This window comes from Actinoplanes couchii (assembly GCF_016862075.1).
Taxonomy (GTDB): Bacteria; Actinomycetota; Actinomycetes; order Mycobacteriales; family Micromonosporaceae; genus Actinoplanes; species Actinoplanes couchii.
On sequence record NZ_BOMG01000034.1, the window covers coordinates 1 to 57,671 of the forward strand.

A 57,671-nucleotide genomic window follows, 5' to 3' on the forward strand; every position below is an offset into this window, starting at 1 on the left:
GGGCCGAGCCGAGCCGGGCGGGCCGAGCCGAGCCGGGCGGGCCGGGCGGGCCGGGCGGGCCGAGCCGAGCAGCGCGGGCCGTGCGAGCCGAGCCGAGCCGGGCGGGCCGGGCGGGCCGGGCGGGCCGGGCGGGCCGGGCGGGCCGAGCCGAGCAGCGCGGGCCGTGCGAGCCGCGCGGAACGAGCCTGCACGGCAAAGGAACCGGCGTCGATGCAGCTTTCGGTGGGATGATACATGGATGCCAGCCATGACCGGGACCATGGTGTCGAGGATGGTTAATCCGCCGCGACCGAGATGGGGCCGCAGCAGGTGGAAGTGCGGCTACCGAGATGGGACCACGGCCGACGTTGGGCCTTGACGGAATTGGACCATGACGGAGTTGGACCGCGGCCGAGGTTGGAGCCTGTCGGTATCTGGAGCCCGTTGGTGGTTGGCCTGTGAAACAAATCAGCCCGCACCGTTGAGTGCGGGCTGATCACTCTGGTAGTCCCGAAGGGATTCGAACCCTCGCTACCGCCTTGAGAGGGCGGCGTCCTAGGCCGCTAGACGACGGGACCAGAACTTCGCTGCTGAACGCTCAGCGATGACGAAACTCTATCAGCACCGCGGCCAGGGCAAAAATCGGCTACGCCCAGCATGACCCACGTCATGTCCCAGCCCCGCAGCTCACGGACGGCGACTATGTCACCGACGACGAAGCACCCGATCAACAGACGCAGGTGACGCGCTTGACCGATGGACAAGTGCGACGCGCTTGACTGAGAAGCGGAGTCGAGCGGAAGAGACGGGAGACGGACGGCGCGGGCTGCAGGCGACAGGCCGCGGAAGGCGAGCAGCGCGGAAGGCGAGCAGCGCGGAAGGCGAGCAGCACGGAAGGCGAGCAGCACGGAAGGCGAGCAGCGCGGAAGGCGAGCAGCGCGGAAGGCGAGCAGCGCGGAAGGCGAGATAAGGGAGACGGTTTTCCAACTTGAGCAAATGGACGCGCCCGACCGAACGGGCCCGGATGAGGGAAGCCGGCACGCGCGAGTCGGCCGGAGGAAGCCGGCACGCGCGGCGGGTGAGTGCTCGTCGCGAAATCCACAGGCTCCACTGAAAGAAGACAGGCCCCGCTGAAAGAAGAGATGTGGTGGCCGAAAAACGAAGCCTCGCTCCAAGGGACTGGCCCCATCCAAGGGACGGGGCACCGCCCCAAGAAACTGGCCCGCGTAAGGGACGGGCATCGCGTCAAAGAGCGGAAAACCGCACCAGGGAGCGGAAAGCCACGCCAAGGAGTGGGGAGCCACGCCAAGGAGTGGGGAGCCACACCAAGGACCGGGCAACCTCGCCCGCACGGTCCCGGCGGGAGATACAGAAACAGGAACGACTCGCGCGAGCGCGGCAGGAGAAGCGGGAACAGGGACGACCCGCACGGGCGTGGCCGGAGAAGCGGAAACAGGGACGACCCGCACGGGCGTGGCCGGAGAAGCGGGTACAGGAACGGCCCGCGCGGGAGATGCGGAAACAGGAACGGTCGGCGTGGGTGTGGTGGGGGATGTGGGAACAGAAACGGCCCGCACCTTGGAAGGTGCGGGCCGTGACGATCTGGTAGTCCCGAAGGGATTCGAACCCTCGCTACCGCCTTGAGAGGGCGGCGTCCTAGGCCGCTAGACGACGGGACCAGAACGTGCTGTTTTACTGCTACCAGCACTGTCCTCCCGAAGGAGGACTGCGCTGGGGTACCAGGACTCGAACCTAGACTGGCTGAACCAGAATCAGCTGGGCTGCCAATTACCCCATACCCCATTTGGCCCGGCTTGCCGCGCCGAGGAGAACTTTACCCGAGCCCTACCGGACCGCCAAATCGGGTTACCCAAATAGATCAGCGTGACGACGTGCCCACTCGCTGTAGGTCGTCGCCGGGCGCCCGAGCAGGTCGGATACGACCGTCCCGGCGGCTTGGGGGTGGTCGACGAGCTGGGCCAACCCGTCGAGGTACCACTGCCCGTACTCGCCCATCGACGACTCGAACAGTGCGACCGCCTCGGTTCCGGCCACCTCGACGTACCTGAGGTCCCGTCCGAGACCGGCCGCGAGGGCGGCGACCTTCGCGGGGCGGCTGAGCGCTTCGGGACCGGTCAGCTCGAACGAACGGCCGGCGAACTCGTCGGAGAGCAGCACCCGGGCGGCGACGGCGGCGATGTCCTCCTGGGCGACGGGCGCGTTGACGGCTTGCGGGTACGCGTCCCGCACCTCGTCCCCGGCCTTGATCTGCGGTGCCCACAGGGTCGCGTTGGCCATGAACTCCCCCGGCTCCAGATGGGTGAACGGCACCCCGGCGGCCTCCACCGCGTCCTCGACGGCCTGCCAGTGGTCGCCTTTGGCGCCGGCCATGTCGACGACGTGCCGCACCCCGGCGCGGGCGATCAGCGCACAGATCGCGGGCGCGGTGGCCGGGTCGGGCGCCAGGTACACCTTGTCGACGCCGTCGAGCGCGGCGGTGACGGTGCCGGGCCGGCGGAAGGAGCCGCGCACCACGTCGACGCCGTCCGGCAGCGCGGCACGAACGGGGTCGACGGTGAGGGCGCGCACGTCGGCGGCGCCGAGAGCCAGCAGCTCGTCGACGACCATCCGGCCGACGTTCCCGGTGGCGCCGGTGACCAGGATCTTCATTTTCGTACCCCCTACGGAAACTGTTTCCCGTAGGGTATACGGAATCATGGAGAACTACCCCCTGCTCTGGCGCCGCGATGTAGAAAAGACACGGCGAACGGGCCGCCCACCCCGGCTCAGCGTGGACACGGTGCTGGCCGCCGCGATCCGGATCGCCGACGCGGAAGGCCTGGAAGCGGCCTCGATGGCCCGGGTGGCGACGGAGCTGAACGTGGCGACGATGACGCTCTACACCTACGTGCCGTCCCGCGCCGACCTGGTCGCGCTGATGGTCGACGAGGTGCTGCTGGAGCGGGATCTGACCACCACCGGACTGGCGTGGCGGGAGCGGATCGGGCACTTCGCCACCCGTACCCGCGGAATGTTCTTGACCCACCCCTGGCTGACCGAGGTGTCGCTGGTGCGGCCGCCGCTCGGGCCGGGGACGATGGCGGAGCGGGAGTTCCTGATCGCCGCGATGTCCGGGATCGGTCTGCCGGTCAAGGAGGTCAACCGGGCGGCGGTGTCGGTGACGGCGTACGTCTACGCGTTCGCCCGGGAAGCCGGCGAGGATGCCCGGCTGAGCCGGTCGAGCGGCCAGTCGACCGAGTCGTGGTGGCACGAGCGCGGCGACTTCTGGGAGAACTGGTTCGACGTGGCGAAGCATCCGGCGATGACGGCGCTGTGGAACGCCGGCGGCTTCGACGACGAGGGCCAGACCGCTTTCGATTACGGCCTGGCCCTGCTGCTCGAGGGAATCGAGCGATCAGTCGAGTGAGACCACCGGGTTACGCAGCTCGCCGATGCCCTGGATGCTGATCGACACGGTGTCGCCGGGCACGATCTGGCTCACGCCGGCCGGGGTGCCGGTCAGGATGATGTCGCCGGGCAGCAGCGTCATGACGTGCGACACGTACGAGATCAGGGTCGGGATGTCGAAGACCATGTCCTTGGTCCGCCCGAGCTGCCGCATCTCCATCGCGTTGGGGTCACGGCCGACCTCGCAGCGCACCTCGATGTCGCTGACGTCCAGGTCGGTGACGATCCACGGGCCGATCGGGCAGAACGAGTCGAACCCCTTGGCCCGGGTCCACTGCGGGTCCTTCTTCTGCAGGTCACGGGCGGTCACGTCGTTGCCGATGGTGTAGCCGAAGATCGCTTTCTCGGCACCGGCCCGGTCGACGCGGCGGGCGCCGGTGGCGCCGATCACGACGGCCAGCTCGGCCTCCTCGTCGACCCGCTCGGTGACGCTGGGGATGCGGATCGCGTCGTTGGGGCCGATCACCGAGGTGGACGGCTTGATGAAGATCAGCGGCTCTTTGGGGACCTCGTTGCCCAGCTCGGCGGCGTGGTCGGCGTAGTTGCGGCCGACCCCGATCACCTTGCTGGAGAAGATCGGGGCGAGCAGGCGGATGTCGGCGAGCGCCCAGCGCTGGCCGGTGAAACGCACCTCGTTGAAAGGGATGCTGTCGATCTCGGCCACCGTCAGTCCGGTGGCTCCGTCGCCTTCGACGACGCCGAACGACACTCCACCAGGGTGGACAAAACGGGCGAAGCGCACGGGTAATCCCATCTTAGAAACGGTGCGGACTCGCCTCGAATCTACGCCGGTCGCGTCGGAGCGCCGAGTCGCGGGAACGGCTCCAGGGCGAACACCACTTCCACCGGGACCTCGAAGTAGGTGCTGATCCGCAGAGCCAGGTGCAGGCTCGGGCTGAACTCGCCACGCTCCAGGTAGCCCACCGTCTGGTAATGCACCCCGAGCGCGTCGGCCAGCTGCCGTCGCGAGATGCCGCGCTCGGCGCGCAGCATCGCGATCCGGTTGTAGGTGATCTCGCTAGCCACCAGGCTCCTTCAGATGGTCCGTGCCAGCGCCCGCTCACGACGAGCCGCCACCAGCGAACCGGATTCCCGCCGCGCCATCCGCCGCAGGACCCCCGGAGCCAGCACCAGCCCGGCGACCGCCCAGAGAGAGAGCACCAGGACCGCCCGCCAGAGCTGCCCCGGCTCATCAGAGAGGAACGCGGATCGCAGGCCCAACCCTAGCCAGTACATCGGGAACGTCTGCCCGACACCCTGCAGCCACCCGGGCAGCGCGCTGATCGGGTAGAAGATGCCGGAGATCCCGGTGATCGTCAGGGTCGGCATCATCAGCAGAGCGGCGGCCCGGACGCTCTCGAAGAACGAGCCGAGCACCGCACCGAGTGGCATCAGGGCGAGCAACCCCAACGGCGCCAGCCAGAGCAGGGTCACCGCGGTGAAAACGTCGAACCGCAGCCCGTCGACCAGGAACGCGCCCGGGATCAGCGCCACCGCACAGGTGAACACACTCGTCCCGGCGACCAGGACGATCCGGCCGATCAGATAACCGACCATCCCGTTCGGGACGGCCTTGGCCCGGAGCAGCGTGCCGTCCTCCCGGTCCATCGCCAGGTACTGCGCCATCCCCAGCAGGGATCCGATCACCAGCAGCATCGCCATCGAGCTGACCAGCGAGTAGGCGCCGAGCGACAGGTCCGAGCCGGGCACCTTCTCGTCCCGGATCAGGAACAGGAGGGCGACCAGCAGGACCGGGGAGAACGCGTACCCGATCAGATCGCTGGGGGTGGTCATGGTCTGCCGCATCTCGATCAGGCCCCGCGACACCCCGATCCTGATCAACCGCCCGCTCATCGTGCCCCCTCCGCATCCCGGACCAGTCGCATGTACGTCTCCTCCAGGCTCGCCCGGCGCACCTCCAGGTCGCCGATCGCCTCACCGTGCTGGCGGAACAGATCGCGCACGAACCCGGTGGCGTCGGCCGCCGAGTGCACGAACCTCTCGCCGTCCCGGCTCCAGCGCACCTCGGACTCCCCGGCCACCTGCCGGGACAACTCGTCCGCCGATCCGCTCGCCACGATCCGGCCGGTGGCCAGGATCAGGATGCGGTCGGCGAGTTTCTCCGCCTCGTCCAGATCGTGTGTGGTCAGCAACACAGCGGTCGAGTCCACATCGGTGAGCCGGTGGATCAGATCATGGAAGTCACGCCGCGCCTCCGGGTCGAACCCGACCGTCGGCTCGTCAAGGAAGAGCAGGTCAGGACGCCCGACGATGCCGATCGCCACGTCCAGCCGGCGGCGCTGGCCACCGGAGAGCCTGGCGATCACGGTGCCCGCCGACGCGGTGAGCCCGACCAGGTCGAGCAGTTCCGCCACCGGCCACGGCTCGTCGTAGTACGACCCGAGGTGCCGCAGCAGCTCACCGACCCGCCATTTGCCGTGGTCACGCCACGACTGCAGGACCACTCCGAGCCGGGAGCGCCAGTGCTCGTCCCCGGACGCCGGATCCACCCCGAGCACCCGGACGTGGCCACCGGACCGGAGCCGGAACCCCTCCAGGATCTCGATCGTGGTGCTCTTGCCCGCTCCGTTGGGCCCGAGCAGGGCCACCACCTCGCCGGCCGAGGCCGTGAAGTCGACTCCGGACAGCACTTCCTTGTCGCCATAACGCATCCGAAGGTCGCGAACCTCGATGACCGTGTCCGCCCCCGGCGTGTCGGCCGCGGCTCCCGCGGCCAAAACCGATCCCGTCATGTCGCGGACACTATCAAGAACGTAGTACATGTACTACACATCAACGCACATCTTTAATGCCAACCGTGGTGGCGGAACTCATTCGCGCCAAACGGTGATCGTGTTGATCGCTTTGGCTAGATACATTGGTGCGATGGGGATCAAGCAGGTGAGGGCACTCACCACCACGCTGCCCTCGGTCACCTGGATTCCTCTCGCCCGGGCGCACGCCGAGCGCGCCGACCAGATGACCGCGGGCCACCGCGCCCGTCGCTCGACGGGTGAGAAACACGCCATCGAGGATTTCCTCTACGACTACTACGGGACCAGGCCGGCTCTGATGCGCCGCTGGCATCCCGGCGTCGGCGCGGGCCTGTCCCCGGCCCCCGACGGCCTCGCCGAGCACGCCGGGTGGAAGTTCTATCTGAGCTACCCGGACGGCATCGTCACCCTCGACCAGGACGCGTTCATGCACGCCCGGGCCGAGAGTGTGCGCTACATCCACGGCCTGCTCACCGCCACCGCGTCCCGCCCGGTCTTCTCCGGCTGCTTCGGCCTGCACGAGTGGGCGATGGTCTACCGCGACTCGGCGCACCGCCACGAGCTGCCGCTGCGTCTCGGCCAGGCCGGCACCAACGAGGTGGTCGAGCAGCACACCATCCGCTGCACGCACTTCGACGCCTTCCGCTTCTTCACTCCCGAGGCGGTCGGGCTCAACCGGCTCCAGCCGACCCGGGCCACCCAGATCGACCTGGACCAGCCCGGTTGCCTGCACGCCGCGATGGATGTGCACAAGTGGGCGCAGAAACTCGGTCCCGCGGTGCCCGGCGCGCTGGCGCTGGACTGCTTCGCCCTGGCCGGCGAGATCCGGCTGCTGGACATGCAGGCCAGCCCCTACGACCTGGCCTCCTACGGGCATCCCCCGGTCAAGATCGAGACCCCGGAGGGCAAGGCGGAGTATGTGGCCCGCCAACGGGAGCTGGCCCGCCGCGCAGCGGGTCTGCGCAGCCGCCTGATCCGCGTCTGCGAGGCGCTGCTCGGCCCGGACGCCGCGGCGCAGAATCGCGAGGCGGTCGCCCCTTTCAATCAGCGCTGACGACAGCGCTGCCCCACCCGGTGATGCGAAACACCCTTCTTCCGGTACGAGTAGACGGCCCCCAGACGCAGCAGCAGGTCCCGTAGCGGCCACGCGAGCGATGCGGCCCGTGCCGGCCGCTGCGCGGCCGCCGGGAGTGGGCGGCCCCTGACCGGCTACCCCGAACCGACCCCGAACCAGCCCCGAACCGGCTGGCCCGGCCGGCTACCCCAGCTGTCTCGGGACCGGCCGCTCGATCGGCTCGCCGGTGGCGGACCAGCTGGCCAGCAGTTTCAGACTGTCCTCGGTGACGCTTCCGGCGGGCGCACTGTAGACACAAAGGAGCAGGCCGCTGTCGTCCGGCAGGAGCATCGTCTCCTGATCGAGTTCCAGGTCACCGACGACCGGGTGGTTGAGGCGCTTGGTGCTCTCCCGGAAGACGTGCACGTCGTGGGCACCCCAGCGCACCCGGAAGTCGTCGCTGCGGGTGGACAGCTCCCCGATCAGGTTCGACAGCTCCCGGTCGTAGGGGTTCCGTCCGGCCTCGACCCGTAACGCCCCCACGGCGAAGCGGGCCATCAGATCCCAGTCGGTGAAGAACCGCCGTGCCGCCGGGTGCAGGAATCCGAAGCGGGCCACGTTCGCCCGGTAGGCCGGCTCGGCGTACATCTCCGCGTAGAGGGCCCGGCCCAGTGGGTTGGCGACCAGCATGTCCAGGCGGTTGTTCATCACGTACGCCGCCATCCCGGGCATGCCCTCGACGATCCGGGCCACGCTCGGGCGGACCTTCAGTCGTCCGGCCCGGGCCCGGGGCGCCGGGCCGGCGGCCCGGGCCAGGTCGTACAGGTACATGCGCTCGGTGGCGTCCAGCCGCAGCGCGCGGGCGAGGGCGTCCAGCACGCTGTCCGAGACCCCGTGCAGGTTGCCGCGTTCCAGGCGGGTGTAGTACTCGACGCTCACCCCGGCGAGCGCGGCGACCTCGCCCCGGCGCAGCCCGGACACCTGCCGCCGGCCGTAGACCGGCAGGCCCACCTGCTCGGGGGTGATCCGGCCGCGCCGGGAACGGAGGAAGTCGCTTGCCGCGTCCCGGTTTTCCATGATCACAGGGTAGGTGCGGGTGACGCCGGCGGAGAGTCCCTGCCAGTACCCCCCGCAGCAGGGACTCCCCGGTCAGCGCCGGCTGCCGTTGCATGGTGCCGGTCCCGATCACCGGGGCCCTGAACGAAAGGCACACGAGATGAGCAACCGGACCGAGAGCGCCGCGGACGTCGTACGGGCGCTGTACGACGCGCTGGGTAGGGGGGACGTTCCGGGTCTGCTGGCCCGGCTCGACCCGGACGTGATCGTCGACGAGCCGGCCCGGCTCCCGTACGGCGGCGTGCACCGGGGCCGGGACGTGTTCGTGCAGTCGATCCTGGGCGCGATGATGGGTTACGCCGAGGTCGCGATCACCGCCGCCGAGGTGTACGAGGGCCCGGCCGGTGTCGTCGGCACGCTCACCGGGGAACTCGTCGCGCACACCACCGGCGAGCGGTTCCCGCTGGTCATGGTCGAGATCCACCGGGTCGCGGGCGGCGTGGTCCGGGAGATCGACGTCTACACGAAGAATCCCGATGAACTCGCCGCGTTCTACGCACGCTCGGCGGCGGGCACTGTCTGACCGCGACCACCGCATCCGGCCCGGCGGTCGCCGGGCCGGCCTGGAGCGACGCCCACCTCGCGTGACGGGACAGCGCGGGCCGGTGCGTCTGTGGAGCCCACGTCCGTACCAGAAGAGGGGTTTAGGCTTTTTCAGTCAGCAGGTGGGACCGCATCGAGGCGATCTCGTCGTCGGTGATGCCGATGTCCCTCGCGTAGGCCTCGACCGAACCGTGCAGGGCGCGCAGATCGGCGAGGAACAGCTGCATCGCCTCGGCCGGCGAGTCGAACATGTGCTCGTTGCCCTGGATCGTCTCCGGGTTGGTACGCAGCAGGTACTCGGTGAGCGGCCGCATCGCCTCGGTGGTCAGCGCGTAGTCGGCGGTGATGTCCTCGTCGGAGACGCCGAGCAGCGACAGGGTCAGCGCGCACACCGTGCCGGTCCGATCCTTTCCGGCCATGCAGTGCACGACGACGGGCGCGGCCACCGGGTCGGCGATCAGGCGCAGCGAGGCGGCGATGCCCTCCCGGCCGTCCTCGGCGAAGTTGAGGTAGCGGTCGGCGAGCCAGCGCTCGTGCACCGCGTCGGCCGGGTGTGCGACCTCTTCCCAGTCGACGTGTTTCAGGACCAGGTTGCGGTAGTCGACGCCGTAGTGCTCAGCGACCCGGCCGAACTTCTCCACCTCGGTCTCGCGGCGCAGGTCGATGACCGTGCGGATGCCGAGGGCGGTGAACGCCTCGGCGTCCTGCTCGCGGATCCGGTGCAGGGAGTCGGCCCGGTACAGCCGGCGCCAGCGCACCCGGCGCCCGTCGAGACCGGCATATCCGCCGACGTCGCGGAAGTTGTAGGCCTTGGTGAAGGGAAGATTGCGTGAATACGATTCGGCCACCACGTCCCCCAACCTAACCGGCCCGGACGGTCACCTCACCGGTCGAATTCGTCACTCCTGTCGTCTCAGTAGATGGATTTCCGGCTCCCGGCGGATGGTGGCGTGGCATGCTTCGGGGCGTGACCCACTCCGTGCTGATTATTCGCACCTGGCGCGCCGGCTGACCTCTTCGCCGACGCGCAGACCTCCCGCATCCGCGGGGGGTCTTTTTGTTGTGGTGGGTGATCGATCGAAAGGACTTCCCGGATGAGTTACCAGGTGTTCGACACGACGCTGCGTGACGGTGGGCAGCGCGAGGGAATCAGCTACACGGTCGCCGACAAACTCGCTGTCGCACGCCTGCTGGACGAGTTCGGTGTCGGTTTCATCGAGGGCGGCTGGCCGGGCGCCATGCCCAAGGACACCGAGTTCTTCGAAAGGGCGAAGACCGAGCTCGATCTGCGGCACGCGGTTCTGGTCGCTTTCGGCGCCACCCGGAAAGCCGGTGTGGACGTGGCGGCGGACCCGCAGGTGAAGGCGCTCATCGATGCCGGAACGCCGGTGGTCTGCGTGGTGGCCAAATCCGACGTCCGGCACGTGGAACGGGCTCTGCGGACCACGCCGGAGGAGAACCTGGCGATGGTCCGGGACACCGTGCGGCACCTGGTCGCCAACGGCAAGCGGGCGTTCGTCGACTGTGAGCACTTCTTCGACGGGTTCCGGTTCGATCCCGCGTACACCGCTTCGGTGGTGAAAACCGCGTTCGAGGCCGGCGCCGAGCGGGTGATCATGTGTGACACCAACGGCGGCATGCTCCCGTCGATGATCACCGCGGCGATCACCGACGTCGTCGCCCGGACCGGCGTCACTCCTGACAAAATGGGCATCCACTGCCAGAACGACACCGCCTGCGCCGTCGCGAACACCGTGGCCGCCGTCGAGGCCGGGGTCGAGCACTTCCAGTGCACCGCCAATGGGTACGGCGAACGCCCCGGCAACGCCGACCTGTTCGCCGTCGTCAGCAACCTGCAACTCAAGCTCGGGCGGAAAGTCCTACCGGACGGATGCCTGGAGAAGGCGACCCGGATCTCCTCCGCGCTCGCCGAGATCGCCAACATCGCCCCCGACACCCACCAGGCCTACGTCGGGGCCGCCGCATTCGCTCACAAGGCGGGGCTGCACGCGAGCGCGATCAAAGTGGATCCGCTGCTCTACAACCACGTCGACCCGTCGGTGGTGGGCAACGACATGCGGATCCTGGTAACCGAGATGGCCGGCCGGGCCAGCATCGAGCTCAAGAGCCGTGAGCTCGGACTGGACCTGGCCGGCCACCCGGACACCCTCACCACCGTCACCCGCAAGGTCAAGGAACTGGAGGCGACCGGGTACTCGTTCGAGGCCGCCGACGCCTCGTTCGAACTGCTCGTCCGCAGTGAGCTGCCCGGCGCCGATCTGGCCCGGCCGTTCACCCTGGAGTCGTACCGGGTGCTCGTCGAACACCGCGAGGACGGCACGGTGATCTCCGAGGCCACCGTCAAGGTCCGGGTCCGCGGCGAGCGGGTGATCGCCACCGCCGAGGGCAACGGCCCGGTCAACGCCCTGGACGAGGCGCTGCGCGGCGCCCTGCAGAACCATTACCCGCAGCTCAAGACGTTCGAGCTGACCGACTTCAAGGTGCGGATCCTGGAGGGCAGCCACGGCACCAACGCGATCACCCGGGTGCTGCTGGACACCGGCGACCACAACCGGGACTGGACCACGGTCGGGGTGCACGAGAACATCGTCGAGGCCAGCTGGACGGCGCTGGTGGACTCACTGACCTACGGGTTGGCGCGGACCTCCGCTCCGGCCTGACGCTCCTCCCTTTCTTTCCGGGCGGCGGCCCTGATCAACGCGATCGCCGCCGCCCGGGACATCGGTTCCTGTTCGCCACTCCGGTGGCGGAGCGAGATGTCCCGGGCTCCGATCACCACGATGTAGGGACATTTACGATTTTTCCTTATACGGGAACCCAGCGAGCCGTCGTAGTGGACCTCCACCCGCAGATCCGCCGCCGCTGACGCGAACTCCCGGGCCGCCTCGTCCTGATCCGGGCCGACCGGCAGGATCGCCACCTGGACCGGGGCGTACCAGACCGGGAACGCGCCCTGGTGCACCTCGATCAGGTGACCGAAAAGCCGTTCCATCGAGCCGACCAGGCTGCGGTGCACCATGACCGGTCGGCTCTTCCTCCCGTCGGCGCCAGTGAACTCCAGCTCGAACTGTTCCGGCTGGTGGTAGTCGATCTGGACGGTGGCGAGGGTCCACTCACGGCCGGACGGATCCAGCACCTGCACGTCGATCTTCGGCCCGTAGAAGGCGGCCTCCCCGGCCACCTCCTTCACCCCGGCGGGCAGGGCCGCCCGCAACAGACTCTCCGCCCGAGCCCACGACTCGTCGTCGCCGCCGTACTTCTTCCCGGGACCGCGCAGAGACAGCTGGTAGGAGACGTCACCCATCCCGAGAGCGGCGTGCGCCTGTCGCATCAGAGCCAGCACCCCGGCCACCTCGGCGCTCGCCTGGTCCTCGGCACAGAAGATGTGCGCGTCGTTGAGCTGCATCGACCGCACCCGGGACAGCCCGCCGAGCACCCCGGAACGCTCGGCCCGGAACATCGGGCCCAGCTCGGCGACACGCAACGGCAGCTCCCGGTACGAGCGGCCCCGGGACCGGAAGATCAGCGCGTGATGCGGGCAGAGGCTGGGCCGCAGCACCAGCTCGTCGTCGCCGACCCGCATCGGCGGGAACATGTCGTCGGCAAAATTGCGCCAGTGACCGGACAGCTCGTACATCCGGCGCTTGCCCAGCGCCGGGGAGTAGACGTGCCGGTAACCGGCGCGGCGCTCCAGCTCGTACAGATAGGACTCGACCTCGTGCCGGGCGGCGGCACCGGCCGGCAGCCAGAACGGCAGGCCGGCGCCGATCAGCGGGTCGGAGCCGAACAGGTCCAGCTCACGACCGAGCCTGCGGTGATCATGCATGGTGGGTCTCCTTCTCGGGGACCCCGGACGACAAAGCCCCGGGCATGTCGCCCGGGGCCGTCAGCTCGATGGTGACTAACGCCGGGGTCTGTCCGGCGTGGTCGTCATCGAGCGAGGCATCATGCCCACGATGCTAGGCAGCCGCCTCCCGGGCAGCCAGCCATTTATCGCTCAGCAGCTGGTAGAGGTAGTGGTCCTGCCACTTCCCGGCGATCCGCAGATAACCCGGGGCCATCCCGAAACGCTCGAAACCATGACGTTCCAGAACCTTCTGCGACGGTACGTTGTGCAGCAGCGTGCCCGCCTCCACGCGGTGCAGGCCGTAGGTCGTGAAAGCGGCCTCCAGCACCGCCCCCACCGCGGCACTGGCCACGCCCCGCCCGGCCACGTCGGCCGCCACCCAGTAACCGAGGCTGGACGACTGGAACGCGCCGTGCACCACGTTGTTCAGGTTCACCCGGCCGACGATCCGGCCGTCCTCGACGATCGCGTGCGGCAGGCTCGTCCCGGTGCGCAGCACGTCCGAGATCAGCCGCCACTGGCCGTCGGTGGTGTAGTAGCTCTCGTCCCGCACCGGATCCCACGGCGCCAGATGCTCCCGGTTGGCGGCGATCAGGGCGGCGATCTCGGCCGCGTCCGCCGGGCTGATCAGCCGGATCCCGATCATGCGGCCGGCACCGTCAACTCGGCGACGAGGGCGTGATGGTCGGAGTCCTGAAGAACGAGCACGTAAAGATCCTTCACCCCGATGCGCTCGTCGGCAAGCACGTGATCGATGGTCACCGGCGGGATCGGATCACCGTCGTACGGTCCCCAGGTTCCGATCCAGCCCTTGCCGACCGCGGCGGCGGCATCCCGGTAACCGGTGGCGATCACATCCCGTAACTGCTTGTGATCGAGCGTAGCGTTGAAGTCACCCATCAGGATCTTCGGGATCCCACCGGCGGCCGGCACCTGCTCCCGCAGATCCGTCGACCAGCCGGACACCACGTCCATGCTGTGCGGGGCCAGCGGATGCACCGACTCGATGTAGACCGCCCCCGCCCCCGGCACCTGCACCGTCGCGTGCGCCTGCTGGAACCCGCCGTCGTTACGCCGCGCCGCCTGCTCGGCGAACGGGAACCGCGAGTAGAGGCCGGAACCGCTCGCGCCGAACTCCGGGGCCAGTTGGTGGTACGGCAGCAGCGCCTCCAGGCCTTCGGCCCGCAGAGCCGCCTCCCCGTTCGGCGTGAACTCCTGCACCGCCAGCACGTCCACCCGGTTCTCCCGGACCAGCCGCACCACTTCACTCATCTCGGCCGAACTGAACAGCAGGTTGGCCGTCATCACCCGCAACTCGACGCCGGTGGCCGGCCCCTTGTCCCCGTCCACGACCCCGCGAGGCACCACAGCCATCCCGAACCCGAGGCTGACGAGCGCCGCCACAGCCGCCGCGGCCCAACGCTGGGTGACAAGCGCCAGAAACAGAGGAACCAAGGTCCAAATTGCGACGTACGGCGTGAAGGCCAGCAGTTGAACCGACGGCCCGGCCTCCCACCCGAAGGTGCGCCCCACCAGCCAGACAGCAGCCGGCACCACCGAGAGCCAGAGCAGAACCGTCCAGACAACCCGGCCCCGACGCCGCGGCCGAGCCACCGCAGGCGATTCAGTGATGGTCATGGCGGCGACGTTATCCGCCCGCCGCTACCCCCCGTAGCCGAACGCGTCCCACGTCACATCATCGACCCCCGTCACCCCCGCGCCCGCCCAAAGATCCCCACCCGACCACCGATTCAGGCAAAGACACCACCCGAGTCACCGCCGGCGTCACCTCAGTCCTGCGCGGCATCAAAGCCCCCGCCGACGGCATCCTCGGCGACACCTGGACAAGGCCTGCTGCTGGCGGGGCGAGGCGAGGCGGGACGAGGAGGGGCGAGGCCGGGCGGGGCGAGGCCGGGCGGGGCGGGGCGGGGCGGGGCGAGGCGAGGCGAGGCGGGGCGAGGCGAGGCGGGGGGCGTGAAAGCCGGGCGGCACGGAGCGCGAGGGTGGCTTCGGCCCGGGTAGCGCGTCGTTGGGCTCGCCCGGGCCGATGCCGGCGACCCAGTAGTGGGCCGCGTTCGGGCCGCACGTGCATTCCACCGTCACCGCACGGACCGACCCGTCAAGCATACCGCTAGTTGACCCGTGCGGGCTGGTCTCGCGACAGGGTGTGTGGCAAAACCACACACCCTGTCCGCCGTCGACCGTCAGCCGGCCGGCCACAGCTCACCCAGCGCCGGCCACAGCTCAATCCAACGCCGCCCGGCCACCCCGCGGGGCCACCGCCAGCCGCCCCGCCAGACCAACGCCCGCCACCCCGCGGGACCACCGCCGGCCACCCCGCCAGACCAACGCCGACCGCCCTGCCAGACCAAAACCGGCCAGCTCTCGCCAGACGCGGATCGGTCAGCCGAGCCGCTGGGCGCAGGGTGGCCGGCCGGGTGGTCCGTCCCGGGATCACGAACAGCAGCCCGGCCCGGTGTCAGACGTCGGCGTCGATCAGCTCTCCGAACTCGGCCAGGTCGGTCCGGATCGCCGCGCCGTCGCCCTCCACCACCAGGGTCAGCTTCTCTACCGCCAGGTGCTTGGACGCGGCCTCGGACACCGTCTCGACCGTGGCCTCCAGATACTCCCGGCGCAGCGTCTCGTAGTAGTCGTCGGGCAGGCCGTGCACCACCAGGGTGGCCAGCGCCCCGGCGATCGCCCCCGGCGTCTGCATCTCCACCGACAGCTGACCGGCCCGCCACGAGCGGGCCACCTCCAGCTCCGCCTCGGTGACGCCCTCGGCCTGGGTGCGCTCGATCTCGCCCAGCGTGTCCCGGATCGCCGGTGCGGTCACCGCCGTCTGCACACCGGCCGCCACCTCGAAACGCCCGGACCGGCGGGACATCGCGTACGAACCCCGGATCCCGTACGTGTACCCCTTCACCTCCCGGATCAGGTGATTGAGCCGGGACGTGAACGCCCCGCCCAGCACCGTCGCGGCCAGAGTCATCGGCACGTAGTCGGGGGTGGCCCGCTCCGGCGCCCGGTGCCCGAGCCGCAGCGTCGACTGCACCGAACCGGGCCGGTCCACCAGGATCGTCCGGCGGGCCGGCGGCAGCACCACCCCGAGCGGCCCGCTCGGCTCCAGCAACTCTCCGGAGGTGCCGGCGAACGCGGCCTCGGCCAGCGCGCCCAGATCCAGCGCGTCCAGATCACCGGCGACCAGCAGCACCCCGGGACGCAGCATCCACGACTCGTGGAAGGCGAGCACGTCCTCGACGGTGACCGCGGCCACCGAGGTGGGGTCGCCGTGCAGCGGACGGCTGTAACGCCCGTCGGCGCCGAACAGGTCGGCACGCAGCGTGGCGTCGGCGCGGGGACCGGGCTGGGCCCAGTCCATCCGCAGCGCGGTCACCTCGTCGTCGCGGACCCGGGTGACGTCGGCCGGATCCAGTTTCGGCGTGCGGGTGGCCTCGGCGGCCAGTCGGACAGCGCCGGCCAGCAGCGGCCCGGGCGCGGACACCCCGACCCGGAACGCGTCCCAGTCCACCGACGGGGACAGTTCCGCACCGAGTCCTTCGAGCGCCAGCGCGTACGCCGCTGAGTCCCGCTGTTTGGTTCCCTCCTCCAGCGACTTGGCGAGCACCGTGGCGGTGCCCTCCCGGCCGCCGGTCTCCCGGGACGCGCCCGCGTCCAGCAACAGGACCGCGCTGGCCAGGATCTGCCCGGGCAGGTGGGCGGCGATCACCGTGCCGCCGTGCGCGCTGATCCGGCGGACCTGGGGAAACGCGTAGGGCCGGGCCGCTCCGGGCTCCGGCCGGGTGGTGATCAGACTCATGCGGACTCCCCGGGAAGGTAGGTGAGCGTGACGCGGGACTCGGGGCGCAGCACCTGCCGGGCCGCCTCGGTGACCTCCTCGGAGGTGACCGCCAGCCAGCGCGGCAGCCGGTCGGCGGCGGTGGACGGGTCACCGAACTGGGTGGCGTAACGCCCCAGCAGGTCGGCACGGCCGCCGACCGTGGAGACGCCCCGCCACCACGCGGTGGTCAGCAGAGCCTTGGCCCGGTCCAGTTCCTCGGTGGTCACCGGCTCGTCGACGAGACTCTGCACCACCTCGGCCAGGCCGGCCTCCAGCGTCACGACGTCGACGCCGTCCTTCGCGGTGGCGGTGATGATCAGCGGGGCCGGGGCGTGCGCGAGATCAACCCCGTACGACCCGATGTAGTCGGGCTGGGCGATCCGGGAACCGTCGGCCAGACGCTGGTAGAGGCGGCTGCCGCGGCCGTTGCCGAGAATCGTGGCGAGGACCGTGACGGCGTCGTACCCGGCGGTGCCGAACGGGTACGTCCGGTACGACAGGTAGACACGCGGGGCCGGGACCTTGGCGGTGATCGTCTCCCGGGCCTCCTCGGTCGCCGGATCGGGCAGCGAGCCGTCCGGCGCCGGTGGGATGTCGGGAACCGTGGCGATCGGCCCGAAATACTTCTCGGCCAGCGCGAACACCTCGGCCGCGCGGACGTCGCCGACAACGGTCAGCACCGCGTTGTTCGGCGCATAGTACTGCTGGTGGAAGGCCTTGAACGTGTCCAGCCCGGCCGCGTTCAGATCTTCCATCGACCCGATCGTGGCGTGGTGGTAGGGGTGGCCCTGCGGGTAGAGCAGCGGCAGCAGACGGAGCCAGGCGTCACCGTACGGCACGTTGTCGTAGCGCTGGCGGCGCTCGTTCTTCACCACCTCGCGCTGGTTGTCCAGCGTCTCCTGGGTGAGCGCCGGGACCAGGCCGCCCATCCGGTCCGCCTCCAGCCAGAGGGCGAGCTCCAGATGCTCGGACGGCATCGTCTCGAAGTAGTTCGTCCGGTCCGGGTTGGTCGTCGCGTTCAGTGAGCCGCCGTTGCCCTGCACCAGCTTCATGTGCTCGGTCTTCTTGACGTGCTGTGAGCCCTCGAACATCAGGTGCTCGAAGAGGTGTGCGAACCCGGTCTGGCCCGGGGGCTCGTGCCGGGATCCGACGTCATACCACAGGTTGACGCAGACGACGGGCGCCGTGCGGTCCTCGCTGACGACGACACGGAGACCATTCGTCAGCTGGGCGGTTTCGATGGGCCACGGATAGCCGGTCGTGGCGACCGGTGCGGTTGGTGACGTCACCCGAGCAATCATGCCCTGTCCGGCACGATTCCGGCGCGGCTGCGGCGCTGCCTGTGGATAACCGCGTGGCGTTTGATCGGTAGGGGTGGAATCCTGGGCGACATGCTTGAGGACGTACGGGTGAACGACCGCCTGACCATCCCGGCGGCCGAACTCTCGTGGCGTTTCTCCCGCGCGAGCGGCCCCGGTGGTCAGGGCGTCAACACCACCGATTCCCGCGTCGAGCTGTCCTGGGACGTGCTCGGCTCCGACCTGCTGCCACCGTTCCTGAAGGAGCGGGCCGCCGAGCGCCTGGGCACCCGCCTGGTCAACGGCGTCATCACCCTGACCGCCGCCGAACACCGCTCCCAGCTCCGCAACCGCGAGGCCGCGGCCGCCCGCCTGTCCGCCCTGATCGCCGGCGCGGTGTCCGCCCCGCCGAAGGCCCGCCGCGCGACGAAACCGAGCCGGGGCTCGGTGGAGCGCCGCATCGCCGAGAAGAAACGCCGCAGCCAGACCAAACGCAACCGGCGCCCCGACCACGACTGACCACTCTTTGCGGTGAAAAGCGCGGCGCTAGGCGATACGGGACTAGAGAGGATCGTTTCCGGCGCAGTACCTTTCCGCGAGCGAGCCGAGGCCCCGGGAGACCCCCGCGGCGCCTGTGATGCTTGCCGCCCGGAAGCACCGCCGGACGGCGAGGCCGGCCGCCGGGCGCGAGGTTCTTGAGGGGGATTACTCCCGCCCGGCGGTCACGCCCCCCGAGCACAGATTTCGATCACTCGATGGAATGAAAAGCGCGAGACCAGTGATACGGGACTAGCTGATACGGAGCTAGAGCCGCTACGGTTCCCGCCGTGCCCACCCAACAACATGAAACGCTCGTGGAGCTGTTCCGAGATCGGCCCGCCCTGGCCGCGGAACTGCTCGAAGGACCGCTCCCCGGCGACATGCCCCAATTCGACGAGGCCCACCTCTTCTCGGCCGAACTCAACGCCCTGACCCCTACCGAACGCCGTGCCGACGCGGTCATCACCCTCACCCGAGAGGGCAACTTGGTGATGGCTGTCGTGGTCGAAGTACAGCGGCGTGCCGACGCCGACAAACACCGGTCCTGGCCGGCATACGTCGCGACCCTGCGCGATCGCCTGCGGTGCCATGTCGCACTTCTGGTGATCTGCACGAGTCGGCGGGTGGCCGAGTGGGCTAGGGAGCCCATCTACCTGGGGCCACCGGGATCGGTGATCACCCCGGTCGCCATCGGACCGGCTCAGATTCCGAACATCACCGATCCCCGAGAGGCCCGGGAGCACCCGGAACTGGCAGTGCTGTCCGCCATCACCCATGCCGATGATCCTGGTATCGATCTGCTGTTCAAGGCGTATCTTGCGGCCCTCGACGTGCTCGAACCCGACCGCTCGCTTCTCTACCATGACTATGTGCTGTCGGCACTGTCACCCCTGCCCCGAAAGCTGCTGGAGGAACTAATGATGACCGCCGAATACCAGTACAAAAGCGACTGGGCACGCAATCTGGTCGCGGAAGGCAAGGCGGAAGGCAAGGTCGAGAACCAGGCCGAATCAGTGCTCACTGTTCTCGACGCGAAGGGTGTGGCGGTATCAGCCAAAGCTCGTTCGGTGATCACCAACTGCACCGATCTCGCCCAGCTCAACGAATGGCTTCGACGAGCGGTCACCGCCGAACGGATCGAGGACCTCGGCGGAGCGCTGGGAGGCTGATGGACTCCCTGCCCGCTGGCATCGCTGGGTAGGAGGCGGGCGCCGGGTGTGGGGGTTCCGTGGGGGTCCGCTCACGCCCGGCGGTCGCGTCGGCGGCCGGGACGGGCCGCATTGCTCGCGGGGACGAAGCGGTACGGGTGAGTGCGTTTGTGGGCTTCCCACCCGTACCGGAAAAGTGGGTTTAAAGAACTCGGTGGACCCAGCCGAACGGGTCTTCGGCGCGGCCCCGCTGGATGTCGACCAGCTCCTGGCGGATGGCCATGGTGACCTCGCCGGGGCCGCCGTCGCCGACCGTGAAGTCGCCGGACTCGCCCTTGATCACGCCGATCGGGGTGATCACCGCCGCGGTGCCGCACGCGAAGGCCTCGCGGACCCGGCCGGACGCCGCGCCCTCGCGCCACTCGTCCAGGCTGATCGGGCGCTCCTCGACGCGGCGGCCGGCCTTCTGAGCCAGCTTGATGACCGAGTCGCGGGTGATGCCGGGCAGGATCGTGCCGGTCAGCGGCGGCGTCACCAGGGTGCCGTCGTCGAGGACCAGGAAGACGTTCATGCCGCCCAGCTCGTCGATGTACTTCCGCTCCACCGCGTCCAGGTAGACGACCTGGTCGCAGCCGTGCTCGGCGGCCTCGGCCTGCGCCGACAGACCGGCCGCGTAGTTGCCGCCGCACTTGGCCGCGCCGGTGCCGCCGGGGGCCGCGCGGGTGAAGTCCGGTGAGACCCAGATCGACACCGGCTTGACACCGCCGGAGAAGTACGGGCCGACGGGGGACGCGATGACCAGGTACAGGTATTCGGTGGCGGGGCGGACGCCGAGGAAGACCTCACTCGCGTACGCGAACGGGCGCAGGTAGAGGCTGCCCTCGGGGTCGGACGGGATCCAGTCGCGGTCGACGCGGATGATCTCGTGCAGGGACTGGAGGAACGTCTCGACCGGCAGGGCCGGCATCGCCATCCGGGCCGCGGACTGGTTGAAACGGGCCGCGTTGGCGTCCGGGCGGAACATCGCCACACCGCCGTCGGGCAGCGTGTACGCCTTCAGACCTTCGAAGATCTCCTGGGCGTAGTGCAGGACGGCGCTGGCCGGGTCCATCGGGATCGGCGCGCGGGCCGCGACCAGAGGCTCATACCAGCCTTTGCCGTCGGCATACCGCACGGTGACCATGTGGTCGGTGAAGATGCGGCCGAAACCGGGGTTGGCCAGCAGGGCGGAGCGGTCCGCGTCGCTGACGGGTGCCGGGTTCGGACGGATCTCGAAGTCGAGGTTGTCACCACCACTCATGGCAAGTGGACCTGCTTTCTGCAGAAAGAATTCAAGTATGCGGGGGCACCCGGAGCGCCCCAAGAATTTACCCCGAAACGGCAGGGGTAACGAAAGCGCCGAAGGGCGGGTGACGAGTGACTGCTCAGACAGCAGCGGCGACGCGGTCGCCGACCTCGGCGGTACGCAGCGGCGCGCCCGGAGCCCGGGACGCGACCTCGGCCGCGACCGCCTCGGTTACTCGCCGGGCCGCGTCGGTCTGCCCCAGGTGCTCCAGCAGCAGGGCCGCGGAGAGGATGGCGGCGGCCGGGTCGGCAATGCCCTTGCCGGCGATGTCGGGGGCGGAACCGTGCACCGGCTCGAAGGTCGACGGGTAGACCCGCTCCGGGTTGACCGAACCGCTGGCGGCCATGCCGATGCCGCCGGTCACGGCCGCAGCGATGTCGGTGATGATGTCGCCGAACAGGTTGTCGGTGACCACCACGTCGAAACGCTGCGGGTTGCTGACCATGAACATGCTTGCGGCGTCGATGTGCTGGTACTCGGTGGTGACCTCGGGGTGCTCGGCGGCCACGGCGGCGAAGGTGCGCGCCCACAGGCTGCCGGCCTTGGTCAGCACGTTGGTCTTGTGGACCAGGGTGACGTGACGGCGGTCGCGGCGCTCGGCGCGGGCGAACGCGTCCCGGACGACCCGCTCGACGCCGTGCCGGGTGTTGAGGCTCTCCTCGGTGGCGATCTCGGCGGGGGTGTCCTTGTGCAGGACGCCGCCGGCGCCGACGTAGAGGCCCTCGGTGCCCTCGCGGACCACGACCATGTCGATCTCACCGGGCTTGACGCCGGCCAGCGGGCTGGTGGTGCCGGGCCACAGCTTCGACGGGCGCAGGTTCACATACTGGTCGAAGTCGAAGCGGAGCTTCAGCAGCAGACCGCGCTCCAGGACGCCCGGCGGGACACTCGGGTCGCCGATGGCGCCGAGCAGGATGGCCTCGTGGCCGGCCAGCTCGTCCTGCACCGACTGCGGCAGGACCTCGCCGGTGCGGTTGTAGAGGCGGGCGCCCAGGTCGTACTCCTGGTACTCGACCCCGGGGAGGACCGCGTCGATGACCTTGCGGGCCTGCGCGGTCACTTCGGTTCCGATGCCGTCGCCGCCGACAACCGCGATCCGCGCCACGCTCACGATGCACTCCCTAAGTCCTGGTAAACCTCGCTCAGGTTACCCGCCTGTCCCGTTGGATGGATGCAGCGTCCCACCAGGTGAACGGCGAACAGCCCCCGGATCGCGGCAAACGATCACGGGGGCTGAAGCGACGAGAAGTCCCGCCGGGATGCGGCCGCGAGCCCCGGGGACGGACGACATCACCCGAAGACGTGACCGTTCGGAACACGCGGCTGGGGACAACGCTAGCGATGCGGACGGAACACATGCAAGGCGGCACGCCCGCGTGTCGTGCATCCAGTTGGTCGCGTACGCCCGACGGTGATGGCACCATGCGCCGGTGAGTTTCGACCTTGTGGTGTGGGCCATGGCCCCCTCGGCCGAACCGGAGACGGTCCGGGCCGCCAACGAGCGCTGCGCCAGCGGTGTGCACCCGCGGCAGCCCGCCGACCCCCGCGTTGTCGCCTTCTACGACGCCCTGACCAGCCATTACCCGGACCGTGGACCACGTGTGGCGGAGCCCGGCTCGCCGTGGGCCAGTGCTCCGCTGCACGCCGAATCCGACCATATCCACATGAAACTCGACGAGAGCTGCGCCGATGTGGTGCTGGAGCTCATCGAGAAATATGCCGCCCAGTTCCACCTCGACCTCCTGGATCTCCAGGACGGTTCGGTCTACCGGGCCTTCTAACCTCGCAGGTCCACCACCGCGGCCCGGGACGAGCCGATCTCGGCGGCCACCTTCGCCAGCAGATCCGGCTCGACCGCCGAGTCCACGGTCAGCGTCATCAGCGCCTCACCCCCGGCGGCCCGCCGGGCGACCTGCATGGCGGCGATGTTCACCCCGGCCCGGCCCAGCGTGGTGCCGATCCGGCCGACCACCCCCGGCCGGTCGGTGTAGCGCAGGAACAGCAGCACCCCGTCCGGTGTCAGGTCCAGGTCGAAGTCGTCCACACCGACGAGTTTGGCCGGTCGCCCGGCCACGCTCACGGACCGGCCGTCCGGCAGGGCCCCGCGGATCCGCAGCGTCTGATCACCGGGGACGGTCTCCACCGTGACACCCCGCTCGGCCGCCAGACGGGGCGCGTTCACGAAGGTCACCGGCTCGCTCACCACCGGGGCGAACAGCCCTTTCAGCACGGCCAGTTCGAGGATCCCGGTGTCCTCGCCGGCCACCTCGACGGTCACCCGGGCGGCCAGGTGCCCGGCGACGGCGGTGAGCACCCGGCCCAGCTTCTCGGCCAGCGGGAGCAGCGCCCGGATGTCCTCCTCCAGCGGTCCACCGGCACGTACGTTCACCGCCTCCGGCACGAACTCGCCGCGCAACGCCAGCTGGACACTGTGCGCCACGGCCAGCCCCGCCTTGTCCTGAGCCTCTACCGTCGAGGCGCCCAGGTGTGGGGTGACCACCACGTTGTCCAGGGCGAACAGGGGTGACGCGGTGAGTGGTTCGGATTCGAAGACGTCCAGTCCGGCACCCGCGACCCGGCCCTCGATCAGCGCTTCGGCCAGGGCCCGTTCGTCGACCAGCCCGCCGCGCGCGGCGTTGACGATCCGCAGTCCCGGTTTGGCGAGCGCCAGTTCCTTCTCCCCGATCAACCCCACGGTTTCCGGCGTACGAGGGAGGTGTACCGAGATGAAGTCGCTCTCCCGCAGCAGTTGGTCGAGGCCGGTGAGCTGCACCCCGAGCTGTGCCGCCCGAGCGGGCTGGACGTACGGGTCGTACGCGAGCAGCCGCACCCCGAAAGCGGCCATCCGCTGTGCGAACAGCACCCCGATCCGGCCCAGCCCGACCACGCCCACGGTTTTGCCGTGCACTTCGACACCGGTGTAGGCGGAGCGTTTCCAGGCCCCGCCCTTGAGCGCGGCGCTGGCCGACGCGGTGTGCCGGGCGACCGCCAGCAGCAGGGCCACCGCCTGCTCGGCAGCGGAGACGATGTTGCTGGTGGGGGCGTTGACGACGAGCACACCCCGGGCGGTGGCGGCGGGCACGTCGACGTTGTCGAGGCCGACGCCGGCGCGGGCGACGACCTTCAAGCGGCCGGCGGCGGACAGCGCCTCGGCGTCGATCCTCGTAGCGCTGCGGATTATCACCGCATGCGCATCGGGCAGCGCTTCGAGAAGCGCTGCCCGATGCGAGCCGTCCACCTTCACTACCTCGAAGTCCTCAGCCAGCACGTCGAGTGCGGCTGCTGCCAGTTCCTCGGTGACGAGTACTACGGGAGTCATGGACCTCGATATTAGAGACCTTTTTTATGATCAGGCGGTTTCGGTGATGGGCCGGTCCACCCAGCTCATCATGCCGCGCAGCTTCGCACCGGTGATCTCGATCGGGTGCTTGGCGGCCTCCTCGCGGAACTTCTTGAGCTCCGGAGCACCGGCGTCGTCGTCGGCGATCAGGCGGCGGGTGAACTCGCCGGACTGGATGTCGGCGAGGATGGCCTTCATCTCCTCCTTGACCGCGGCGTTGATCACGCGCGGGCCGGAGACGTAGTCACCGAACTCGGCGGTGTCCGACACGCTGTAACGCTGACGGGCGATGCCGCCCTCGTACATCAGGTCGACGATCAGCTTGAGCTCGTGCAGGCACTCGAAGTAGGCGATCTCGGGGGCGTAGCCCGCCTCGGTCAGCACCTCGAAACCGGTCTGCACCAGCGCGGACGCGCCGCCGCAGAGGACGGCCTGCTCGCCGAAGAGGTCGGTCTCGGTCTCCTCCTTGAAGGTGGTCTTGATGACGCCCGCGCGGGTGCCACCGATCGCCTTCGCGTAGGAGAGCGCCAGCGCCTGGCCCTCGCCGGTCGGGTCCTGCTCGATCGCGATCAGCGCGGGGACGCCCTTGCCGTCCACGTACTGACGGCGGACCAGATGACCCGGGCCCTTCGGGGCGACCATGGCGATGGTCACGTCGGCCGGCGGCTTGATCAGCTCGAAGCGGATGTTCAGGCCGTGGCCGAAGAACAGCGCCTTGCCCGCGGTCAGGTTCGGCTCGATCGACTCGGCGTAGATCTTGCGCTGCGCGGTGTCCGGCGCGAGCACCATGATCACGTCGGCCCAGGCGGACGCCTCGGCCGGGGTCTTCACGGTCAGGCCCTGCTCCTCGGCCTTCGGACGGCTCTTCGAGCCCTCCTGCAGACCCACCACGACCTCGACACCCGAGTCCCGCAGCGACAGCGAGTGCGCGTGGCCCTGGCTGCCGTAGCCGATCACGGCGACCTTCTTGCCCTGGATGATCGACAGGTCGGCGTCGCCGTCGTAGAACACTTCCGCGGTCATGACTTCCTTCTTCTCTCTGCTTGCTTCGTCAGATCAGGCGGCGCGGAGCGCTGGGCCCGTGGTGATGGAACGGGAACCGCGGCCGATGGCCACGAGGCCCGACTGGACCATCTCCTTGATGCCGTACGGCTCGAGGTCGCGCAGCAACGCATCCAGTTTGTCGGGATTACCGGTGGCCTCGATCGTCAGGGTGTCCGGAGCGACGTCGATCACGCGCGCCCGGAACAACTCGACGGTCTCGAGCACCTGGCCGCGCTGCGCCCGATCGGCACGCACCTTGACCAGCAGGAGCTCGCGCTGGACCGACTGCGTCGGGTCCAGCTCCACGATCTTCAGGACGTTGACCAGCTTGTTGAGCTGCTTGGTGACCTGTTCCAACGGGGACTTCTCCGCGTTGACGACGATCGTGATGCGGCTGACGTCCGGGTTCTCCGTCTCGCCGACCGCAAGGGAATCGATGTTGAAGCTGCGCCGGGAGAACAGCCCGCTCACCCGGGCGAGCACGCCGGGCTTGTTCTCGACCAGCACGGACAAAGTGTGTTGGTGAGTCATCAGAGGTCGTCCTCCTCGAACGTCGGGCGCACGTCCCGGGCGAACATGATCTCGTCGTTGCTGGTGCCGGCCGCGACCATCGGCCACACCATGGCGTCCTTGCCGACCGTGAAGTCGATGACCACCGGCGCGTCGTTGATCTCCATGGCCTGCTTGATGATCTTGTCGACGTCGTCCTTCGACTCGCACCGCAGGCCGACACAGCCGAGCGCCTCGGCCAGCTTCACGAAGTCCGGGATCCGGTGCTTGTGCGTGCCCAGCTCGGTGTTCGAATAGCGCCCGTCGTAGAACAGGGTCTGCCACTGCCGGACCATGCCCAGGTTGCCGTTGTTGATCACGGCGACCTTGATCGGGATGCCCTCCAGCGCGCAGGTGGCCAGCTCCTGGTTGGTCATCTGGAAGCAGCCGTCGCCGTCGATCGCCCAGACCGCGGTGTCCGGCTGGCCGACCTTGGCGCCCATCGCGGCCGGAACCGCGTACCCCATGGTCCCGGCGCCGCCCGAGTTGAGCCAGGTGCCCGGCTTCTCGTACTTGATGAACTGGGACGCCCACATCTGGTGCTGCCCGACACCGGCGCAGTAGATCGCGTCCGGGCCGACCAGCTCGCCGATCCGCTCGATCACGTACTGCGGGGCCAGCGTGCCGTCGGTCGGCTCCTCGTAGCCCAGCGGGTACCGCTCGCGCAGGTCGTTGAGGGTGTTCCACCAGCCGGGGTACTGCTCGACACCACCCGCGGAGGCGGACACCGCCGCGATCAGCTCGTCGATCACGTGCCGGGCGTCACCGACGATCGGGACGTCCGCGTGCCGGTTCTTGCCGATCTCGGCCGGGTCGATGTCGGCGTGCACGATCTTGGCGTCCGGCGCGAACGAGTCCAGCTTGCCGGTCACCCGGTCGTCGAACCGGGCGCCCAGGGTGACCAGCAGGTCCGCCTTCTGCAGGGCGTACACCGCGGGAACCGTGCCGTGCATGCCGGGCATGCCCAGGTGCTGTGGGTGCGAGTCGGGGAACGTGCCGAGCGCCATCAGGGTGGTGACCACCGGGATGCCGGTCAGCTCGGCCAGCTTGCGCAGCCCGTCGGTGGCGCCGGCCTTCAGCACGCCGCCGCCGACGTACAGCACCGGGCGCTTGGCCGCCGCGATCAGCCGGGCCGCCTCCCGGATCTGCTTGCCGTGCGGGTGCAGGGTCGGGCGGTAACCGGGCAGGTCCAGCGTCGGCGGCCAGGAGAACGTGGTCTGCGACTGCTGCACGTCCTTCGGGATGTCGACGAGCACCGGGCCGGGCCGGCCGGTGGACGCCAGGTGGAACGCCTCGGCCAGGATCCGGGGCAGCTCCTCGGGCGTCTGCACCAGGAAGTTGTGCTTGGTGATCGGCAGGGTGATGCCCTGGATGTCCGCCTCCTGGAAGGCGTCCGTGCCGATCGCCGCGCGGGACACCTGGCCGGTGATCGCCACGATCGCCACCGAGTCCATGTACGCGTCGGCGATGGCCGTCACCAGGTTCGTCGCGCCCGGGCCGCTGGTCGCGATGCAGACGCCGACCTTGCCGGTGGCCTGCGCGTACCCGGTGGCCGCGTGCCCGGCGCCCTGCTCGTGCCGGACCAGGATGTGCCGGACCTTCGAGTCGAACAGCGGGTCGTACGCCGGGAGGATGGTGCCGCCCGGGATGCCGAAGACGACCTCGACCCCGAGCGCCTCGAGCGACCGGACGAGCGCCCCGGCACCGGTGGTGGCTACCGGTGCCACGACGGTGGGAGCGGAGTTCACGGCCGCCGCGACGGTGGCCGGAGTGGCTCGATGGGCGAGGGTTTCAGGAGTGGGTCTCGTCATGGCAAGTCAGACCTTTTCGGTAGTCGGTCCCAGTACTTGAGCAACAAAAAAGGCCCTCGTGCGGATTGCACGGGACCTAGCGCACTCTCTTCCAACCGGAGAGTGCGCTCAGATAAGTACTCGGGACGCGAAGCACATGCGGCTAACCTTGCCCGATCTCACGGCCTGAGTCAACTGATCCCACATTTTGATCACGCGTCGCCGGGACAAAATCCGGATCCCCCGGCAGCAACGCTCTGACCTGCCGCATTCCCGGTCCGAGGCGGACCACCTGACTGCGGGCCGGCGCGTCGTTCGGCGGCGTGGAACGCGGCGCCGGAAGCGGTCGCGGGGTCGGCCGCTCGGCCCGCAACCGCGACTCCAGATGCTCGGCCGGCACGCCCCAGCCGAACAGCGAGCCCTGACCCAGCCGGCAGCCCGCCTCCTCGACCGCCTCCAGTTGCGCCTGCGTGCCGATCCCCTCGGCCAGCACCTCCAGACCGAGCCGGTGCCCCATCCGGACCACCACGTCCACCAGCGGGGCGGCCGTCCCGGTCCGGGACTCCGGCTCCGCCACCAGCGCGTGGTCGATCTTCAGGATGTCGACCGGCAGCGTGCGCAGCTGGGTCAGCGACGAATACCCGGCGCCGAAGTCGTCCAGCGCGATCCGCACCCCGGTCGCGCGCACCTCGGCGAGCCGGCGGACCAGCTCCTCCATGTCGGTGGCCACCGCGTGTTCGGTCACTTCCAGGACCAGGCGCTGCGGCGGTACGCCGTACTCCGCCAGCACATCGGCGACGCGACCGGCGTAATCCGCGTCGTGCAGCTCCTTGGGCGACAGGTTCACCGACAGCCAGACGTCGTGACCCGCGGCGCGCCACTCGGCGAGCTGCCGGACCGACTCGCGCAGCACCCAGGCGCCGATCCGGTTGATCAGGCCGGACTCCTCGGCCACCGGGATGAACTCGACCGGCCCGACCTTGCCCAGCTCCGGATGTGTCCAGCGGAGCAGCGCCTCGGCGCCCACCGGCCGCATCGACGGCAGCGCCACCACCGGCTGGAACACCAGGTGCAGCTGGCCACGGTCGATGGCGTGCCGCAGTTCACCGGTCAGCGTCCCGCGGCGGCGCAGCAGTTCGTCGTACCCCGCCTGATATTGCTCCACCCGGTTCTTGCCGCGCTGTTTGGCGTACCGCAGCGCGAGGTCGGCGTCGTGCAGCAGCTCACCGGTCGCGGCCACCCCGAGACTCGCGGAGAGGAAGATCTGACCGCCGTCCAGCTCGTACGGCTCACCGAGCACCGCGAGCAGCCGGTGCGCCGCCAGCACGGCCTCGCCGGAGTCGCCCCGCATCAGCACCGCGAACTCGTCGCCGCCGAGCCGGGCCGCCACGTCCCCGGCGAGCAGGTTGCGCCGCAGCCGGGCGCCCACCTCGGCCAGCACCGCGTCACCGACGTCGTGCCCGCGCAGGTCGTTGACGCTCTTGAAGCCGTCCATGTCGATGCCGATCAGGGCCTTGGCCACGTCCGGTTCGGTGCGCAGCGCCTCCTGCAGGCCGCGCCGGTTGGCCAGCCCGGTCAGCGGATCGGTGTGCGCCAGATCCCGGTAGTGCGCCTCGCTCTGCCGCAGCCGTGTCGTGTAGCTGCGCACGTCCTCCAGCGCCAGGTACTGCCGGGCCACCACGGCCAGGCCCTCGACCGCGACACCGACGTAACCGAGCATGTCCATCCGGCCGTCCTGGCACAGGTGGTAGCCGAGCGCGCCGATCACGGCGAGCATGGGGACCACCGCGTACGCCGCGCCCCGCTCCAGCACGTCGCCGCAAATCTCGACCGGACGGTCCGCGGCCCGCACCGCCCAGGCCACGATCGCCAGACCGGCGGTCATCAGCACCCCGGCGGCCAGGATGAATTCCCCGGCGGACCGGCAGATCCCGATGGCCAGCAGGTTCGCCGCGCACGCCACCACGGTCACCCCGGCCGCCACCCGGACGGTGTGCCGCCGCGGCCGGTGCGCGTGTAGCCCCAGCACCGCGGTCAGGCCCAGCCCCAGCACCAGCAGCACGGCCGGCAGCAGGATCGCCGGGCATCGTTCCGGGGTGGCGTCGCCGAGGATCCGGGTCGGGGCGCTGACCAGCACCCAGCCGACGAACCAGACGGCCGCCGCGATCACCAGCCCGTCCAGCACGTGCCGGAGCGCGGCCGCCGGGCTGCGGGCGGCGCCGGGCAGCACCACCGTGCCGGCCAGCAGGAACAGCGTGCCGATCCCCATGCCGATGGCGACCGCGGTGGCCAGCGAGCGGCTGTGCTCCGCCGAGTGGGTGTGCCCGCTGGTCAGAGCGGTGATCAGGCCGGCCAGCGCCGCGGCGGTGACGATCGCGCCACCGGCCGCCAGGAGCAGGTGTGCCCGGCGGGCCGCTCCGGTGTGCCGGCGGCCGGATCGCCCCAGGTAGGCGACGGCCGGTACGGCGAGGATCAGGCCCACGAGGCCCGCCAGTTCCATACCGGACGGTGAGTGCACGAACACACTGTGCCGGATCTTCGGCATTTACGACACCCCATGTGTCCCGAGCTGTGGACGTCATGCCCGGCTTCGGGCCTGCGCAGTGGCACTATGGGTGACATGCCTGAGCTGCGCTCCCGGACCTCTACACACGGCCGGACCATGGCCGGCGCGCGTGCCCTGTGGCGCGCCACCGGCATGACCGACTCCGATTTCGGCAAGCCGATCGTCGCCATCGCCAACAGCTACACCCAGTTCGTACCCGGGCATGTGCACCTCAAGGACATGGGTGGGCTCGTCGCTGATTCGATCTTCGAGGCGGGTGGGATCGGCCGCGAGTTCAACACCATCGCCGTCGACGACGGCATCGCCATGGGCCACGGCGGCATGCTCTACTCCCTGCCCAGCCGGGAGCTGATCGCCGACGCCGTGGAATACATGGTGAACGCGCACTGCGCCGACGCCCTGGTCTGCATCTCGAACTGCGACAAGATCACCCCCGGCATGCTGATCGCCGCGCTGCGGCTCAACATCCCGACGGTCTTCGTCTCCGGCGGCCCGATGGAGGCCGGCAAGACGATCGCCATCGAGGGCATCGTCCACGAGAAGCTGGACCTGGTCGACGCGATGAGCGCCGCCGCCAACGACAACGTCACCGACCAGCAGCTGGACACCATCGAGCGGTCCGCCTGCCCCACCTGCGGCTCCTGCTCCGGCATGTTCACCGCCAACTCGATGAACTGCCTGACCGAGGCGATCGGCCTGGCGCTGCCCGGCAACGGGTCGGTCCTGGCCACCCACGCCTCCCGTAAGGGTCTGTTCGAGGAGGCCGGCCGGCTGATCGTGCAGATCGCCAAGGAGTACTACGAGAACGACGACGCGTCGGTGCTGCCGCGCTCGATCGCCAACCGGGACGCCTTCGAGAACGCGGTGGCCCTGGACGTGGCGATGGGCGGCTCCACCAACACGGTGCTGCACCTGCTGGCCGCCGCCCGCGAGGCCGAGCTGGACTTCAGCGTCGCCGACATCGACGCCGTCTCCCGCCGGGTGCCGTGCCTGGCGAAGGTCGCACCGAACAGCCCGAAGTACCACATGGAGGACGTGCACCGGGCCGGTGGCATCCCCGCCCTGATGGGTGAGCTGTACCGGGGCGGCGCCCTCAAGACCGAGGTGCGGTCGATCCACTCCCCCGACCTGCCCTCCTGGCTCGACAAGTGGGACATCCGGGCCACCGCGCCGTCGCCGGAGGCGCTGGAGCTGTTCCACGCCGCGCCGGGTGGTGTCCGCACCACCGAGGCGTTCTCGACCCGGAACCGGTGGGCCTCGCTGGACACCGACGCCGAGGGTGGCTGCATCCGGTCGGTGGAGCACGCCTACACCGTCGACGGCGGTCTGGCGATCCTCTTCGGCAACCTGGCTCCGGACGGCTGTGTGGTCAAGACCGCCGGTGTGGACGAGTCGATCTGGAAGTTCACCGGCCCGGCCCGGGTCTACGAGTCCCAGGACGACGCGGTCACCGGCATCCTCGGCAAGGAGGTCGTCGAGGGCGACGTCGTGATCATCAGGTACGAGGGTCCGCGTGGTGGCCCCGGCATGCAGGAGATGCTCTACCCGACGTCGTTCCTCAAGGGCCGTGGCCTGGGCAAGGCGTGCGCGCTGATCACCGACGGCCGGTTCTCCGGCGGCACGTCCGGGCTGTCCATCGGCCACGTCTCCCCCGAGGCGGCCGGCGGCGGGCTGATCGCCCTGGTCGAGACCGGTGACGAGATCACCATCGACATCCCGGGCCGCGGCATCACGCTGAACGTGCACGACGACGAGCTGGCCCAGCGCCGGCACGCCCAGGAGCGGCGCCCGAAGCCGTACACACCTGTCGACCGCCAGCGCCCGGTGTCGGCGGCCCTGCGCGCCTACGCCTCGATGGCCACGGCCGCCTCGGACGGCGCCTACCGCCGGGTTCCGGAGTAGGTTCGTTCCACTCGACGCCATAGGTTCGTTCCACTCGACGCCAGCGGTGAGCCGAGGTGACTCGGCTCACCGCTGGCGTTTCAGGTCCCGCCGTCCCGCTGCCACCGGAGTGTCCCGATCGTGAGCATGGAGCCACCGCCCCCGTTCGTCCTGTCCCCGGAGACTCCGGCCACCGCGCCGGCACCCGGGCCCCGGGTCTGGATTCTGGCCGCCGCCGGGGCCGCGCTGCTCGGTGTGGGGCTGGTGGGCGGCTATTTCATCGGTGTCCGGTCGGCGTCCACGGCTTCTTCCGCGAGCCAGGCCGTTGCGGCGGGCACGGATGCTTCGACGACGCCGGGTGTCGACGCGGGGACGCCGTCCGCGGCGCTGGTGCCGGATCAGTCGGGTAGGTTCGCCGGGACCGAGGCCGCCGTGCTGGCCGGGCCCTGGATCCCGGAACTCGGCAACTGTGTGAGCGACCGGGACGCGGGCGGGCCGAAGCTGGAGAACGGGCGGACCGAGGCGATCAACTGTCAGCTCGGTGACCTGAACGTCTACTTCGAGACGTTCAAGACGGCCAAGGAGTTCGGCTGGACCAGGGACTACCGGGCGGAGGCCAGCCGCAAGAGCCGGGCGTCGGCGCCGGGAGCGGAGACCCCGCGACAGAAGGCCGGCGCGGTGACAGGTGAGACCGGGACCTATTTCGAGTACGTCACCGGAAAGACCTGTGGCCTGTTCTGGACCCACGCCGGCTCGCTGACCGACCTGCGCCTGGAAGCCGACTGCGCGTCGATCGACAATTCCTGGCCGGCACTGCGCGGGGTGTGGAACCGGTTCAGCTGAGCCGCCTTGAGTAGCCGTACCGCAGAAGAAAGCCCGCCCACCGGAAACCGGCGGACGGGCCTCGACCGAGTGGCATCGCTATTTCAGCGCGCCCTCCATGATGCCGCGGACCAGCTGGCGGCCGCCGAGGAGCAGCAGGATCACCAGCGGGACGGTGGCCACGAAGGCGCCCGCCAGGACCCGCCGGTAGACCACGTAGTTGCCGCTGGCCAGGTCGGAGAGGGCGACCATCGAGGTCGGGAAGTCGGTGCCGTTCAGCGTGATCAGCGGCCACTGGAAGTCGTTCCAGGTGGCCACGAAGGTGAGCAGGCCGAGGACGGCGAGGGCGGGCCGGATCGCCGGGACCACCACGGTCCAGTAGATCCGCAGGGTGAGGGCGCCGTCGATGCGGGCCGCCTCGACCAGCTCGTCCGGGATGGCGTGGGCGATGAACTGGCGCATGTAGAAGACGCCGAACGCGCTGACCAGGCCGGGGGCGATGACGGCGAGCAGCTGACCGTTCCAGCCCAGTTTGCCCATCAGGATGTAGAGGGCGACCACACCGAGCTGGTTGGGCACGGTCAGGGTCAGGATCACCACGAACATCAGCACGTTGTTGCCCTTGAACCGCAGTTTCGCGAAGGCGAAGCCGGCCAGCGAGCAGAAGAACAGCGTCGACGCGGTGACCACGACCGCCACGATCAGGCTGTTGATCAGGGAGGCGGTGAAGTAGACGTCCTGCATCCCGAAGACCTCGGACAGGTTCGTCATCAGGTTCGAGCCGGGGATCACCGACGGCGGCGAACTCATCACGGCCTCGTCGGTGCTCGTCGCGATCACGAACATCCAGTAGACCGGGAACGCCGAGACCAGCAGGATCAGGGTCAACGCGAGGTACGACTTCCAGGTGCCCGGGGTGTCCTGGGGCGCCCGGCTCAACAGACGGCTGCTCACTTTCCGCCTCCGAGGCGCCGGGTGGCCAGGTAGTTGACACCGGCCACGATCAGGATGATCAGGAACAGGGCCCAGCTCATCGCGGCCGCGTACCCGAGGTCGAGGTCCCGCCAGCCGACCTTGTAGATCAGCTGCGCGATGGTCCGCCACTCGTGGTCGTAACCGCCGTTGGCCAGGGCTGGGTTCTCGTCGAACAGCATCGGCTCGCTGAACAGTTGCAGCCCGCCGATGGTGGAGAGGATGACGGTGAACAGCACCACCGGCTGGATCATCGGCACGGTGATCGCCCACAGCTGCTTCCACGGGCCGGCGCCGTCGACCGCGGCGGCCTCGTAGACGTCCTTCGGGATGGCCTGCATCGCGGAGAGGTAGAGCAGCGCGTTGTAGCCGATCCACTTCCAGTTGACCATGGTGGCGATGGCGAGCCAGCTGCTCCAGGTCGAGGCGCGCCAGTCCAGCGGCTGCTCCTGACCGAATCCGACAAGTGACAGGAGCCAGTTGGCCATGCCGTAGTCACGGCTGAAGAAGATCGCGAAGACCAGGGTGGAGGCGGCGACCGGGGTGACGTACGGCAGCAGGATGCCGATCCGCCAGAAGGTCGAGCCGCGCAGTTTGCGGTTCAGCAGGTTCGCGATCATCAGCGCGAGGAGCAGCTGCGGAACGGTGGAGAGGATGAAGATGCCGAACGTGTTGAGCAGGGCGTCCCAGAAGTCGGTGTCCTGCACCAGCGCGGAGAAGTTCGCCATCCCGGCCCAGCCGGTGAGGGTCGGGTCGTCGAGCCGCCAGTTCCGCAGCGCGACGATGCCGTTGAAGATGATCGGGAACAGCCCGAAGACCGCGAAGAGCAGGAAGAACGGCGCGATCAGCAGATAGGGCACGGTCTTGGTGTCGAAACGGTAGAGCCAGAACTTCGCGCGGTTCGGCGGCGCGTGCTTCGGCTCCTCCGGGCGCGCGACGCGGACGTCGGTGAGGGCCACGGGGTAACTCCTAGAACCTGGGGCCGGACGGCGGGGCGGCTGTCAGCCGCCCCGCCGTTTCTTCGGGATGGAGCAGGAGCTTCTACTTGGCGGACTTCGCGACCTTCTCGGCGTCCTTGACCGCCTCGGCCCAGGCGTCGGCGGACTTGAGCTTGCCCTGGCCGACCCGGTTGATCACGTTCTCCACGGCGACCCGGGTGGGGCCGTTCTTCTTACCGAGGTACTGCGGCTGCAGGTTCGCGGCGGTGGCGGCGAAGATCTGGCCGGTCGGCGCGTCGGTGAAGAACTCCTTCTTGTAGTCCAGGACGGCCGGGTCCTTGTACAGCTCGGGCTGCGAGGGCAGGTTGCCGACCGTCTTGAAGATCTCGATCTGCTGCTCCGGCTGCACCAGCCAGGAGACGAGCTTGTAGGCCTCGTCGGCGTTCTTGGTCTGCTTCGGGATGGTCCACCAGGAACCGCCCCAGTTACCGCCGCCGCCGGGGATCGCGGTGATGTCCCACTTGCCCTTCTGGTCCGGCGCGGTCTCCTGGATGTGGCCGAGCATCCACGCCGGGCAGGGCAGCGCCGCGAACTGGTCCTTCTTGAAGCCCTGGTCCCAGTTCGGCTGGAAGGCGGCCAGGTTGGCGGAGATGCCCGCGTCGATGGCCTTCATCGCGACGTCGAAGCCGGCCTTCGGTCCGCCGTCCATCTTCAGCGTCTCGGTCTCGTCGTAGAAGCCGGCCGGCTGCTGCGAGAGGACCGGGTTGAACAGATTGGTGGCGGAGTCGACGAACTTCTTGCCGGTCTTCGCGGTGTACTTCTTGCCGGTCTCGATGAACGCGTCCCAGGTCGGCCACAGCTTGCCGACCGACTCGCGGTCGGTGGGCAGGTCGGCCGCCTTGAACAGGTCGGTGCGGTAGCACATGGCCAGGCCGCCGACGTCGGTGCCGAGACCGATCTGCTTGCCGTCGGTGGACTGCGAGGCCTTCCACTTCCAGGGCAGGTACTTCGCCTCGAACGTACCGGCGGCGCCCTTGTCGTTCAGGTTCAGGAACTGGTCGGCCTGGCTGCGGAACTGGACGATGAAGCCCTCGTCGACCATCGCGATGTCCGCCGCGCCGGAGCCGGCGACCAGCTTCTTCTGCAGGTCCTCGTGCTGGGCGTTGTATTCACCCGAGTTCAACGCGATCTTGACGTTCGGGTTGGCCGCCTCGTACTTGCTCTTGAGCTCCTCCAGGCCCGAACTCCCGAAGACGTTCACTTTGAGAGTGACCTGGGTGGTGCCGTTACCGGAGTCCTTGTTGCCCTCCAGGGCCTGACCGCTGCAACCGGTGATCGCCAGGGCGGCGACCAGCCCGGTGGCGCCCACGCGCAGCACGCGGCGTCCGGAAAATTCCATGTCATTTCCTCCGCAAGGAGATCCACATCACTGAACCGGGTAAGTTGGGGAGACCGTAAGCCTGGCTTTCATCGGTGTCAATACCGGGTTACGGGCGCGCTCCCAGTCCGCCGCAAGCCGGATTTTTCGGACAGCGGGTTTACATGGATCGATGTGTGACGTAACACTTAACCGATCAAGTGCGGTTCAGGCGCCCGGGGAGTCCAGCGGCCCGCACCCGGCGACCGATAAGCTCGGCGGCAGTGGGGACAGAGGAGATTGCGTGAAACGGCCCACGATCGCCGACATCGCCCGGCGGGCGGGCGTGTCCAAGGGCGCCGTGTCGTACGCCCTCAACGGCCAGCCCGGCGTCTCCGAGGCGACCCGGAAACGCATCCTGTCGATCGCGCAGGAGATCGGGTTCAACGCCAACAGCGCCGCCCGCGCCCTCTCCGGCGCCCGGGCCCGCGCCGTCGGCCTGACCCTCTGCCGGCCCGCCCGGATCCTCGGCATCGAGCCCTGGTTCATGGGCCTGATCAGCGGTTTCGAGGCCGAGCTGGGCGCCCGGTCGTACGCGTTGACGCTCCAGGTGGTGGCCACCCCCGAGCAGGAGGTCGAGGTCTACCGCCGCTGGTGGGGTGAGCGCCGGATCGACGGCGTGATCGTCACCGACATCCGCGAGGGCGACGTCCGCATCCCGGTCCTGCAGCAGCTCCAGCTGCCCGCGGTGGTGATCGGCGGCCCCGGCGACACCGGGCCGATCGCCCAGATCTGGTCCGACGACGCCGGCGCGATCACCGAGGCGGTGCGTTACCTGGTCGCTCTCGGGCACCACCGGATCGCCCGGGTCAGCGGCAACGCCGACCTGCTGCACACCCAGAACCGGACGAAGGCGTTCGAGGCGGTCTGCGCGTCACTCGGGCTGGACCACGCGCTCACCATCCCGGCCGACTACACCGGTGAGGAGGGCAGCCGGGCCACCCGGCGCCTGCTGATCGGTGGCGACCGGCCCACCGCGATCATCTACGACAACGACGTGATGGCGGTCGCCGGCCTGGCCGTGGCCCAGGAGATGGGGCTCTCGGTTCCCGGCGACCTGTCCATCGTGGCCTGGGACGACTCGCCGCTGTGCAGTCTCGTGCACCCGCCGCTGACCGCGCTGAGCCGGGACATCTCGGCGTACGGCGCGCAGGCCGCGCGGGAGCTGCTCGCCGCCATCGACGGGCAGGTGGTCGGCAACGTGGAGGCCGGTCGGGTGCACCTCACGCCGCGCGGCAGCACCGCCCCGCCGCGCTGAAAGCCGCGCGGCAGCAACGCCCCGCCGCGCTGAAAGCCGCGCGGCAGCATCGCACCGCCATGCTGAGGCCGCTCAGGCGCGGTGGCTCTCCAGATAGGCCTCGACCCGCTCGGCCGGGCCCGGGCGGCCCAGCGCGAAACCCTGCCCGAACCGGCAGCCGGCCCGCATCGCCGCCTCCGACTGGCCGGCCGTCTCCAGGCCCTTGGCGACGATGTCCAGGCCGAGCCGGCGACCGAGACTGACCACCACCTCGACCACCGACGTGCTCCCCACCAGCGACGGGCTCAGTTTCAGCATGTCCACCGGCAGCCGCCGCAGATGGGACAGCGAGGTCTGGCCCGCGCCGAAGTCGTCCAGCGCCGCCCGCACCCCCAGGTTGCGCAGCCCGGTCAGGGCCGCCACGATCGCCGGCACGTCCTCGGCGATCCACGTCTCGGCCACCTCGATGATCAGCCGCTCCGGCGCCAGCCCGCGATCGCGCAGGACGGTGGCCACCCGTTCCGGGAACCGGGCGGTGAGCAGCTCCCGCGGGCCGACGTTGACCGACAGCCAGACGTCGTCGCCACCCCAGGCGGCGAGGGTGCGGCAGGCCTCGTCGAGCACCCACTCGTCCAGCGCGGCGGTGATCCCGATGGCGGCGGCGATCTGCAGGATCTCGGCCGGCATGATCGTGCCCAGCTCCGGGTGCCGCCAGCGCAGCAGCGCCTCCACCCCGGCCGGGCGGCCGTCCGCCAGCGCCGCCACCGGCTGGAAGACCAGGTCCAGCTCGCCACGGTCGGCCGCGCCGAGGAGCTGCTGTTCCAGGCCCATCCGGCGGTGCAACTGGATCTCGACGTCCGGGTCGTACCACTCGACCCGGTCCCGGCCCAGTTGCCGGGCCCGCTGCCGGGCCAGGTCGGCGTACCGCAGCACCTCGTCGGAGTCGGTGGCCGCGGCCAGCTCGGCCAGGCCCACGTTGGTGTGCAGGTCGAGGGTCGCGCCGGGCAGGGCGTAGGGCTCGCCGAGCGCGGTCACGATCCGGGTGGCCAGGGCGTACGCCGGAACCGCCGACTCGCCGGTCAGCACCGCGAACTCGTCCCCGCCCAGCCGGGCCGCCATGTCGCCGTCGCCGACCAGGGATCGCAGCCGCCGCGCCACCTCGATCAGCACCGCGTCGCCGATCTCCCGGCCCCGGCTGTCGTTGATCTCGGCCAGCCCGTGCAGGTCGATGACCAGCAGCGTGCCGCGCTGACCGGCCCGGCGGCGCATGGCCAGCAGGTCCCGCATCAGCGCCCGCCGGTTCGCCAGCCCGGTCAACTGGTCCAGGAAGGAGAGTTTGTGCAGAGTGCGCTCCAAGTGACGCCGCTCCCCGACGTCGCGCACGTGCACCACCAGCGCCGCCACCTCGGGCACCGACCGCTGGTCCGAGATCGTCGACTCGGTCTCCCGCCAGAGCCGGGCGCCGTCCCGCAACCGGGCGCTGAGCAGCACCGGCGGCCCGCCCTCCGGCTCACCGGCCAGCACCGCGCCGATCACCGCCTCGGCGTCCGGGGTGTCCTCCGGGTGGATCAGCTCCCGGAACTCCCGGCCCAGCACCTCCTCGTCACGCAGCCCGAACAGCCGGGCCGCGGCCGGTGACTGCCAGCGCACCACCAGACTCTCGTCCAGCACCAGGGTCAGATCGGTGGCGCCGGCGACCAGCGAACGGAAGTGCGCCTCGGCGACCCGCAGCCGGCCCGCGTACCGCCTGATGTCCCGGACCACCAGCAGCTCCCGGACCACCAGCACACTGACCATCAGCAGTCCGAAAAGGATCGCCTCGGTGCCGAAATCCCGGACGGTCAGCAGGTGCCAGATCGCGGCGATCACGCCGACCGCGGCCGGCAGCGCCAGCAGCGGATAGCTGGCCAGGTACTGGTCCGGGTGCCGGGGCTCCAGCACCGGTGGCGGCAGATCCCGGCGCGCGCCGCCTGCCGCCGACGCGGCCAGCCCGGTCACCACCCCCAGCCCGGCCAGCATCGCGAGCGGGCCGGACGGTTGCAGCACCAGCCCGGTCAGCGACAGCAGCGACACCACCGAGCCGGCCCCGCACCACAACGAGGCGTACGGCCGGGGACGGGCCCGCAGCACCATCACCGTCACGATCGCCACGCCGCCCGCGGTGACGAGCAGCGCCGGCACCACGTCCGGGCGGTCCGCCGCCGCCGGGACCAGGTAGATGGCAAAACCCAGACTCACCCCGAGACCCACGCCGTCGTACGCCCGGCGCAGCCGCACCACCCACCCGCGAGCCGCCCCGGGCAGCAACGACGTGCCCACCACCTGACAGAACGCGATCACCGCCAGCCCGACGGTCAGCCCGGTCACCCGGTGCTCCGGCAGCAGCCACGGGACCAGGCCGGTGACGCCGGTGGCCAGCGCGCCCAGCCCGACGAACCCGGCGCCCCGGCAGGCCGCGAAGACCCGCTCGGCCCGGTGGATGGCCAGCGCGGCCCGGATCAGCAGGACACCCGCGACCAGACCGGCGGCGCCGATCGCCCAGGCGAGCGCGACCGGTGCCGGGACGATGTCCAGGGCACCCGCCAGCAGCAGCACGGCGATCATCGACGAGTCCTCATGCTTCGGATTTCCGGTCGCTCCGGGTCAACGACGGTCCCCGGATCGGGTTACGGCACGGCGTGTCGTACCCCACGATCTGTCATCGACAGGTGGCGGTCAACCGGGCCCGTTTCCGGGGTGGGAGGATGTGGGCCGTGAGCAGTCGTCCCGTCCTCCGCCTCCGTAAAACCGGCGCCGTGCTGGTCGCCGCGCTGATCGCGCTGGTCGGCACCGCCCCGCTCGCCGGTCTGTCGTGGGCTCTGAGCCCGCTGTTCCTGTTCCCGATCACCGCACTGGTCTGGGCCTGGCGGGCCGGCACCGACGTCTACCCCGACGAGGTCCGGGTGCGTGCGCTGTTCGGTTCCACGGTCGTGCCGTTCAGCGAGATCACCGAGATGGCGCCGGACGCGCGCGGTGACGTCGTGGCGCTGCTCGACAACGGCAACACGATCAAGCTGACCGGGATGACCCGGGACAACCTGCCTCTGGTCATGCGCACGATCGGCAAGCTGGACCCGGCCGCGGATCATTGAGCCGGTCTTGTCAGGGCGCACGGTTACCCTGGTCGGCGTAGCCGAAGGAGGTGGTCTGGTCGTGCTCTCCCGCAGGAGCCGGTTCGTCGCCACGCTTGCCGTGGCCGTGCTCTCGCTGACCGCCGGGTGCAGCTTCGGGCCGCCCGGCCCCGACCAGGCCGGTTCCCCGCCCAACCTGCCCCGCCCGTCGGCCGCGCCGACCGCGGGCGGTGACGACGGCGAGCGCCAGGTGGCGATCACCGTGCTGGCGAAGAATCTGGAGATTCCCTGGGGCATCGCGTTCCTGCCGGACGGCGGAGCGGTGGTCACCGAGCGCGACACCGGCCGGATCCTGAAGGTCGGTCCCGAGTCGACCGCGAGCGGTCTCAAGGTCGCCGAGCTGCGCCGGCTCAACGAGGTCAAGGCGGCCGGTGACGGTGGGCTGCTCGGCGTCGCGGTCTCCCCCGACTACAAGACCGACCAGACGTTGTATGTGTACTACTCCACCGATCGTGACAACCGGATCGGCAAGCTGGCCGGTGACGGCGCGCTCCAGCCGCTGCTGACCGGCATCCCGCGGTCGGCCGAGTTCAACGGCGGCGCGCTGGCGTTCGGCCCGGACGGCTTTCTCTACGCCGGCACCGGCGACGCCACCCCCGCCGGTGGCCAGGCGCCCACGGCGAAGAGCCTGGCCGGCAAGATCCTGCGGATCACCACGGCCGGCAAACCTGCGCCCGGCAATCCGGTCAAGACGTCCCCGGTCTGGTCCTCGGGCCACCGCAACGTCCAGGGTCTCGCCTGGGACCAGGCGAAACGCCTGTATGCCACCGATCGCGGCCAGCCCCGCAACTCCGAGCTGAACGTGATCGTGAAAGGCAAGAACTACGGCTGGCCGAAAGCCGACGGCGCCGGCGCCGATCCGAAACTGACCGATCCGCTGGCGTCCTGGCCGTCCGACAGTTCGTCGTGCGCCGGGGTCGGCGTGTTGGAGACGATGGTGGCCACCGCGTGCCTGCTCGGCGAGAAGATGACGCTGCTCACCGTGACCGCCAACGGCACGGTCCTGGGCAGCGCGCAGGAGCTGCTGGCTGGCGAGTTCGGCCGGCTGCGGGCGCTCGCCACCGCGCCGGACGGTTCGCTCTGGGTGTCCACCTCCAACCAGGAGGACGCCGGCGATCCGGGCCCGGAGGACGACCGTCTGATCCGGCTGGTCCTCTCCGACGGCGGCGCCGGCCGGAGTTGACCGTGCCGAGATTGACAGTACTGGCGTTAACGGTGGGTGACTGTTTCGTCCCGAGCCCACGCGGGCAGGTGAGGCCCCGATGATGCGAGAACGGCCTTTGTGGCTCCGCCGTCTGCGTTCCGCGGGCGACCTGACCGGCCGGGTCTACCGGCACCGCTGGGCCCGTCGTGTCCGGGTGGCCACCGCCGTCGCCCTGACCGGGCTGACCGGCGCGATGATCGGCGTGATGCTGTTCGCGCGGGCCGATCTCAACGTCGGCCCGTTCAGCGCCGAGATGTCGGTGACACCGTCCACCGCGGGCGGCACCGAGATCGACATCCCGCCGCTCGGCTCCCTGCACCTGGACAGTCACCGCGGCCCGGTGCACCTGCGGGTCGCTCTCGGGTCGCTGGACCAGAGCCGGACCGAGGCGCTGATCGACAATCCGTCGGCGATCAGCACGGCCGGGAACAGCGCCGCCGAGGAGGTGGTCAGCGGCGTGTCCAAACTCGCGCTCCGGGCGCTCGGGCTGGCCGTCGCCGGTGGGCTGCTGCTGGGCGCGCTGGCGTTCCGGGACATGCGGCGCACCGCCGCCGCCGGGGTGACGGCACTGGTCGTCACCGGCGGCAGTCTGGGGCTGGCGGCAGGCACGCTGCGACCGGATTCGATCAGCGAGCCGCGTTATGAGGGACTACTCGTCAACGCGCCCGCCGTGGTCGGTGACGCCCGGCGGATCGCCGACAACTACGGCAAGTACACCGAGCAGCTGCAGGCCATCCTGGGCAACGTCAGCCGGGTCTACGCGACCATCTCGGCGCTGCCCGTCTACGAGCCGGCCGGCAACACCACACGCATTCTGCACGTCTCCGACCTGCACCTGAACCCGGCTTCGTGGGGCCTGATCCGGACCGTGGTGGAGACCTTCGAGATCGACGCGGTGATCGACACCGGCGACATCGTGGACTGGGGCAGCAGCGCCGAGACGACGTACGTGTCGTCGATCCCGTCGATCCAGGTGCCGTACATCTTCGTCCGCGGCAACCACGACTCGACCGCGATCCAGGCCGCCATCGCCCGGCAGAGCAACGCGATCGTCCTCGACGACACCCTCACCGAGATCGACGGGCTGACCATCGCCGGGATCGGTGACCCGGCGTTCACCCCGGACAAGAGCGAGACCAACGAGGCCGGGGACAACGCCGGGCCGGAGATCCACACCGCGGCCGGGGAGCGGCTCGCCCAGACCATCCGGAACTCCGGCAAGCCGGTGGACATCGCGCTGGTGCACGACCCGGCGATGGCGCAGCCGCTGTCCGGGCTGGTGCCGCTGGTGCTCGCCGGGCACCAGCACAACCGCTCGGTGTCGATGCTGCCCGCGCCGACCCCGGTCGAGCCGGACCCGTCGGCGTCACCGTCGCTGATGCCGTCACCCTCGGTCGCCGCGACCACCCCGATGGCGACCCGGCTGATGGTGGAGGGCTCGACCGGTGGGGCCGGGCTGCGCGGCCTGGAGAAGGACGAGCCGACCCCGCTCAGCCTGTCGGTGCTCTACTTCGACGAGAACAAGGAACTGAAGGCGTACGACGACATCCGGCTCGGTGGCACCGGCGAATCCAACGTCGAGATGCAGCGCAAGGTGATCGGGCTGGAACCCGAGCCGGCGCCGAGCCCGAGCCCGTCCTCCGCCGTCCCGCTCACGTCGGCTTCGTGAGTTCCAGGGTCAACGATCCGGTGTCCAGGCCTTCCGGGTCCACCTCCAGGGTGTAGGTGCCGGCCGACGCGCTGAACGGCAGCGTCACCTCGGGTGTCGCCGTGGTCAGGGCCCCGTCGGCCACCGCCAGCCCGACGGGTGTGGTCAGCCGCAGCCGGGTCGGCTCGCTGCCGGTCAGCGTGGTGCGCCGGGCCGTCAGCCGGAACTGGTCGTTCTCCGCCGCCGGGAACGTCACCCGGGCCCGCTCCCCCGGGCGGGTCAGGGTGAGCCGGGTGGGCTTGCCGGGGGTCAGTTCGGCGGTGACCGTGCCGACCAGCTGGACGGTGAGGGTGCCGGTGCCCAGGGTGTCCGGGTTGATCTCGACGGTGTGCCGGCCGCCGACGGTCGTGGTGAAGTCGAGGGTCCGGTAGTCGGCCTCGTACCCGACCGCCCCGGCCGTCTGCACCTCGCCACCCGGCCCGCGGACCTCCAGATGGGTGTACTCGTCCCGGGCGATCGAGCCGCGCCGGGCCACCAGGGTCAGCTGACGGCCGGCGACGGTCTCGAAACCGAGGAAGGCCCGTTCGCCCGGCTTTCCGATCGAGACCAGCCGGGACGAGCCGCCCGCGGTCAGGGTGCCGGTCGTCGTGCCGGCCAGGCTCAGCTGCAGGGTGCCGTGGTCCTGCGCCGCCCGGGGCCGCACCTCGACCGTGTAGGCGCCGGGCGCCGGGGCGGTGAAGTCGACGGTCAGGTCCGACCAGGTGGTCAGCAGGGTGCCCTCGGCCACGTCGGCGCCGTCGTGGCGGATCACCAGGTCGGTGTTGTCCCCGGCGGTGAGGGTCTTACGACGGGCCACCACGGACAGCCGCTGGCCGGCGGTGGTGGCGGTGAACCGCGCGACACCCGGGCCGGCGAGGTCGAGCACCACACCGGGGCCGCCCACGGTCAGCGGTCTGTCCCTGCCCTTCGCGGGCGCGGTGGAGACGGCCTTCGCGGGCGCGGGAGCCGTGGAGATCAGGAATGATGCCGTCAACAGTGCGGCGAGCGCCCACCGCCGACATCCGGAATGAGCTGCCATCGTGGCAGGCTATGCGCCCCGGTCCGGCAAAACCGGGTAAACCACGAAAAACGTCCGCCCGGCCCCGACTGAACGGGACCGGGCGGACGTCGTACGAAATAGTTGGTCAGGAAGCCCCGAGCCGGGAAAGGATGAGGTCGCGGACGGTCTTGGCATCCGCCTGCCCCCGCGTGGTCTTCATGACCGCGCCGACCAGCGCACCCGCGGCGGCGACCTTGCCGTCCCGGATCTTCGCCGCGATGTCCGGGTTCGCCGCGATCGCCTCGTCCACCGCCTTCTGCAGCGCGCCGGTGTCCGACACGACCTCCAGGCCACGGGCGGTCATCACCGCGGCGGGGTCACCCTCGCCGGCCACCACGCCCTCCAGCACCTGACGGGCCAGCTTGTCGTTCAGCTTGCCGTCGTCGACCAGCTTCTGCAGGGCCGCGACCTGGACCGGGGTCGCGCCGACCTCGACCAGCTCGACACCCAGCTCGTTGGACCGGCGGGCCAGCTCACCCAGCCACCACTTGCGGGCGCCCGCCGGGGACGCGCCGGCCGCGATGGTCTCCTCGATCAGCTCGATCGCGCCGGCGTTGGCCGCCGACTGCATGTCGATCTCGGAGATGCCCCAGTCCTCGCGCAGCCGGGCCCGCTTCACGCTCGGCTTCTCCGGCAGCTCCGACTTCAGCTTCGCCACCCAGGCGGTGTCCGGCGCGATCGGCACCAGGTCCGGCTCCGGGAAGTAGCGGTAGTCGGTCGCGGTCTCCTTGGACCGGCCCGGCCGGGTGTCGCCGGTGGTCTCCTGGAAGTGCCGGGTCTCCTGGAAGATCCGGGTGCCCACGTCGAGCAGCCCGGCCTGCCGGATGATCTCCGAGCGGACGGCGCGCTCGACCGACCGCAGCGAGTTCACGTTCTTCGTCTCGGTGCGGGTGCCCCACTCCTCACCCGGCTTGTTCAGCGAGGTGTTGACGTCGCAGCGCATCGAACCCTGCTCCATCCGGACGTCCGAGACGTCCAGCGAGCGGATGATGTCGCGCAGCTCGGCCACATAGGCCTTGGCGATCTCGGGGGCCTTGTCACCGAGACCGGGAACCGGCTTGGTGACGATCTCCACCAGCGGGATGCCGGCCCGGTTGTAGTCGACGAGCGACTCGGTGGCGCCGTGGATCCGGCCGGTGGCCCCGCCGACGTGCAGGGTCTTGCCGGTGTCCTCCTCGATGTGGACCCGCTCGATCTCGACCCGGTACTCCACACCGTCCACCGTCACGTCGACGTAACCGTCCACGCAGAGCGGCTCGTCGTACTGCGAGGTCTGGAAGTTCTTCGGCATGTCCGGGTAGAAGTAGTTCTTCCGGGCCATCCGGCACCACTGCGCGATGTCACAGTTCAGTGCCAGGCCGATCCGGATGGTCGCCTCGATGGCGGCCCCGTTCATCACCGGCAGCGCACCCGGCAGCGCCAGGCAGACCGGGCAGACCTGGGTGTTCGGCTCGGCACCGAAATCGGTCTTGCAGCCGCAGAACATCTTGGTATTCGTGCCCAGCTCGACGTGCGTCTCCAGGCCGATGACCGGCTCGTAACGGCTGGTGGCGTCTTCGTAGGACGGCAGCGCGATGGTCGTCATGTGCGTGCGGCTCCGGCTTGGGACGTCGATACGGACAAGGACCAAGCCTAGTCGTACCGCCTGCGCGGTTTGCATGTGCCTACGAAGATCTGAGGCATGCGCCGTACGATCGCCGTCGCCACGGTCCTTCTGGCCGCCGGTTGCACCACCCCCGCGCCCCCGGTCATTCCCCCGGCTGTCGACTACAGCGTCTGGTCCGCCGGGCGGTCCACGCCGGTCGCCGACCCGCTCTACCCGGAGAAGGGCAACCCCGGGCTCGACGTGCTGCACTACGGGCTCGAACTGGACTGGAAACCGGACACGAAAGTGCTGACCGGCGTCGCCACCCTGCGGATCCGGCCGGTCGTCGACGCGCCGTCGATCACGCTGGACTTCACCGGGCTGACCGTCGACCGGGTCCTCGTCGACGGCGCCGCCGGCACCGGTTCTGTCGCGGCTTCCAAGCTGGTCGTGCCCACGCCCGTCGTCGCCGGCCGGCCGGTCACACTCACCGTCGCCTACCACGGCACCCCCTCGGCAGTGGCGATGCCGTCCCACCGCGGGGACGCCGACGAGGGCATCGGGATGCGCGCCGGCAAGGACGGGACGCTCTGGACCATGCAGGAGCCGTGGGGCGCCCTCACCTGGTACCCGGTCAACGAGCACCCGTCCGACGAGGCGCTCTACGACATGGCCGTCACCGTGCCGGAGGGCTGGACCGCGGCCGCCGGCGGCACTCCCGGCGAGGTCTCCGGCGGCACCTGGCACTACCGCAGCACCGACCCGGTCGCGTCCTACGTCACCACGCTGTCGGTGGACCGGTACCGGAAACTCACCGCCACCGGGCCGCACGGGTTGCCGATCACCGACTTCGTCCGGGACGGGGCGGACGACCGGTACCTGCCGGTGCTGAAGCGGACCCCCGAGCTGATCGGCTGGCTGGAGGAACGACTCGGGCGGTACCCGTACCCCACCGCCGGGATCCTGATGAACGACTCGGTGTCGGCCATGGAGACGCAGCAGATGCTCAGCATGGGCCGGGGCGCGTTCCGGGACAACGACCTCGACTACTTCGAGGCGGTGCTGATCCACGAGTACGCGCACCAGTGGTTCGGCAACGCGGTCACCCCCACCACGTGGACCGACCTGTGGCTCAACGAGGGCTGGGCCACCTACGTGCAGAACCTCTACGAGCAGAAGCTGTACGGGTTCGACGACGCGTACCTGAAGAACTACCTGCGGCGGCGGGACGCCGAGCTGCGGGCCTCGGTCGGCCCGCCCGGCACCCCGAAAGCCGGCACCTTCGCCGAGAGCAACGTCTACCTCTGCCCGGCGGCCATGCTCCGCGAGATCCACGAGGACCTGGGCGACAAGAAGTTCTTCGCCCTGGCGACGGCGTGGGCGGCCGACAACCGCAACAGGTCCCAGGACCGGGCCGGTTTCACAACTTTCGTGAACACCGAGACCGGAAAGGACTACACCACCCTGATCAACGAATGGCTGGACTCACCGACGACCCCGAAGTGACCGGGGCCGCCGGTGAGCGGAGCTTTACAGAGCCGGCGGGGTGAAGGTTCCGACCGCGGACTCCAGGGCGGCGGCGACCCGGTACATGCGGTCGTCGGCCATGGTGGGGGCCATGATCTGGAAGCCGACCGGGAGGCCCTCGGAGAGACCGCACGGGACCGAGATGGCCGGGCCGCCGTAGAGGTTGGTCGGGATGGTGAACAGGTCGGCCAGGTACATCTGGTAAGGGTCCGACGTGCGCGAGCCGAACGGGAACGCGACGAACGGGGTGGTCGGGCTGACCAGCACGTCGACCTGCTCGAACGCGGCCTGGAAGTCGCGGGTGATCAGGGTGCGGACCTTCTGCGCCTGGCCGTAGTAGGCGTCGTAGTAACCCGACGACAGGGCGTAGGTGCCGAGGATGATCCGGCGCTTCACCTCGGGACCGAAACCGGCCTCGCGGGTCAGCGACATCACCTCTTCGAGGGAACGGTTGCCGTCGTCGCCGGTGCGCAGGCCATAACGCACGCCGTCGAAGCGGGCCAGGTTGGACGAGGCCTCGCTCGGGGCGATCAGGTAGTAGGCGGGCAGCGCGTACTGGAAATTCGGGCAGGAGATCTCGACGATCTCGGCGCCCAGCTTCACCAGCGCCTCCAGCGACTCCCGGAACGCGGCGGTGACGCCGGCCTCGGAACCGTCGCCGGCGAACTCCTTGACCAGGCCCAGCTTGACCCCGGTCAGGTCACCGGTGGCGCCCAGGCGGGCGGCGCCGACCACATCCGGCACCGCCTGCGGGATCGAGGTGGAGTCGCGCGGGTCGTGCCCGGCCATCACCGCGTGCAGCAGGGCGGTGTCCTCCACGGTCCGGCCACAGGGGCCGGGCGTGTCCAGCGAGGACGAGAAGGCGATCAGCCCGTACCGCGAGGTGCTGCCGTAGGTGGGCTTGGCGCCGACCGTGCCGGTGACCGCGCCGGGCTGGCGGATCGAGCCGCCGGTGTCGGTGCCGATGGCGAGCGGGGCCTCGTAGGCCGCGATCGCCGCCGACGAGCCACCGCCGGAACCGCCGGGGATCCGGCCCAGGTCCCACGGGTTCTTCGTCGGGCCGTACGCGCTGTACTCCGTGGAGGAGCCCATCGCGAACTCGTCCATGTTGGTCTTGCCGAGGATCGGCATGCCGGCCGTCTTCAGCCGCTCGACGATCGTCGCGTCGTACGGCGGCTTCCAGCCCTCGAGGATCTTCGAAGCGGCGGTGGTGGGCACACCCTTGGTGGCCACCACGTCCTTCACGGCGATCGGCACACCGGCCAGCGGGCCGGTGATCTCACCCCGGTCGACGGCGGCCGCGGCGTCGAGCGCGCCCTGCCGGTCGACGTGCAGGAACGCGTGGACACGCTCGTCCACGGCGTCGATCCGGTCCAGGTGGGCGGTCGCCACCTCAACGGCGGAGACCTCCTTGGACGAGATCATCTTGCTCAGGGCAGCGGCGGAGAGCCTGGTCAGGTCGGTCACGATCAGTCCTCCTCGTCCAGGATGCGCGGCACCCGGAAACGGCTTTCGTACGCGTCCGGAGCGCCGGAGAGCGCAGCTGCCTGCGTCAGGCTCTCGGTCGGGACGTCGTCGCGGTAGACGTTGGTCAGCGGCACCGAGTGCGAGGTAGGCGGAATGTCGTCCGCGGCCACCTCACCGACCCGGGCGACCGACTGCAGGATCACGTCGAGCTGACCCGCGAATCGGTCCAGCTCCTCGTCGGTCACGGCGAGCCGCGACAGGCGCGCCAGGTGCGCTACCTCTTCGCGGGAGATGGCGGCCATCCTGCCCCCTCATCACTTGACTGATTGACTGTGCCTGCAGAGTCTATTTCGCCGCGTTTCCCGGGTCGGACCGGGCGGTACCGTGCGAGCCAGTCGGCCAGATCGGCGGCGGGCATCGGCCGGGCGTGGAACCAGCCCTGCGCGGTGTGACAGCCCGCCGCGGCCAGCAGCCGCCACGTGACCTCGTCCTCCACGCCTTCGGCGACCGCGCGCAGGCCGAGGGACTCGGCGAGACCCACCACCGATCGTACGATCGCGGCGTCCCCCGCGTCGGTGGCCATGCCGAGCACGAACGACCTGTCGATCTTCACCTCGGTGAGCGGCAGCCGGCGCAGGTGCTGCAACGACGAATAGCCGGTTCCGAAGTCGTCGAGGGAGATCGCCACCCCCATCCGGTTCAGCCGCGTGGTGGTCTCCAGGACCCGGTGCGGGTCGGCCATCAGAGCGCTCTCGGTGATCTCCAACTGCAACATCTCCGCCGGTACGCCATAACGTTCCAGCAGCTCACCCACCGAGTCCGCGATCTCGCCCGCGTGCAGGTCGCGGGCACTGACGTTGACCGCCGCCCGCAACGGCCACCGCCCGTCCCGCCAGAGGGCCAGCTGGGCCACCACCTCCTCCAGCACCCGGGCGGTCAGCAGCCGCATCACCGGGGTCGGCTCGGCCGCCCGCAACAGCTCCTCCGGGCCGACCGTGCCACGTTTCGGGTGCCGCCAGCGCAGCAGCGCCTCCACCCCGACCACCTCGCCGGTCGCGATGGCGATCTGCGGCTGGTAGTAGAGCACTATCCCGTCGTCGGGCGGGTCGCGGCGCAGCGCGTCCCGCAGGTCGGCGACCAGGGTGAGCCGGTCCGGGGTGTTCTCGGCGGCGCCCGGGCCGTGCACGGCCACCTGGTCGCCGCGCTGTTTCGCCTCGTACATCGCCGCCTCGGCCTCGCGCAGCAGGGTGCTGCCGTCGCGGCGGCCGGACTGCAGGGCGATCCCGATCGAGGCGCTCAGCTCGACCGGCGTGCCGTCCATCGGGAACGGGCGGCTCAGCGCCTCGGTCAGGTGCTCGGCGATGCGCCGGGCCGACGCCGGGTCCTCGACCCGGGTGGCCAGCACCGCGAACTCGTCGCCGCCGAGCCGGACCACCATGTCGTGGGCCGGCACCACCGCGGTCAGCCGGTCGGCGACCCGGGTCAGCAGCCGGTCGCCGGCGCCGTGGCCGAGGGCGTCGTTGACCGCGCGGAACCGGTCCAGGTCCAGCAGCAGCAGGGCGCGCCGCCGGTCCGGGGCCCGCTCGGCCATCGCCGTCTGCAGGGTCCGCCGGTTCGGCAGGCCGGTGAGCGCGTCGAACCGGGCGGCCCGCTCGGACTCCCCGGCCCAGCGGACCATCCGGTGCACGGCGTGCAGCGCCAGCAGGGCCAGCGGCAGCAGGGCCGCGCTGACCCCGGCGGCCACCAGCACCACCGGGCCGAGCAGCAGCAGGGCCGAGGTGGCCAGCAGGTCGGCCCGGCCGCGGCGGTGCCGGGCCGCCGGACGGGTGTCCGTGGTCAGCCCCCGGACCAGGCCGGCGACCGCGTGCCGGGCGACGATCCAGGTCACCGCGGCGGCGCAGATCAGCGCGGCGTCGAACCAGTCGAAGCCGTCGCCCAGGTGCAGCGGGGTGAACCCGGCGACGGTCGCGGCGGCCAGCAGCGCCACGGTGTGCTGCAGGGCCAGATGCAGGGTCCGGCGCAGCGAGTGCCGCATCCGGGCGCCGGCCACCGCCACCGCGAGCAACTGGACCGCGATGGCCGGGGCGGGGCCCCAGGCCAGCGCGATCGCGAAGGTGAAGCTGATCGAGGGCAGGATCACCGCGCTGGCCCGGCGCCCGGGCACCAGACAGGGCCTGGTGTCCACCGCGACCGCGAGCAGCGCCATCGTCCAGAACGGGACCGGCAGCGGGTCGCTCAACCAGCACAGGACCACGGCGGTGACAGCGGCCGGCACCGCGGTGACGATGACCGTGCGCCGATGCCGTGAGTCGGCCGTGCCAGGGCGAGCGGCATCCATGCGACCTCCATGATGGCCTCGATCACCGATCGCATACACCATAGATCCATATGCGGTTTTTTGCCCTAAAGCACCTAAACGTTGCTGATGGCTCCCTGCGTCCTATACGTGCGATACGCCGCGTTTCACTCTTCCGTGGCGCTCACCGCGACCGCGCGGGCCGCCTCCGGGCCCTCGGCGAGCAGCACGGCGAACCCGGCCTCGTCGAGCACCGGCACCTTGAGCGCCATCGCCTTGTCGTACTTGCTGCCCGGGTTGTCACCGACCACCACGAACCCGGTCTTCTTCGACACCGAGCCGCTCACCTTGCCGCCCCGGGAGGTGATCTCCTCGGCCGCCCGGTCCCGGGTGAACCCGGCGAGGGTGCCGGTGACCACCACGGTCAGCCCGTCCAGGGTCCGCGGGCCGGTCTCGGTCCGCTCGTCGGCCATCCGCACCCCGGCCGCCCGCCACTTGCGGATGATCTCCTGGTGCCAGTCGACGGCGAACCACTCGCGCAGGCTCTCCGCGATGATCGCCCCGACCCCGTCCACCTCGGCCAGCGGGTCGACCACCTTGGCCTTGCGCTTCGGCTTGACCGCCTCCCCGGCCGGAGCGATCTCGGCCTCAGCGGTCGCGGCCTCCGCGATCTCGCTCTCCGCGGTCACGGCCTCCGCGATCTTGTCCTCCGCGGTTTCGGTCTCTGCGGGGATCTCGGCCTCGGTCTCCTCCGCGGTCCCGGTGGTGGCCCTCGTCCGCGCCACCACCTCCTCGACGGCCTCCATCGTCAGGTACTCCTGCGCGAGCGCCTCCGCCGCGGTCGGCCCGACGTGCCGGATCGAGAGCGCCCGCAGGATCCGGGCCAGCGGCCGCTGTTTCGCCTCGGTCAGGCTCTGCAGCATCTTCTCCGCGTTGGCGCCGAGCGTGCCGTCCTTCTTCACGAAGAACGGCGCCCGCAGCAGGTCGTCGGCGGTCAGCGAGAACAGGTCGCCCTCGTCGAACAGCACCCCGGAGTCGATCAGCGCCCGCGCCGACTTCTCCCCGAGCACACCGATGTCCAGAACGTTGCGCTGACCGATATAGGTCAGCCGCTCCCGCCGCTGCCCCACACACGACCGCGAATTGGGGCAACGGATGTCGATGTCACCCTCCTTCGCCGGGGCGATCGGGGTGCCACAGTCCGGGCACTCGGTCGGCATCACGAACGCCCGCGCATCGGCCGGCCGCAGATCCAGCACCGGGCCCAGGATCTCCGGAATCACGTCCCCGGCCTTGCGCAGCACCACGGTGTCGCCGATCAGGACACCCTTGCGGACCACCTCCTGCGCGTTGTGCAGGGTCGCGAACTCGACCTCCGACCCGGCCACCGTCACCGGCTCCAGCACCGCGTACGGCGTCACCCGGCCGGTGCGACCGGTGTTCACCGCGATGTCCAGCAGCTTGGTGGTGACCTCCTCCGGCGGGTACTTGAAGGCGATCGCCCAGCGCGGCGCCCGGCTCGTCGACCCCAGCCGGCCCTGGATGGCCACGTCGTCGACCTTCACCACCACGCCGTCGATGTCGTGCTCGACGTCGTGACGGTGCTTCCCGTAGTACTCGATGAAGGCGGTCACGCCGGCCAGGTCGTCGACCAGCCGCCAGCGCTCGCTGACCGGCAGGCCCCACGCTTTCAGCGCCGCGTAGGCCTCCGCCTGCGACGCCGGGCTGAACCCCTGACGGGCGCCGATCCCGTGCACCACCATGCCCAGGCCCCGGGACTCGGTGACCCGCGGATCCTTCTGCCGCAGGCTGCCGGAGGCCGCGTTGCGCGGATTCATGTATGTCGGTTTGCCCTGCTCCACCAGCATCGCGTTGAGCGCGGCGAACGCCTCGGCCGGGAAGTAGATCTCGCCCCGGATCTCCACCAGATCGGGCACGTCGTCACCGGCGAGCCGCTCCGGGATGTCACGGATGGTCCGCACGTTGGGCGTGACATCGTCGCCGGTGCGCCCGGTGCCCCGGGTCGCGGCCCGGACCAGGACACCCTTCTCGTAGGTCAGGTTGATCGCCAGACCGTCGATCTTCAGCTCGCAGAGGAACCGGATCGGGCCACCGGCGTCGCGCTGGGCCCGCTCGGTCCACTCGCCCAGCTCGTCGAGATTGAACACGTTGTCCAGCGACATCATGCGCTCGGCGTGATCGACCTTGGGGAAGTCGCCGGAGACGTTGCCACCGACCATCTGGGTGGGCGACTCGGACGTGCGCAGCTCGGGGAACTCGGTCTCCAGCGCCTCCAGCTCACGCAGCAGCGCGTCGAACTCGGCGTCCGAGATGATCGGGGCCTCTTGGTCGTAATAACGGACCTGGTGCTCGCGGATCTCGTCGGCGAGCTCGGCGTGCCGGGCCGCGACGCGCAGCGCGGGGTCCTCGCCCGCGGCGGTGTGGGGAGCGGTCGGGGAATTGTCGGGCACCGGAACCTCCGTGTCAGTGAATCCAACTGGCACGTTAGTCCCACCCCCCGACAATTCCGGGGAGCGGCCGGGTCAGACTTCGGAGATCCGCCGCCCGGCCTCCGTGCACGCCTTGAGCAGCGCGCGGACGTACGGGTACGGCGCACCGGCCAGCCCGCACGCCGGAGTGATCACCACCTGCTCGGGCAGTCGCGCCGCCGGGAACCCGAGCCGCTTCCACAGCGTCGACACCCGCTCGGCGATCTGCTTCGCCTCCGGCCGGGCGCCTGACGAAGGCCGGGTCGGGACGGCCCCGACGAAGATCCCCAGGCCGGCCTCGACCGCCTCGCCGAGCGGATCCAGGTCCGTGAGCAGCGACAGGTCGAAGGCGACAGCGGTGGCCCTGGAGTCCCGGATCACCTGCCACGGCAGATCCGGCGCGCAGCAGTGCACGATCACCGGAGCACCGACGGCCTCGACGACGGTCCGCAGGGCGGTGGCGGCATCCGGGCCGTCCACCTCCCGGTACGCGCCCAGCCCGCTCTCCGTCGGCACCCGCCCGGCCAGCACCGTCGGCAGCGACGGCTCGTCCAGCTGCAGCAGCACGGTCGCCCCCGGCACCCGTTTGCGCACGTTTTCCACATGCCGCCGAAGACCCTCGGCGAGCGAGTCGGTCAGGTCCCGGACCGCGCCGGGGTCGCGCAGCATCCGGCCGCCGATCGGCAGGTCCAGGCTCGCGGCCAGGGTCCACGGCCCGGCCGCCTGGATCTTGAGCGGCCCGGTGTAGCCGTCGGCCTGCTCGGTCAGCTGGTCCAGATCACGTTCCAGCAGGTCGGCGGTGACCCGCATGTCCTTGCCGGGGCGGGCCGCGATCTGCCACCGCCCGGTGTAGACCTGCACCGGCAGATCGACCAGGAACCCGGCGGTGCGGCCGATGACGTCCGCGCCCGGGCCGCGCTCCGGCAGCTCGGGCAGGTGCGGCAGGGCGGGCAGCTCACCGAGGACGATCCGCTGCGCCTCGGCGATGTCGACACCGGGCAGCGATCCGATCCCGGTCGCGGCCCCGGCCGCCCACGGGAAGTCAGGCACGCGACGCCACCGGCTCAGCCGCGACGAGGCCAGCAGCGCCATTCACAGCAGCGGCACCAGCAGAACCAGCGGAATCAGCACCGGATGCGGACTCGAGCGAATCCGACCGGCTCCCCTCGGTGATCGTCGCCGACCCGAGGACGATGTCCCCGGCCGGGTCCGGCCGGTACGCCACGATCGCCTGACCGGCCGCGACCCCGCGGGCCGGAGTCGTCAACCGGGCCACCACCGAGCCGTCGCCGACCGTCACGGCCGCCCCGACCACGTCACCGTGGGCCCGGAGCTGCACCTGAACATCCGACAGGTCCGAAAAATCGTGCCAGATCGGCCGGGATGCGCTGACCACGTCGACCTCGAGATCCTCCCGCGGCCCCACGGTCACCGTGTTGTTCACCGGAGTGATCGACAGAACGTAGCGCGGGCGCCCGTCAGCGGCCGGAACCCGCAGGTCGAGACCCTTGCGCTGGCCGATGGTGAACCCGTACGCCCCGTTGTGGGTTCCGAGTTTCTCCCCGGTCCGGCCGTCGACGATGTCACCGGGCGCCGGCCCCAGCCGGCTCTCCAGGAAACCACGGGTGTCACCGTCGGAGATGAAGCAGATGTCGTGCGAGTCGGGCTTGTCGGCCACCGCCAGCCCACGCTCGGCGGCCTCGGCCCGGACCTGCTCCTTGGTCGAGTCGCCGAGCGGGAAGATCGACCGGTCGAGCTGCTCGCGGGTCAGGACGGCCAGCACGTAGGACTGGTCCTTGGGCAGGTCGACACTGCGCCGGAGCAGCCCGTCGGCGCCCAGACGCGCGTGGTGCCCGGTGACCACCGCGTCGAAGCCGAGAGCGATCGCCCGGTCCAGCACCGCCGTGAACTTGATCTTCTCGTTGCAGCGCAGACAGGGGTTGGGGGTGCGACCGGCCGCATACTCGTTCACGAAGTCGTCCACGACACTGTCGTGGAACTCCTCCGCCATGTCCCACACGTAGAACGGGATGCCGATCACATCGGCGGCACGGCGCGCGTCCCGGGAGTCCTCCAGGGTGCAGCAGCCGCGCGCCCCGGTGCGAAAGGTCTGAGGGTTTCGGGCCAGCGCCAGGTGCACACCGGTGACGTCATGACCGGCATCACGGGCGCGCGCGGCGGCGACCGCGGAATCGACACCGCCCGACATGGCCGCAAGAACACGCATGTTCCCAGCCTATCTGGACGTCTTCCAGGCTCCCGCCCGGCGGGCCCGCTCCACCGCTCCCGGCAGCGCGGCCAGCAGCGCGTCGACGTCGGCAGCGGTGCTGTCGTGCCCCAGGCTGAACCGCAGCGACGACCGCGCCCGCGGATCGTCGGCGCCCATCGCCAGCAGCACGTGACTGGGCTGGGCCACCCCCGCCGAACAGGCCGAACCGGTCGAGCAGAAGATCCCCTGCGCGTCCAGGAGCAGCAGCAGCGCGTCCCCCTCGCAGCCCGGGAAGGAGAAATGCGCGTTGCCCGGCAGCCGGTCCACCGGGTCGCCGTTGAGGATCGCGTCCGGAACCGCCGCCCGCACCCGGGCCACCAGCTCGTCACGCAGCGCCGAGACCCGGGCCGCGTTCTCCGCCCGCCCGCGGACCGCCGCGTCGACGGCCGTGGCGAACGCCACCACACCGGGCGTGTCCAGGGTGCCGGACCGCACGTCGCGTTCCTGCCCGCCGCCGTGCAGCAGCGGGGTACAGGCGACGTCCCGCCCGAGCAGCAGCGCACCCACCCCGACCGGCCCGCCGACCTTGTGCCCGGTCAGCGTCAGAGCGGCCGCCCCGGAAGCCGCGAAGTCCACCGGAACCTGCCCGACGGCCTGCACCGCATCGGTGTGGAACGGAATCCCCGCCGCCGCCGCGATCCGCGCCAGCTCGGCAACCGGCTGAACCGTCCCGACCTCGTTGTTGGCCCACTGCACACTGACAACCGCGATCTCCGGACCGAACTCGCCGATCAACTCAGCGAACGCCCCCGGATCGACCCGCCCGGCCGCATCCACGGCCTGCAGTGTGACGCTCGCCCCTTCATGCCGCCCGAGCCACTCCACAGCATCCAGAACAGCATGGTGCTCCACAGCCGAAGCCACCACCCGAAGCGGCCCCCCACCCCGGCTGTCCGCCCCACGAGGCTCTCCAGCACGATCACCCGAGCCCGCACGGCCCACAGCATCACGCCGCTTCTCGTCGCGATCACCCGCGCCCGCGCGATCCACAGCATCACGCCGCGCCCAGTAGATCCCTTTGACTGCGAGATTGTCCGCTTCGGTACCGCCGCCGGTGAAGACGACCTCTGAGGGCCGAGCCCCGAGAACCTCGGCGATCCGCTCCCGAGACTCCTCCACCAGACGCCGGGCACCACGCCCAGCCGCGTGCAACGACGAGGGATTCCCAAGCTCACGCGCCGCCGCGACATAGGCGTCGAGCGCGGCGGGCAGCATCGGCGTGGTCGCCGCATGATCGAGATAGGCCATCGCCTCCAGCTTATGCCGTCCCTTTCAAACCCGGCCCACCGTCCCACCGCAAAAGATCAAACCCACAACCTTCCCCTTCTTGTACGCCCGTCACCTCAACAACCGCACCACCCCGCCCCGCCTCGTCCCGCCAGGCAGG

Annotated in this window: 47 protein-coding genes and 3 tRNA genes; 14 read left to right on the forward strand and 36 right to left on the reverse strand. The window is 70.2% G+C overall.

Annotated elements, in window-relative coordinates; all coding sequences use genetic code 11:
* From Aco03nite_RS10895 to Aco03nite_RS10915, 5 genes are all read right to left on the reverse strand, one after another.
* Positions 1-236: hypothetical protein (locus Aco03nite_RS10895; RefSeq protein ID WP_444978834.1), on the reverse strand; the 236-nt coding region annotated here is incomplete at its 3' end.
* 245 nt (positions 237-481) lie between these two features.
* Positions 482-557 (reverse strand) — tRNA-Glu (locus Aco03nite_RS10900).
* A 1,025-nt stretch (positions 558-1,582) separates the two neighbouring features.
* Positions 1,583-1,658, reverse strand: a tRNA-Glu gene (locus Aco03nite_RS10905).
* 52 nt (positions 1,659-1,710) lie between these two features.
* Positions 1,711-1,782: transfer RNA gene (locus tag Aco03nite_RS10910), tRNA-Gln, on the reverse strand.
* A gap of 63 nt (positions 1,783-1,845) precedes the next feature.
* Positions 1,846-2,649 (reverse strand): NAD(P)H-binding protein, encoded by an 804-nt coding sequence (locus tag Aco03nite_RS10915; RefSeq protein WP_203794874.1) that lies wholly within the window; start codon positions 2,647-2,649, stop codon positions 1,846-1,848.
* A gap of 46 nt (positions 2,650-2,695) precedes the next feature.
* Here Aco03nite_RS10915 and Aco03nite_RS10920 point away from each other — a divergent pair, with 46 nt between their 5' ends.
* A complete protein-coding gene (locus Aco03nite_RS10920) occupies positions 2,696-3,406 on the forward strand; it encodes a TetR/AcrR family transcriptional regulator (RefSeq protein WP_203794876.1) in 711 nt (236 codons plus the stop codon).
* On the opposite strand, the gene Aco03nite_RS10925 is transcribed toward Aco03nite_RS10920, so the two are convergent.
* The 4 genes from Aco03nite_RS10925 to Aco03nite_RS10940 are packed head-to-tail and all read right to left on the reverse strand — an operon-like array spanning position 3,395 to position 6,200.
* Positions 3,395-4,189, reverse strand: a complete 795-nt coding sequence (locus Aco03nite_RS10925) for a fumarylacetoacetate hydrolase family protein (RefSeq protein WP_203794971.1) — start codon at positions 4,187-4,189, stop codon at positions 3,395-3,397. The two genes, Aco03nite_RS10920 and Aco03nite_RS10925, sit on opposite strands and share 12 nt — an antisense overlap.
* A gap of 41 nt (positions 4,190-4,230) precedes the next feature.
* On the reverse strand, positions 4,231-4,440 hold the full coding sequence (locus Aco03nite_RS10930; protein ID WP_203794972.1) for a helix-turn-helix transcriptional regulator: 210 nt from the start codon (positions 4,438-4,440) through the stop codon (positions 4,231-4,233).
* 42 nt (positions 4,441-4,482) lie between these two features.
* A complete protein-coding gene (locus Aco03nite_RS10935) occupies positions 4,483-5,301 on the reverse strand; it encodes an ABC transporter permease (protein ID WP_203794878.1) in 819 nt (272 codons plus the stop codon).
* Positions 5,298-6,200: an ABC transporter ATP-binding protein gene (locus tag Aco03nite_RS10940; protein WP_203794880.1), complete on the reverse strand. Its 903-nt coding sequence runs from the start codon at positions 6,198-6,200 to the stop codon at positions 5,298-5,300. Before Aco03nite_RS10940 ends, Aco03nite_RS10935 begins: the two co-directional genes overlap by 4 nt.
* 133 nt (positions 6,201-6,333) lie before the next feature.
* On the opposite strand from Aco03nite_RS10940, the gene Aco03nite_RS10945 reads away from it, so the two are divergent.
* Entirely contained in the window at positions 6,334-7,275 is a 942-nt protein-coding gene (locus tag Aco03nite_RS10945) for a 3-methyladenine DNA glycosylase (RefSeq protein ID WP_203794882.1), read from the forward strand.
* Positions 7,276-7,479: 204 nt separating this feature from the next.
* Here the strand turns inward: Aco03nite_RS10945 and Aco03nite_RS10950 are convergent, their stop codons facing one another.
* Positions 7,480-8,352 carry a helix-turn-helix transcriptional regulator gene (locus Aco03nite_RS10950; protein ID WP_203794884.1) on the reverse strand — a complete coding sequence of 291 codons (873 nt, stop codon included), beginning with the start codon at positions 8,350-8,352 and terminating at the stop codon, positions 7,480-7,482.
* Positions 8,353-8,491: 139 nt separating this feature from the next.
* Here Aco03nite_RS10950 and Aco03nite_RS10955 point away from each other — a divergent pair, with 139 nt between their 5' ends.
* Positions 8,492-8,914 (forward strand): nuclear transport factor 2 family protein, encoded by a 423-nt coding sequence (locus Aco03nite_RS10955; protein WP_203794886.1) that lies wholly within the window; start codon positions 8,492-8,494, stop codon positions 8,912-8,914.
* 121 nt (positions 8,915-9,035) lie between these two features.
* Here the strand turns inward: Aco03nite_RS10955 and Aco03nite_RS10960 are convergent, their stop codons facing one another.
* Positions 9,036-9,785: a tyrosine-protein phosphatase gene (locus tag Aco03nite_RS10960; RefSeq protein WP_203794888.1), complete on the reverse strand. Its 750-nt coding sequence runs from the start codon at positions 9,783-9,785 to the stop codon at positions 9,036-9,038.
* 243 nt (positions 9,786-10,028) lie between these two features.
* Here Aco03nite_RS10960 and cimA point away from each other — a divergent pair, with 243 nt between their 5' ends.
* Positions 10,029-11,615: a citramalate synthase gene (gene cimA / locus Aco03nite_RS10965; protein ID WP_203794890.1), complete on the forward strand. Its 1,587-nt coding sequence runs from the start codon at positions 10,029-10,031 to the stop codon at positions 11,613-11,615.
* Here the strand turns inward: cimA and thrS are convergent.
* The 5 genes from thrS to Aco03nite_RS10990 all read right to left on the reverse strand — a co-directional run bounded on the left by thrS (position 11,582) and on the right by Aco03nite_RS10990 (position 17,944).
* On the reverse strand, positions 11,582-12,781 hold the full coding sequence (gene thrS, locus Aco03nite_RS10970) for a threonine--tRNA ligase (protein WP_203794892.1): 1,200 nt from the start codon (positions 12,779-12,781) through the stop codon (positions 11,582-11,584). The two genes, cimA and thrS, sit on opposite strands and share 34 nt — an antisense overlap.
* Before the next feature lie 133 nt (positions 12,782-12,914).
* Positions 12,915-13,448: a GNAT family N-acetyltransferase gene (locus tag Aco03nite_RS10975; RefSeq protein WP_203794893.1), complete on the reverse strand. Its 534-nt coding sequence runs from the start codon at positions 13,446-13,448 to the stop codon at positions 12,915-12,917.
* On the reverse strand, positions 13,445-14,440 hold the full coding sequence (locus Aco03nite_RS10980; RefSeq protein ID WP_203794895.1) for an endonuclease/exonuclease/phosphatase family protein: 996 nt from the start codon (positions 14,438-14,440) through the stop codon (positions 13,445-13,447). The genes Aco03nite_RS10975 and Aco03nite_RS10980 overlap by 4 nt, the downstream gene beginning before the upstream one ends.
* Positions 14,441-15,281: 841 nt before the next feature.
* Positions 15,282-16,622, reverse strand: a complete 1,341-nt coding sequence (locus Aco03nite_RS10985; protein ID WP_203794897.1) for a M16 family metallopeptidase — start codon at positions 16,620-16,622, stop codon at positions 15,282-15,284.
* A complete protein-coding gene (locus Aco03nite_RS10990) occupies positions 16,619-17,944 on the reverse strand; it encodes a M16 family metallopeptidase (RefSeq protein WP_203794899.1) in 1,326 nt (441 codons plus the stop codon). Before Aco03nite_RS10990 ends, Aco03nite_RS10985 begins: the two co-directional genes overlap by 4 nt.
* 90 nt (positions 17,945-18,034) lie before the next feature.
* Between Aco03nite_RS10990 and arfB the strand changes: the two genes are divergently transcribed.
* Both arfB and Aco03nite_RS11000 read left to right on the forward strand, forming a co-directional pair.
* Positions 18,035-18,460: an alternative ribosome rescue aminoacyl-tRNA hydrolase ArfB gene (arfB, locus tag Aco03nite_RS10995; RefSeq protein WP_203794901.1), complete on the forward strand. Its 426-nt coding sequence runs from the start codon at positions 18,035-18,037 to the stop codon at positions 18,458-18,460.
* 308 nt (positions 18,461-18,768) lie between these two features.
* Positions 18,769-19,650 carry a hypothetical protein gene (locus Aco03nite_RS11000; RefSeq protein ID WP_203794903.1) on the forward strand — a complete coding sequence of 294 codons (882 nt, stop codon included), beginning with the start codon at positions 18,769-18,771 and terminating at the stop codon, positions 19,648-19,650.
* Between the two features lie 181 nt (positions 19,651-19,831).
* Here Aco03nite_RS11000 and Aco03nite_RS11005 read toward each other — a convergent pair whose 3' ends face one another.
* Positions 19,832-20,929, reverse strand: a complete 1,098-nt coding sequence (locus Aco03nite_RS11005) for a branched-chain amino acid aminotransferase (RefSeq protein WP_203794905.1) — start codon at positions 20,927-20,929, stop codon at positions 19,832-19,834.
* A gap of 124 nt (positions 20,930-21,053) precedes the next feature.
* Entirely contained in the window at positions 21,054-22,079 is a 1,026-nt protein-coding gene (locus Aco03nite_RS11010) for a 3-isopropylmalate dehydrogenase (protein WP_203794973.1), read from the reverse strand.
* A 325-nt stretch (positions 22,080-22,404) separates the two neighbouring features.
* Here Aco03nite_RS11010 and Aco03nite_RS11015 point away from each other — a divergent pair, with 325 nt between their 5' ends.
* Positions 22,405-22,755 (forward strand): hypothetical protein, encoded by a 351-nt coding sequence (locus Aco03nite_RS11015; RefSeq protein ID WP_092553273.1) that lies wholly within the window; start codon positions 22,405-22,407, stop codon positions 22,753-22,755.
* Here Aco03nite_RS11015 and serA read toward each other — a convergent pair.
* The 5 genes from serA to Aco03nite_RS11040 all read right to left on the reverse strand — a co-directional run bounded on the left by serA (position 22,752) and on the right by Aco03nite_RS11040 (position 30,242).
* Entirely contained in the window at positions 22,752-24,293 is a 1,542-nt protein-coding gene (gene serA / locus Aco03nite_RS11020; RefSeq protein ID WP_203794907.1) for a phosphoglycerate dehydrogenase, read from the reverse strand. The two genes, Aco03nite_RS11015 and serA, sit on opposite strands and share 4 nt — an antisense overlap.
* 30 nt (positions 24,294-24,323) lie before the next feature.
* The gene (ilvC, locus tag Aco03nite_RS11025) at positions 24,324-25,337 is read right to left on the reverse strand and encodes a ketol-acid reductoisomerase (protein WP_203794909.1); all 1,014 of its coding nucleotides are present in this window, start codon (positions 25,335-25,337) and stop codon (positions 24,324-24,326) included.
* Positions 25,338-25,370: 33 nt separating this feature from the next.
* Positions 25,371-25,889: an acetolactate synthase small subunit gene (gene ilvN, locus Aco03nite_RS11030; RefSeq protein ID WP_203794911.1), complete on the reverse strand. Its 519-nt coding sequence runs from the start codon at positions 25,887-25,889 to the stop codon at positions 25,371-25,373.
* Positions 25,889-27,718: an acetolactate synthase large subunit gene (locus Aco03nite_RS11035; RefSeq protein WP_203794913.1), complete on the reverse strand. Its 1,830-nt coding sequence runs from the start codon at positions 27,716-27,718 to the stop codon at positions 25,889-25,891. Before Aco03nite_RS11035 ends, ilvN begins: the two co-directional genes overlap by 1 nt.
* Positions 27,719-27,860: 142 nt before the next feature.
* Entirely contained in the window at positions 27,861-30,242 is a 2,382-nt protein-coding gene (locus tag Aco03nite_RS11040) for a putative bifunctional diguanylate cyclase/phosphodiesterase (protein ID WP_239145062.1), read from the reverse strand.
* Between the two features lie 75 nt (positions 30,243-30,317).
* Here Aco03nite_RS11040 and ilvD point away from each other — a divergent pair, with 75 nt between their 5' ends.
* On the forward strand, positions 30,318-32,165 hold the full coding sequence (gene ilvD, locus Aco03nite_RS11045) for a dihydroxy-acid dehydratase (RefSeq protein WP_203794915.1): 1,848 nt from the start codon (positions 30,318-30,320) through the stop codon (positions 32,163-32,165).
* Positions 32,166-32,285: 120 nt separating this feature from the next.
* Entirely contained in the window at positions 32,286-32,987 is a 702-nt protein-coding gene (locus tag Aco03nite_RS11050) for a hypothetical protein (RefSeq protein WP_203794917.1), read from the forward strand.
* 78 nt (positions 32,988-33,065) lie between these two features.
* On the opposite strand, the gene Aco03nite_RS11055 is transcribed toward Aco03nite_RS11050, so the two are convergent.
* The 3 genes from Aco03nite_RS11055 to Aco03nite_RS11065 all read right to left on the reverse strand — a co-directional run bounded on the left by Aco03nite_RS11055 (position 33,066) and on the right by Aco03nite_RS11065 (position 36,275).
* A complete protein-coding gene (locus Aco03nite_RS11055) occupies positions 33,066-33,905 on the reverse strand; it encodes a carbohydrate ABC transporter permease (protein WP_203794975.1) in 840 nt (279 codons plus the stop codon).
* An 11-nt stretch (positions 33,906-33,916) separates the two neighbouring features.
* Complete coding sequence (locus Aco03nite_RS11060; protein ID WP_203794919.1) at positions 33,917-34,897, reverse strand: carbohydrate ABC transporter permease; 981 nt, start codon at positions 34,895-34,897, stop codon at positions 33,917-33,919.
* Between the two features lie 82 nt (positions 34,898-34,979).
* Positions 34,980-36,275: an ABC transporter substrate-binding protein gene (locus Aco03nite_RS11065; RefSeq protein ID WP_203794921.1), complete on the reverse strand. Its 1,296-nt coding sequence runs from the start codon at positions 36,273-36,275 to the stop codon at positions 34,980-34,982.
* A gap of 262 nt (positions 36,276-36,537) precedes the next feature.
* Between Aco03nite_RS11065 and Aco03nite_RS11070 the strand changes: the two genes are divergently transcribed.
* Positions 36,538-37,551: a LacI family DNA-binding transcriptional regulator gene (locus Aco03nite_RS11070; protein WP_203794923.1), complete on the forward strand. Its 1,014-nt coding sequence runs from the start codon at positions 36,538-36,540 to the stop codon at positions 37,549-37,551.
* A gap of 72 nt (positions 37,552-37,623) precedes the next feature.
* On the opposite strand, the gene Aco03nite_RS11075 is transcribed toward Aco03nite_RS11070, so the two are convergent.
* Complete coding sequence (locus Aco03nite_RS11075) at positions 37,624-40,134, reverse strand: putative bifunctional diguanylate cyclase/phosphodiesterase (protein ID WP_203794925.1); 2,511 nt, start codon at positions 40,132-40,134, stop codon at positions 37,624-37,626.
* Positions 40,135-40,274: 140 nt separating this feature from the next.
* On the opposite strand from Aco03nite_RS11075, the gene Aco03nite_RS11080 reads away from it, so the two are divergent.
* The 3 genes from Aco03nite_RS11080 (at position 40,275) to Aco03nite_RS11090 (ending at position 43,573) form a co-directional block, all read left to right on the forward strand.
* Positions 40,275-40,661: a PH domain-containing protein gene (locus Aco03nite_RS11080; protein WP_373872591.1), complete on the forward strand. Its 387-nt coding sequence runs from the start codon at positions 40,275-40,277 to the stop codon at positions 40,659-40,661.
* A 61-nt stretch (positions 40,662-40,722) separates the two neighbouring features.
* The gene (locus Aco03nite_RS11085; protein ID WP_203794929.1) at positions 40,723-41,883 is read left to right on the forward strand and encodes a PQQ-dependent sugar dehydrogenase; all 1,161 of its coding nucleotides are present in this window, start codon (positions 40,723-40,725) and stop codon (positions 41,881-41,883) included.
* A gap of 79 nt (positions 41,884-41,962) precedes the next feature.
* A complete protein-coding gene (locus Aco03nite_RS11090) occupies positions 41,963-43,573 on the forward strand; it encodes a metallophosphoesterase family protein (protein WP_203794931.1) in 1,611 nt (536 codons plus the stop codon).
* Here Aco03nite_RS11090 and Aco03nite_RS11095 read toward each other — a convergent pair.
* Positions 43,557-44,630: a PPC domain-containing protein gene (locus Aco03nite_RS11095; protein WP_203794933.1), complete on the reverse strand. Its 1,074-nt coding sequence runs from the start codon at positions 44,628-44,630 to the stop codon at positions 43,557-43,559. The two genes, Aco03nite_RS11090 and Aco03nite_RS11095, sit on opposite strands and share 17 nt — an antisense overlap.
* A gap of 106 nt (positions 44,631-44,736) precedes the next feature.
* Complete coding sequence (gene gatB / locus Aco03nite_RS11100) at positions 44,737-46,236, reverse strand: Asp-tRNA(Asn)/Glu-tRNA(Gln) amidotransferase subunit GatB (RefSeq protein ID WP_203794935.1); 1,500 nt, start codon at positions 46,234-46,236, stop codon at positions 44,737-44,739.
* A gap of 96 nt (positions 46,237-46,332) precedes the next feature.
* Between gatB and Aco03nite_RS11105 the strand changes: the two genes are divergently transcribed.
* Positions 46,333-47,742, forward strand: coding sequence for a M1 family metallopeptidase (locus Aco03nite_RS11105; RefSeq protein WP_203794937.1), 1,410 nt, complete (start codon positions 46,333-46,335; stop codon positions 47,740-47,742).
* Positions 47,743-47,766: 24 nt separating this feature from the next.
* On the opposite strand, the gene gatA is transcribed toward Aco03nite_RS11105, so the two are convergent.
* The 7 genes from gatA to Aco03nite_RS11140 all read right to left on the reverse strand — a co-directional run bounded on the left by gatA (position 47,767) and on the right by Aco03nite_RS11140 (position 57,532).
* Positions 47,767-49,230 (reverse strand): Asp-tRNA(Asn)/Glu-tRNA(Gln) amidotransferase subunit GatA, encoded by a 1,464-nt coding sequence (gene gatA, locus Aco03nite_RS11110; RefSeq protein WP_203794939.1) that lies wholly within the window; start codon positions 49,228-49,230, stop codon positions 47,767-47,769.
* Between the two features lie 2 nt (positions 49,231-49,232).
* Positions 49,233-49,532 carry an Asp-tRNA(Asn)/Glu-tRNA(Gln) amidotransferase subunit GatC gene (gene gatC / locus Aco03nite_RS11115; RefSeq protein ID WP_203794941.1) on the reverse strand — a complete coding sequence of 100 codons (300 nt, stop codon included), beginning with the start codon at positions 49,530-49,532 and terminating at the stop codon, positions 49,233-49,235.
* Complete coding sequence (locus Aco03nite_RS11120; RefSeq protein ID WP_203794943.1) at positions 49,505-51,568, reverse strand: putative bifunctional diguanylate cyclase/phosphodiesterase; 2,064 nt, start codon at positions 51,566-51,568, stop codon at positions 49,505-49,507. The genes gatC and Aco03nite_RS11120 overlap by 28 nt, the downstream gene beginning before the upstream one ends.
* Before the next feature lie 125 nt (positions 51,569-51,693).
* The gene (gene ligA, locus Aco03nite_RS11125) at positions 51,694-53,997 is read right to left on the reverse strand and encodes an NAD-dependent DNA ligase LigA (protein WP_373872592.1); all 2,304 of its coding nucleotides are present in this window, start codon (positions 53,995-53,997) and stop codon (positions 51,694-51,696) included.
* Between the two features lie 72 nt (positions 53,998-54,069).
* Entirely contained in the window at positions 54,070-55,065 is a 996-nt protein-coding gene (locus Aco03nite_RS11130) for a methionine synthase (RefSeq protein WP_239145064.1), read from the reverse strand.
* On the reverse strand, positions 55,058-56,242 hold the full coding sequence (gene mnmA / locus Aco03nite_RS11135) for a tRNA 2-thiouridine(34) synthase MnmA (protein WP_239145065.1): 1,185 nt from the start codon (positions 56,240-56,242) through the stop codon (positions 55,058-55,060). Before mnmA ends, Aco03nite_RS11130 begins: the two co-directional genes overlap by 8 nt.
* A 9-nt stretch (positions 56,243-56,251) precedes the next feature.
* Complete coding sequence (locus Aco03nite_RS11140; protein ID WP_203794947.1) at positions 56,252-57,532, reverse strand: cysteine desulfurase family protein; 1,281 nt, start codon at positions 57,530-57,532, stop codon at positions 56,252-56,254.
* Positions 57,533-57,671: the final 139 nt, after the last annotated feature.

Excerpts from the sequence above, each read along its gene's own strand:
- Aco03nite_RS10915 (WP_203794874.1), bottom strand. The coding sequence starts at position 2,649 with ATGAAGATCCTGGTCACCGGCGCCACCGGGAACGTCGGCCGGATGGTC.
- Aco03nite_RS10920 (WP_203794876.1), top strand. The coding sequence starts at position 2,696 with ATGGAGAACTACCCCCTGCTCTGGCGCCGCGATGTAGAAAAGACACGG.
- Aco03nite_RS10930 (WP_203794972.1), bottom strand. The coding sequence starts at position 4,440 with ATGCTGCGCGCCGAGCGCGGCATCTCGCGACGGCAGCTGGCCGACGCG.
- Aco03nite_RS10935 (WP_203794878.1), bottom strand. The coding sequence starts at position 5,301 with ATGAGCGGGCGGTTGATCAGGATCGGGGTGTCGCGGGGCCTGATCGAG.
- Aco03nite_RS10940 (WP_203794880.1), bottom strand. The coding sequence starts at position 6,200 with ATGACGGGATCGGTTTTGGCCGCGGGAGCCGCGGCCGACACGCCGGGG.
- Aco03nite_RS10945 (WP_203794882.1), top strand. The coding sequence starts at position 6,334 with ATGGGGATCAAGCAGGTGAGGGCACTCACCACCACGCTGCCCTCGGTC.
- Aco03nite_RS10950 (WP_203794884.1), bottom strand. The coding sequence starts at position 8,352 with ATGGAAAACCGGGACGCGGCAAGCGACTTCCTCCGTTCCCGGCGCGGC.
- Aco03nite_RS10955 (WP_203794886.1), top strand. The coding sequence starts at position 8,492 with ATGAGCAACCGGACCGAGAGCGCCGCGGACGTCGTACGGGCGCTGTAC.
- cimA (WP_203794890.1), top strand. The coding sequence starts at position 10,029 with ATGAGTTACCAGGTGTTCGACACGACGCTGCGTGACGGTGGGCAGCGC.
- thrS (WP_203794892.1), bottom strand. The coding sequence starts at position 12,781 with ATGCATGATCACCGCAGGCTCGGTCGTGAGCTGGACCTGTTCGGCTCC.
- Aco03nite_RS10975 (WP_203794893.1), bottom strand. The coding sequence starts at position 13,448 with ATGATCGGGATCCGGCTGATCAGCCCGGCGGACGCGGCCGAGATCGCC.
- Aco03nite_RS10980 (WP_203794895.1), bottom strand. The coding sequence starts at position 14,440 with ATGACCATCACTGAATCGCCTGCGGTGGCTCGGCCGCGGCGTCGGGGC.
- Aco03nite_RS10985 (WP_203794897.1), bottom strand. The coding sequence starts at position 16,622 with ATGAGTCTGATCACCACCCGGCCGGAGCCCGGAGCGGCCCGGCCCTAC.
- Aco03nite_RS10990 (WP_203794899.1), bottom strand. The coding sequence starts at position 17,944 with ATGATTGCTCGGGTGACGTCACCAACCGCACCGGTCGCCACGACCGGC.
- arfB (WP_203794901.1), top strand. The coding sequence starts at position 18,035 with ATGCTTGAGGACGTACGGGTGAACGACCGCCTGACCATCCCGGCGGCC.
- Aco03nite_RS11005 (WP_203794905.1), bottom strand. The coding sequence starts at position 20,929 with ATGAGTGGTGGTGACAACCTCGACTTCGAGATCCGTCCGAACCCGGCA.
- serA (WP_203794907.1), bottom strand. The coding sequence starts at position 24,293 with ATGACTCCCGTAGTACTCGTCACCGAGGAACTGGCAGCAGCCGCACTC.
- ilvC (WP_203794909.1), bottom strand. The coding sequence starts at position 25,337 with ATGACCGCGGAAGTGTTCTACGACGGCGACGCCGACCTGTCGATCATC.
- ilvN (WP_203794911.1), bottom strand. The coding sequence starts at position 25,889 with ATGACTCACCAACACACTTTGTCCGTGCTGGTCGAGAACAAGCCCGGC.
- Aco03nite_RS11035 (WP_203794913.1), bottom strand. The coding sequence starts at position 27,718 with ATGACGAGACCCACTCCTGAAACCCTCGCCCATCGAGCCACTCCGGCC.
- Aco03nite_RS11040 (WP_239145062.1), bottom strand. The coding sequence starts at position 30,242 with ATGCCGAAGATCCGGCACAGTGTGTTCGTGCACTCACCGTCCGGTATG.
- ilvD (WP_203794915.1), top strand. The coding sequence starts at position 30,318 with ATGCCTGAGCTGCGCTCCCGGACCTCTACACACGGCCGGACCATGGCC.
- Aco03nite_RS11065 (WP_203794921.1), bottom strand. The coding sequence starts at position 36,275 with ATGGAATTTTCCGGACGCCGCGTGCTGCGCGTGGGCGCCACCGGGCTG.
- Aco03nite_RS11075 (WP_203794925.1), bottom strand. The coding sequence starts at position 40,134 with ATGATCGCCGTGCTGCTGCTGGCGGGTGCCCTGGACATCGTCCCGGCA.
- Aco03nite_RS11080 (WP_373872591.1), top strand. The coding sequence starts at position 40,275 with ATGTGGGCCGTGAGCAGTCGTCCCGTCCTCCGCCTCCGTAAAACCGGC.
- Aco03nite_RS11090 (WP_203794931.1), top strand. The coding sequence starts at position 41,963 with ATGATGCGAGAACGGCCTTTGTGGCTCCGCCGTCTGCGTTCCGCGGGC.
- Aco03nite_RS11095 (WP_203794933.1), bottom strand. The coding sequence starts at position 44,630 with ATGGCAGCTCATTCCGGATGTCGGCGGTGGGCGCTCGCCGCACTGTTG.
- gatB (WP_203794935.1), bottom strand. The coding sequence starts at position 46,236 with ATGACGACCATCGCGCTGCCGTCCTACGAAGACGCCACCAGCCGTTAC.
- Aco03nite_RS11105 (WP_203794937.1), top strand. The coding sequence starts at position 46,333 with ATGCGCCGTACGATCGCCGTCGCCACGGTCCTTCTGGCCGCCGGTTGC.
- gatC (WP_203794941.1), bottom strand. The coding sequence starts at position 49,532 with ATGGCCGCCATCTCCCGCGAAGAGGTAGCGCACCTGGCGCGCCTGTCG.
- Aco03nite_RS11120 (WP_203794943.1), bottom strand. The coding sequence starts at position 51,568 with ATGGATGCCGCTCGCCCTGGCACGGCCGACTCACGGCATCGGCGCACG.
- mnmA (WP_239145065.1), bottom strand. The coding sequence starts at position 56,242 with ATGCGTGTTCTTGCGGCCATGTCGGGCGGTGTCGATTCCGCGGTCGCC.
- Aco03nite_RS11140 (WP_203794947.1), bottom strand. The coding sequence starts at position 57,532 with ATGGCCTATCTCGATCATGCGGCGACCACGCCGATGCTGCCCGCCGCG.